This is a genomic window from Enterococcus bulliens (genome assembly GCF_053761865.1).
The window spans coordinates 1-56277 of the sequence record NZ_JBSMXK010000008.1 but is presented as its reverse complement, the minus strand read 5'-3'; the positions used below and the strand labels follow the sequence as shown (position 1 = coordinate 56277).

The following is a 56277-nucleotide window of genomic DNA, read 5'->3' as shown; positions in this document are numbered from 1 at the left end:
TGTTACGTTACGTACCACCTGGATTAAAAATCGGTATCGCAAGCTTTATCCTTTGTCTCATTCTATTTGGAATTTATCAACGTTTCTTCAAAAAAAGGGATAAATAACCAAAAACCTAGCGCTTTTTCAAGCGCTAGGTTTTTTTTCATGACTTTTTTCAAAAAAAGAGTTTACAAGCGTTGAGTACTCATGTTATATTTCTTTACATGAAAGAATGATTAAAATGAACCATTAGAAAATCACGGAAAAAGGATGGGAAGTTATTATGCCAAAAGTAAATACGACAGCAGCAGAGATCAAAGAGATCGTGAAAAAAGAACATGTACGCTTTTTACGTTTAATGTTTACCGACATTATGGGAACAATCAAAAACGTAGAAGTTCCTGTTTCACAATTAGATAAAGTATTAGACAATAAAATGATGTTTGATGGTTCATCAATCGAAGGATTCGTACGTATCGAAGAAAGTGATATGTACTTACGCCCTGACTTAGATACTTGGATGATCTTCCCATGGGAAAATGATCACGGTAAAGTAGCTCGTTTGATCTGTGATATCTACAATCCAGATGGTACACCATTTGCTGGAGATCCTCGTGGAAACTTAAAACGTGCGCTAGCAAAAATGGAAGAACTTGGCTTTACTTCATTCAATTTAGGACCTGAACCTGAATTTTTCCTTTTCCGTTTAGATGAAAATCGCAACATTACAACTGAATTAAATGACCAAGGTGGTTATTTTGACTTTGCACCAACTGACTTAGGTGAAAACTGCCGCCGTGATATCGTATTAGAGTTAGAAAACTTAGGCTTTGAAGTAGAAGCTTCTCACCATGAAGTAGCTCCTGGACAACACGAGATCGACTTCAAGTACGCAAATGCAATCGAAGCTTGTGACAACATCCAAACCTTCAAGTTAGTTGTCAAAACGATCGCTCGTAAACATGGATTGCATGCGACGTTCATGCCTAAACCATTATATGGAATCAACGGCTCAGGGATGCACTGTAATATGTCATTATTTAAAGGTGACGAGAATGCGTTCTTTGATCCAAAAAGCGAGATGCAACTGAGCGAAACAGCTTACCAATTCTTAGCTGGTTTGATGAAACATGCCAAAGCGTATACTGCAGTATGTAACCCAACAGTGAACTCTTACAAACGTTTAGTTCCTGGCTTTGAAGCTCCTGTTTACATTGCTTGGTCTGGTCGTAATCGTTCACCACTAATCCGCGTTCCTGAATCTCGTGGATTATCTACTCGTTTAGAATTACGTTCAGTTGATCCAAGTGCAAATCCATATTTAGCTCTAGCTGCACTATTAACTGCTGGTTTAGATGGAATCGAAAATAAATTAGAAGCTCCAGCACCAGTCGATCGCAACATCTATGTTATGACTGAAGAAGAACGTGAAGCAGTAAACATCTTTGATTTACCAGGTACATTGCGTTCTGCCTTAAAAGCTTTACGTAAAGATGATGTTATGGTCGATGCATTAGGAAGTCATATCTTCAACAACTTCTATGAAGCAAAAACGATCGAATGGCAATCATTTAGACAAGCCGTTACCGAATGGGAACGCGAACAATATTTAGAATTATACTAAAAAGAGGCTGCTTTAAAAGTAGGCAGCTCCAATAAATAAGCCGACCCATTCCGATAATAGGTTCTCCTATTTCGGTAATGAGTCGGCTTATTTTTGACAGAGCTACTTTTGGAACACCGTTTATTCATTTTTTGGAGACTGTGACAGATTTCTGTCACAGTCCTTTTTAATAGCGTACTTCTTTTAAGTAAAGCCCTTCTGGATGAGCAGTCGGTCCTGCAAGATCACGATTTTTCGCCGCAATGATTTGCGGAATACTTGTTTCATCCATACGATGATTCCCGATTTTCAACAGCGTTCCTACCATGATGCGAATCATCTTATACAAAAATCCATCGCCTCTAAATGTAAAAACCAACTCCTGAGTTGAATCGCTATAAACTACACTTGCTTCTTTTATCGTGCGTGTCTTATCTTCAATCGAACTACCTGAAGCACAAAATGAGGTAAAATCATGCGTGCCTAAAAAATCTTGTAGTGCACGTTCAATTTTTGGTAGCTCGATCTCGTAAGGAAAATAGCTCGCATAAAAACGAGTAAAAGGACTTCTTGGTTTTCCTAACTGAACTCTAAATTCATAGGTTTTTTCTTTTACTAAGTAGCGCGCATGAAAATCTTCTGCTACTTCTTCTACCTGGATCACTGCGATATCTTCCGGTGTTTGAGTATCTAACCCAAAACGCATTTTTTCTAATGGTCGTGGATAAGGAAAGTCAAAATGGATGACTTGACCTAAAGCATGAACACCGGCATCAGTGCGGCCAGAACCATGGATCTCGATTTTTTGACTTGCCATTTTTGTCAAAGTTTTTTCTATTTCCTCTTGAACTGTACGGGTATTTTGTTGACGTTGGAACCCATGAAAATTTGTCCCATCATATGCGATGATTGCTTTATATCGTACCATGTTTTCTACTCCTAAAAAAAGCAAAGCGACCGGAAAGTTCACAGTGGCTTTGCTCGAATTTTTTTTATGAACTCTTTAACCAAACTAAAATAATCGTGACGATGACAAACACTAAAATGGTGAGAGTGTCTCTTAGTTGCCAGTGTAAAATCCGGTATTTTGTCCGACCCTCGCCGCCTTGATAGCCTCTAGCTTCCATCGCTGTTGCTAAATCTTCAGCACGATTAAAACTACTGACAAATAACGGGATCAATAACGGGACGATTGCCTTCATTTTTTGGACGATACTTCCTTCACCAAAATCGACACCACGTGCACGTTGCGCGTTCATGATTTTCTCCGTTTCATCCATCAATGTCGGTACAAATCGTAGCGCAATGGACAGCATCAATGAGATCTCGTGTACTGGAAATTTAATGACTTTCAATGGTCTTAAAATGGCTTCAATAGCGTCTGATAATGCAAGTGGTGGTGTACTCAATGTTAGTAGAGTAGAAATAAAGATAATCAGCACAAAACGGCAAAAAATAAAAATCCCATTTAACACTCCAAATTCTGTTAAGCGAAAGATCCCCCACTGCCAATAGACTTGACCACCAGATGTGAAAAACATCTGCAATGCCACTGTAAAAATAATCAACCATAATAACGGACGAACGCCACGTAAGAAGAAGCCTAAATTGATTTTAGACAGCAAGATCGCTACAAATGTGAAGGCTGCTAAAAATAGATAGCTTTGCCAATTATTTGCTAAAAAAATGATCCCGATAAAATAAAAACTCGTTAATAGCTTTGTACGCGGATCTAGATGATGAATGATCGAGTCACCAGGAATATATCGTCCAAAAATCAATTTATTCATCATGGGCTACTTCCCCCTTTGATACGATCCATTCAGCCAACTGTGCTGCAGTCAACGGTAACTCATCAAACTGACAGCCTTTTGCTTGTAATTTTTTTGCAAAAGCCGCTGCTGTCGGAACACCCAATTGTTTTTCTTCTAACCAAGCTACTTCTTGAAAAACCTCTTTAGGTGTGCCTTGTTTGACGACGCGTCCTTTTTCCATGACCGTCACATAATCAGCAAAATCTGCTACGTCATCCATCAAATGGGTAACCAAAACGATCGTGAGTTGTTTTTGTTTTTGTAGCGCTGAAAACATCGCCATCATTTCACGTCGCCCTTGTGGGTCTAGTCCTGCTGTTGGCTCATCCAAAACCAATACCTCTGGTTCCATCGCCAAAACACCAGCAATCGCTACCCGACGCATCTGTCCTCCTGAAAGATCAAAAGGCGATTTAGTTAACGTTTCGGCAGGTAAGCCCACAAGTTCAATATACTCTTCAGCTAATCGTTGGGCTGCTTCTTCTGACACACCAAAATTTTTAGGTCCAAACATAATATCTTTGGCTACTGTTTCTTCAAACAATTGTGACTCTGGAAATTGAAAAACGATCCCAACTTTTTTACGTAACGGTTTTAAATTTTTATTATTCGTATCTGGTTTGATGGCACGATCACCAATCATTACTGTTCCACTCGTTGGTTTTAACAATGCATTCAGATGCTGTAAAATCGTGGATTTCCCGGAACCGGTATGGCCAACGATCGCATGATAACTTCCATCTTTGATTTCAAAATCTAAATCAAATAAGACTCGTTGTTCAAATGGACTATTCGGCTGATATGTGAAATTTACTTGTTCAAAACGGATGTCCATAACCATTTCACCATCCCTTCTTCGGTTAAATAATGATTCGGTACAGTAATCCCTTGTGCTTTTAATGCCAATTTCAATTTTTCTGGAAATGGCAGATCTAATCCAAGTTCGATCAGTTCAGGTCCAGCCGAAAAAATCTCTTCTGGTGTGCCTTCTTTGATCAAACGACCTTGCTTCATCACTAAGACACGATTCGCATTTGCCGCTTCATCGATATCATGGGTGATTGAGATTACTGTTAATTGATTTTTCTCTTTGATTTTTTTTACTGCTTCAATGACTTCATAGCGCCCTTCAGGATCTAACATACTTGTCGCTTCATCCAATATGATCACATCTGGTCTTAGCGCTACGACTCCGGCAATCGCTACCCGTTGTTTTTGACCACCAGATAGTCTTGCTGGCTCTTTGGTCGCAAAAGGCGTCATCCGCACTTGTTCTAGTGCTTCTTGTACACGTAAGACCATATCTTCACGCGGAACGCCTTGGTTTTCCATTCCAAACGCAATATCATCTTCGACAGTTGCGCCAACGAATTGATTATCAGGATTTTGAAACACCATGCCGACTGCACGACGAATATTCCAAATCGTTTCTTCAGCTAATGCTTGCCCTTTAACAAGCACTTCTCCATGTTCAGGTAATAATAAGCCATTGATCGTTTTGGCCAAAGTGGATTTTCCGGAACCATTATGCCCGATAATCGCCACCCATTCTCCTTCATTGATCGTCAGTGACACTTGATCTAAAGCTGGTTTTTCATCATCTGGTTGATATCGAAATGTTAAGTCTTGTAATTGAACAATCGGTTCCATGTTATTCCCCTCACTCTTTGGTCTACTTTCAAACACTACCAAAAAAAGCGCTCAAACGCAATGATTCGTTGACGTTTTGCGCTTTTTCATTCTTTTTCACTTTCCAAAAGCTGTCTTGACAGCTACTCGAGAGTAAAAAAAAACACTTACACTTTATGATGAGTGCATACCCCCTAGTCAAACTAGGGGGTAGCGCTGAGCTAGACTCGGAAAGTCTGAACTTTCCAACATCATAACACTCTTGTATGCATCTCTAAAGTGATGATAAGTGTGATTTTAAACAAGTTCTAGGATAACCATTTTAGCAGCATCTCCGCGTCTTGGTTCTGTCTTCAAGATACGAGTATAGCCACCTTGGCGATCTGTGTAACGAGGTGCGATATCATTGAATAGCTTTTGTAAAGCTGATTCAACTACGATCCCTTCGTTTTCTTCACGAACACTTGCTACTTCATTACGAACGAATGCCGCAGCTTGGCGACGTGCGTGTAAATCACCACGTTTACCTAAAGTGATCATTTTTTCTGCAGTTGAGCGAACTTCTTTCGCACGAGCTTCAGTCGTCACGATACGTTCGTTAATGAATAAATCAGTTGTTAAATCACGCAACATCGCTTTACGTTGACTAGACGTGCGTCCTAATTTACGATAACTCACTTGGTTTCCCCTCCTTCAAAAAGGTTTAATCGTCTTTGCGTAACCCAAGACCAAGATCATGTAATTTCGCTTTCACTTCTTCAAGTGATTTACGACCTAAATTACGAACTTTGATCATTTCAGGTTCAGACTTATTAGTTAATTCTTGTACAGTATTAATTCCTGCACGTTTTAAACAGTTATAAGAACGTACAGATAAATCTAGTTCTTCAATCGTCATTTCCAACATTTTTTCTTTTTGCGTTTCTTCTTTTTCTACCATGATTTCAGCATGTTTAGCTTCATCAGTAAGATTCACGAAAATGTCTAAATGTTCAGTCATGATTTTTGCAGCTAGACTCATTGCATCTAATGGTTCGATTGAGCCATCTGTCCAAATTTCCATTGTTAGTTTGTCAAAATCATCTCTATGACCGACACGAGTGTTTTCTACTTGGTAGTTTACACGACGTACTGGTGTATAGATAGAATCAACAGGTAACACACCGATTGGCATGTCTTCTTTTTTATTTTCGTCTGCTTGAACATATCCACGTCCAGGTCTCACGGTTAAGCGAGCATTGAAAGTAGCACCTTCAGAAACAGTACAAATATACATATCTTTATTTAAGATCTCTACATCACTGTCAACAAGGATGTCACCAGCTGTAACTGTAGCAGGACCTGCAATATCGATTTCAAGGGTTTTTTCATCTTCGCCATACATTTTTAATGCTAGGCCTTTGATATTCAAGATGATTTGCGCCACGTCTTCTCGAACACCTTTTACTGTGGAGAATTCGTGCAATACGCCATCAATTTGAATATTCGTGATTGCTGCCCCTGGCAAAGAAGACAATAAAATACGACGTAAAGAGTTACCTAATGTCGTACCGTATCCACGTTCTAACGGTTCAACGATAAACTTGCCATAATCTTTTTCTTCATCAATCTTTGCGATTCTTGGTTTTTCGAATTCGATCATTCTTATCTCTTACCCCTTTCAAAACGAAAAGTGTCTTGTTCAATGACGTAATACTTAAAACTCAAATGAGAAGCACTCATTAAACACGACGGCGTTTTGGAGGGCGGCACCCATTATGAGGAACTGGAGTCACGTCACGGATTGCAGTCACTTCTAAGCCTGCTGCTTGTAATGAACGGATTGCTGCTTCACGTCCTGAACCAGGACCTTTTACAGTTACCTCTAATGTTCTTAATCCATGTTCCATTGCTACTTTAGCTGCAGTTTCTGCTGCCATTTGAGCGGCAAAAGGAGTTGATTTTCTGCTTCCTCTAAATCCTAATGCACCAGCTGATGACCATGCTAACGCGTTACCATGAGTATCAGTAATCATTACGATTGTATTATTGAATGTTGAGTGGATATGTGCAATCCCAGCTTCAATATTCTTTTTGACACGGCGTTTACGATTTACTTTTTTTGCTACCATGAAGATTTAACCTCCTTCACTTAAAAATTATTTTTTCTTGCCTGCAACTGTTTTAGAAGGGCCTTTACGAGTACGTGCATTATTTTTCGTGTTTTGTCCACGAACTGGTAATCCACGACGGTGACGGATTCCACGGTAAGAACCGATTTCCATCAAACGTTTGATGTTTAAGTTAACTTCACGACGTAAGTCACCTTCAACTTTTAGTTTATCGATTTCAGCACGGATAGCGTCAGTTTGTTCGTTTGTTAAATCACGTACACGAATTTCTTCTGAAACACCAACGTTAGCTAAAACTTTTTTCGCAGTCGTGTTCCCAATACCATAAATATAAGTAAGAGAAACGACTACACGTTTATCACGAGGAATATCTACTCCTGCAATACGAGCCATAGTTTGTTACACCTCCGGTTATCCTTGACGTTGTTTATGTTTTGGATTTGCTGGGCAAATCACCATAACGCGTCCTTTACGACGAATTACTTTACAATGTTCACACATTGGTTTTACTGATGGTCTTACTTTCATGATAATACCTCCTGTGTTTTTACGGAGTACAATTATTTAAAGCGATAAGTAATACGGCCACGGTTCAAATCATACGGTGATAATTCAACCGTTACTTTGTCTCCAGGTAGAATACGAATGTAGTGCATTCTGATCTTACCAGAAACTGTTGCTAGAACTTGATGTCCATTTTCCAATTCGACTTTAAACATTGCATTCGGCAAAGTTTCGACGACTGTACCTTCGACTTCAATCATATCTTCTTTTGCCACGCACAGTACCTCCTTGTACTTTTTCGCATTTTCACACGATAAAACGGCGGAATGCAATGCTTCCACCTAATATTCTCAAAAACTTCTCGTTAAAGAAGTCGGACTGACATATTATAACATGCCAGGTTAATTATATCAAGAGAAAGTCACTCAGCCTTCAAGTCGGTTACGGGCAATCGATCGCTATTCGATGATCTTTTGTACATCTGCAAACACAGCATCGATTTCACGATTCCCATCAATAGACTGTAATAAACCTTCTTCTTTATAATAATTTAAAATTGGTTCACTACTTTTGATATTGACAGCTAGACGATTTTTGACCGTCTCAGGCTTATCATCTTCTCGTTGATAAAACTCGTGCTCACCGCATTTATCACAAGTACCTTCCACTTTTGGAGGATTGAACTCACGATGATACGTTGCACCGCAATTGCGGCACATAAAGCGACCAGTTAAGCGATCAACTAAAATTTCTTCAGGGACATGAATATCAATTACAGCATCTAATTTCTTTCCAAGCTCGTTTAGCATCTCATCCAACGCTTTTGCTTGATCCAATGTACGAGGAAAGCCATCCAATAAGAAGCCATTCTCTGTATCTGGTTGAGCTAAACGTTCTTTGACGATTCCATTCGTCACTTCGTCAGGAACTAGATTTCCTTGATCCATGTATGATTTGGCTTTTAAGCCTAGCGCTGTTTCATTGGCCATAGCCGCACGAAACATATCGCCGGTTGAAATGTGCGGTAAGTTGTAAGAAGCGACGATACGCTCTGCTTGTGTTCCCTTACCAGCACCGGGAAGTCCCATTAAAACGAGGTTCATTCTGTTTCCTCCTAAGTCATTGAATAGTGTTGAGGAAATCCTCAACACCTCAAGAACCTTAATTCAAAAAACCAGTATATTGGCGTTTTAGCATTAACCCTTCAAGCTGTTTCGCAGCTTCAAGTGCAACCCCAACAACGATCAACAAACTTGTTCCGCCTAAACCAATTGATTGTGGTAAGTTCCAGATCATTTGCGCTAAAATCGGTAGCAAGGCTACTAATCCTAGGAAAATGGCTCCGACAGTACTTAAGCGCATCAATAATGAAGAGACGTATTCTTCTGTTCCTTTACCAGGACGAACACTTGGGATATAACTTCCTTGTTTTTGCAAGTTTTCGGATAACTTTTCAGGATTGACCTGAACAAAAGCATAGAAGAATGTAAAGGCCACGATCAACACGGTATAAATCGCTGCCCCAGGGACAGTGTTATAACTGAAGATCGTTTGGACGATAACAAACCAAGATTCATTTTGGTAAGAACTACCTAGAGCTTGAATGATTGCACTAGGCGTAGTAATAAATGAACTAGCAAAAATTACAGGGATAACTCCGGCAGCATTTACTTTCAATGGAAGGTAACTACTTGTAGGAGCACCAGTAATTCGTTTGGTATACTGAATTGGAATTTTTCGTTCTGCTTGTTGGAAAAATGTAACTAGTGTGACGATTACTAATACAGCAATGATTAGCAACACCATAAAAATAGTTGATTTCCATAAATCAGATGAAGGTACGTTAATGAAGTAATCTTCATAAAGACCCTTCACACTTACAGGTAAGCGTGAGATGATCCCAGCGAAGATGATCATTGACACTCCATTTCCGATTCCTTTTTCAGTGATTTGCTCTCCTAACCAAGTCACAAACATTGTGCCTGCAGTTAAGATGATCCCGATGGTAACGAATGTTTGCCAACTAGGATTTGAGACAAAACCAAATTGAGTGTAGAAGTTAAATCCAGCAGTTAATGTCATTGATTGTAGGAAACCTAAAACCAATGTCAAATAACGTGTTGCTTGATTTAATTTTTTACGACCAACTTCACCCTGTTTCGACCATTCCACAAAACGTGGAACGATATCCATTTGCAACAATTGAACAATAATTGATGCAGTGATGTAAGGAGAGACTCCCATCGAAAAGATCGAGAAGTTTTGGAGCGCACTACCACTCACCAAATTTAGCATGTTCAAAAATGGTAGATCGGCGATATCTTTTAACTTATTTGCATCGACACCGGGCACAACGACATGTGCACCGAGACGAAATACAAACAGGATAAATACTGTAAACAAAATTCTTGAGCGAATATCTTTTACTTTAAAAGCATTCTTCAAAAGTTTCAGCATTAGATCACCTCAATTGATCCACCAGCAGCTACGATAGCTTCTTCTGCTGTTTTAGAGAATTTTGCTGCTTTGACAGTTAATTTTTTCGTTAACTCGCCATTACCCAATACTTTAATTCCAGCTTTTGCGTTTTTCACGATTCCAGCTTCAACTAAAGCAACTGGTGTAACTTCAGCTCCATCTTCAAAACGATTTAAAAGATCTAAGTTCACAACTGCGTATTCTTTACGGTTCACGTTTGTGAATCCACGTTTTGGTAAACGACGGAATAAAGGAGTTTGTCCCCCTTCAAATCCTAAACGTACACCGCCACCTGAACGAGCTTTTTGACCTTTTTGTCCGCGTCCTGCTGTTTTACCGTTACCAGATGAAGTACCACGTCCTACGCGATTGCGTACTTGGCGAGATCCTTCTGCAGGTTTTAATTCATGAAGTTTCATGGTTTGGCACCTCCTTAATCAAACTACTAACTCTAAATCTATTTCTAATTAAACTTCTTCAACGTCCACTAAGTGAGAGATTGTGTTAACCATGCCTTTGATTGCATCATTAGCTGGTTTAACAACAGTGCTGTTCACTTTACCAAGACCTAACGCTTTAACAGTTGCGCGTTGGTTTTGAGGACGTCCGATAACACTGCGTCTTAAAGTAATTTTTAATTCAGCCATTATACTTGTCCTCCTTAACCGATAATTTCGTCAACTGATTTGCCGCGAAGTGCTGCCACTTCTTCGACACGTTTTAATTGTTTTAATCCATCAATTGTTGCGCGAACAACGTTGATAGGTGTGTTTGAACCTAATGATTTAGATGTGATATCAGCTACCCCAGCTAATTCTAATACGGCACGAACTGGTCCACCAGCAGCAACTCCAGAACCTTCTACTGCAGGTTTCATTAAGATGCGGCCACCACCAAATACGCCGATAGCTTCATGAGGGATAGTAGAACCAACCATTGGTACTTCAACTAAGTTTTTCTTAGCATCTTCAACAGCTTTACGGATCGCTTCTGGTACTTCTTGAGCTTTACCAGTACCGAAACCAACGTGGCCATTTTTATCACCGACAACAACTAAAGCTGCGAAACGTAAACGACGTCCACCTTTTACAACTTTTGTTACGCGGTTGATACCGACAACGCGGTCTTCTAATTCCAAGTGTTTTGGATCAATATAAACCATGAATGGTGTTCCTCCTTCTCCTAAAATTCTAGTCCATTTTCGCGAGCTGCTGTTGCTAATGCTGCTACGCGGCCATGGTAAAGGTATCCACCACGGTCAAAGACTACTACTTTGATACCTTTTGCTGCTGCACGTTCAGCGATTAATTTACCGACAGCTTGCGCTTGTTCAGTTTTTGTTCCACCTGAAATTTCTTTATCCAAGGCAGAGGCACTTGCTAGCGTTACACCCGCTACGTCATCAATTACTTGCGCGTAGATGTTCTTGTTAGAACGGAAAATGTTCAAGCGTGGGCACTCAGCAGTACCAGAGATTTTGTTACGTACACGACGATGTCTCTTTTGACGTGTTTTGTTTTTATCTGGTTTTGTAATCACAATTGTCACCTCTTAATTTTTATCGGCCTAAGCCGTGAATCGTAAACGCAGTGGTTTACGATTATTTACCAGTTTTACCTTCTTTACGGCGAACAAATTCACCAACATAGCGAATCCCTTTACCTTTGTAAGGTTCTGGAGGACGAACGCCACGGATGTTAGCTGCTAATTCACCAACAACTTCTTTGTTCGTACCTTTAACGATTACTGAAGTATTTGATGGTACTTCAATCGTGATGCCTTCTGGGGCAACGATTTCAACCGGATGAGAGTAACCAACGTTCAATACAAGTTTGCTTCCTTGTAATTGAGCACGGTATCCAACCCCGATTAATTCTAAAGCTTTTTGGAAACCTTCGCTTACACCAACAACCATGTTATTGAAGTTTGCACGAGTAGTTCCATGAATAGTTTTCATTTCTTTACTATCATTTGGACGAGTAAAAGTAACTTCGTTTCCTTCGATGTTCATTTGAATATCAGAAGAGAAAGTACGAGTTAATTCACCTTTAGGTCCTTTAACTGTAATGTCATTGCCTTCTTGCTTGATTTCAACACCAGCAGGAAGAACGACAATTTTATTACCGATACGACTCACTTAGAGACACCTCCTTGTGTATTATTTAAATTACCATACGTAAGCGACAACTTCGCCGCCGATGTTTTTAGCTCTTGCTTCTTTATCAGTGATTACACCTTCAGAAGTCGAGATAATTGCGATACCTAAACCGTTTAATACTTTAGGTACTTCGTCAGATTTAACGTAAGCACGTAGACCTGGTTTAGAGATACGTTTCAAGTTAGTGATAACACGTTCACCGTTTTTACCGTATTTCAAGAATACGCGGATCACGCCTTGTTTGTCATCTTCGATATATTCAACATCGCGGATGAAACCTTCTTTTTTCAAGATTTCAGCGATATCACGTTTGATTTTTGAAGCAGGTACTTCTAATACTTCGTGTTTTACCATGTTGGCATTACGAATGCGTGTTAGAAAATCTGCAATTGGATCTGTCATGACCATTAGATGATTTACCTCCTTTATGCGAGTTTACTTGTTTACCAGCTAGCTTTCTTCACGCCGGGAATTTGACCTTTGTAGGCAAGTTCGCGGAAGCAAATACGGCAAAGTTTAAATTTACGATAAACTGAATGTGGACGTCCACAACGTTCACAACGTGTGTACTCTTGTACAGCGTGTTTAGCCGGACGTTTGTTTTTAGCAATCATTGATTTTTTAGCCACGTAGTTCGCCTCCTTTTTTTATTTTTGGAATGGCATGCCTAATTGTGCTAACAACTCACGAGATTCTTCATCTGTGTTTGCTGTTGTTACAATAACGATATCCATCCCACGTACTTTATCTACCAAATCGTAGTCTACTTCTGGGAAGATTAATTGTTCTTTAACACCCAAAGTATAGTTTCCGCGTCCATCGAATGCTTTTTTGCTTACACCGTGGAAATCACGTACACGTGGTAAAGAAACAGATACTAATTTATCTAAAAATTCGTACATTCTTTCGCCGCGTAGCGTTACTTTCGCACCGATTGGCATTCCTTCACGTAGACGGAATCCAGCGATAGATTTTTTAGCTTTTGTAATTAAAGGTTTTTGACCTGAAATTAATTGTAATTCTTCTACAGCTTTATCTAAGCTTTTAGTGTTAGATACAGCATCACCCACACCCATGTTGATAACGATTTTATCAACTTTTGGTGTTTGCATGATTGAACTATAGTTAAATTTTTCCATCAATGATGGTACAACTTCTTTTGAATATTTTTCTTTAAGGCGGTTCATTTAGCAAGCTCCTCCTTCCTTGATTTGATTATTTATCTAAAACTTCACCGGTTTTTTTAGAAACACGGACTTTTTTACCGTCTACTTCTTTATAGCCGACACGTGTAGCTTCACCGTTAGAAGGATCAATGACCATCACGTTTGACACATGAATTGGTGCTTCCATTTCAACGATTCCGCCCTGAGGAGCAGCTTGAGAAGGTTTTTGGTGTTTTTTCACGATGTTAACACCTTCGACAATAACTTTATCTTTCTTAGGCATTGCAGCTAGTACTACGCCTTCTTTGTTTTTGTCTTTACCAGTGATAACTTTAACTTTATCGCCTTTTTTCACGAACATGAGTGTTTCGCACCTCCTTTGGGTATAAGTGACAATTATAATACTTCTGGTGCTAGTGAAACGATCTTCATGAAGTTGTTTTCGCGTAATTCACGAGCAACTGGGCCAAAGATACGTGTTCCACGTGGGCTCTTATCGTCACGGATAATAACCGCAGCATTTTCATCAAATTTAATATAAGAACCGTCTGTACGACGAGCGCCTGATTTGGTACGAACGATAACGGCTTTAACGACGTCACCTTTTTTGACAACACCACCTGGCGTTGCTTGTTTAACCGTAGCAACGATGATATCGCCGATGTTCGCTGTTTTGCGACCTGAACCACCAAGGACCTTGATTGTCAAGATTTCGCGAGCACCAGAGTTATCAGCAACTTTTAAACGACTTTCTTGTTGGATCACGATGTGTATCCTCCTTTCAGATTTTGCAATTCAATCTATATAGGAAAACTTCGTGTGATTAGATAATCACTGCCTTTTCGACAACTTCTACTAGACGGAAACGTTTCGTAGCTGATAATGGACGAGTTTCCATAATTTTCACGATATCGCCAACTTTTGCTTCGTTGTTTTCATCGTGTGCTTTGTATTTCTTAGAATAGTTCATACGTTTACCGTAGATAGGGTGGTTTTTTTTCGTTTCAACTACTACTGTAATTGTTTTGTCCATTTTATCAGACACCACGCGACCTTGGTAAACTTTACGTTGATTTCTTTCTTCAGTCATACCTAGATGGCCTCCTTCCACAATTAATTAGCTTGTTGACGCACTACAGTTTTAATGCGTGCAATCGACTTACGAACTTCTTTAATACGTGCAGTGTTTTCTAGTTGGCCAGTAGCTAATTGGAATCTTAGATTAAACAATTCTTCTTTTAATTGTTTTTCTTGATCTAGCATTTCGGCAGTGGTTAATTCTCTGATTTCTTTAACCTTCATTCGATTCACCACCCATTTCTTCACGTTTTACGATTTTCGTTTTCATTGGTAATTTGTGAGAAGCAAGGCGTAACGCTTCACGTGCTACTTCTTCAGGTACACCAGCGATTTCAAACATGATTTTCCCACGTTTTACTGGAGATACCCAACCTTCAGGTGCCCCTTTACCAGAACCCATACGTACCCCAATCGCTTTGGCAGTATAAGATTTATGAGGGAAAATTTTGATCCATACTTTCCCACCACGTTTCATGTAACGAGTCATTGCAATACGAGCCGCTTCGATTTGGCGGTTAGTAATCCAATGAGAATCAACAGCTTGTAAGCCATATTCACCAAATGCAACTTCTTTGCCGCCTTTAGCTTCTCCGCGCATTTTTCCACGGAATTCACGACGGTGTTTTACACGTTTAGGTACTAACATGCTTATTTCCCTCCTTTCTCAGTGTTTTTTTTAGTTGGAAGAATTTCTCCACGATAGATCCACACTTTAACTCCTAGTTTTCCGTATGTTGTATCTGCTTCTTCCCATGCGTAATCAATATCCGCACGTAATGTGTGCAATGGAACTGTTCCTTCAGAGTAACCTTCGCTACGAGCGATATCCGCACCGTTTAAACGACCTGATACTTGAGTTTTGATTCCTTGCGCGCCAGCACGCATAGAGCGTTGGATGGCTTGTTTTTGAGCACGACGGAAAGCAACACGGCCTTCTAATTGACGTGCAATTCCTTCAGCTACTAATTTAGCATCTAGATCTGGTTTTTTGATTTCCACGATGTTGATGTGTACTTTTTTACCAGTTAATTTGTTTAATTCTTTTCTTAGGCTTTCAACTTCAGATCCGCCTTTACCAATAACCATACCTGGTCTAGCTGTGTGGATTGAAACGTTCACGCGGTTTGCAGCGCGTTCGATTTCAACCGTTGACACGGCAGCATCAGCAAGTTTAGACGCGATGAATTTACGAATTCTTAAATCTTCGTGTAGAAAATCAGCATACTCTTTTTCAGCATACCATTTTGCATCCCAGTCGCGGATGACGCCTACACGCATTCCAATTGGATGTACTTTTTGACCCACTGAATGTCCCTCCTCTTATTTTTCTGATACGACTACCGTAATATGACTAGTACGTTTGTTGATTGGTGAAGCTGAACCTTTTGCACGTGGACGGAAACGTTTCATTGTCGGTCCTTCGTTAACAAATCCTTCAGATACTACCAAGTTTTCAACATCTAAGTCGAAGTTGTTTTCTGCATTAGCAATAGCTGACATTAGAACTTTTTCAATAATTCCTGCAGCTTTGTTCGGTGTGAACTTTAAGATTGCGATGGCTTCAGCAACGTTTTTTCCTCGGATTAAATCCATCACTAAACGTGATTTGCGAGGAGAAACGCGAACTGTTTTCGCAACAGCTTTAGCTGATGTAATTTGTTCTGCCATTCTGATATCCTCCTCTCAAATTAGCGTTTAGTTTTCTTATCGTCACTTCCGTGTCCACGATAAGTTCTTGTCGGTGCAAATTCACCTAATTTATGTCCTACCATATCTTCTTGAATGTAAACTGGTACATGTTTACGTCCATCATAAACAGCAATCGTAAATCCGATAAAGCTTGGGAAGATTGTTGAACGACGAGACCAAGTTTTGATAACTTTTTTCTTTTCGGCACCTTGTTGTGCGTCGACTTTTTTCATCAAATGATCATCGACAAAAGGTCCTTTTTTTAAACTACGACCCATGGTGTACCTCCTCTCAAAATATGCGACACATGGTCAATAAAATTATTTAGCGTTACGACGACGAACGATAAGTTTGTCTGATTTCGCTTTTTTGTTACGAGTTTTGTATCCAAGAGCTGGTTGACCCCATGGAGATACTGGCGCTTTACGTCCGATTGGAGCTTTACCTTCACCACCACCGTGTGGGTGATCGTTAGGGTTCATTACGCTACCACGTACAGTTGGACGTTTACGCATCCAACGAGAGCGACCCGCTTTACCAATGTTGATTAATTCATGTTGTTCGTTACCTACAGCACCGATAGTTGCACGACATGTTGCTAAGATCATGCGCACTTCGCCTGAGTTCAAACGAATCAATACGTATTTACCTTCTTTACCAAGTACTTGAGCACTTGTACCAGCAGAACGGATTAATTGTCCGCCTTTTCCTGGTTTCATTTCGATGTTGTGGATAACAGTACCCACTGGAATGTTTGCTAATGGTAACGCGTTACCAACTTTGATATCTGCTTCTGGTCCAGAAACGACAGTCATGCCAACTTCTAGTCCTTTAGGTGCTAAGATATAAGCTTTCACTCCATCTTCGTAATGAACTAACGCAATGTTAGCAGAACGGTTTGGATCATATTCGATTGTTTTAACTGTAGCAACAACGTTATCTTTGTTACGTTTGAAATCGATCAAACGGTATTGACGTTTGTGACCGCCACCTTGATGGCGAACAGTGATACGTCCGTTGTTGTTACGACCGGCATTATTTTTCAACGGCGCCAATAATGTTTTTTCTGGTTTTGAAGTTGTAATCTCAGCAAAATCAGAACTTGTCATATTACGACGACCATTTGAGGTAGGTTTGTACTTTTTAATAGCCACGTCTGTTTTCCCTCCTATTAAAGTTTAGTTAGTTTCTTTGCTTATTCAGCAGAGAATAATTCGATGTCTTTAGAAGCTTCTGTTAAAGTAACAACAGCTTTACGACGTTTTTTTGTGTATCCTGCATATTTACCCATACGTTTAAATTTAGGACGCACGTTGATGATGTTTACGTTTTTCACGTCAACACCAAATGCTGCTTCAACAGCTTGTTTTACTAAAGTCTTGTTTGCGCGTACGTCTACTTCGAAAGTGTATTTCTTTTCGTCCATAGCTAACATAGATTTTTCAGTAATAACTGGTTTTTTAATAATGTCTAGTAAGTTCATTATGCAAGCACCTCCTCAATTTGAGTAAGAGCAGTTTGAGTTGCTAACACTTTAGTGCTTGACACAACGTCTAATACACTTACGTTATCAGCAGATACTACAGAAACGTTTGGTAAGTTACGTGCAGCTAAAGCAGCGAAGTCATTACCGTTTTCTAAAACTACTAATACTTTAGTGTCAATAGACAAGTTAGCAAGAACTTGTTTGAATTCTTTAGTTTTTGGTGCGTCAAAGCTTAAAGCTTCGATTGCTACCAAGTTATTTGATGCAACTTTCTCTGATAATACAGATTTGATTGCTAAGCGACGAACTTTTTTAGGAAGTTTGTAGCTGTATGAACGTGGTGTTGGTCCAAAGACAACTCCACCTCCACGCCATTGTGGTGAACGGATTGAACCTTGACGGGCACGACCTGTTCCTTTTTGGCGCCATGGTTTACGGCCACCACCACGAACAGCGCTACGGTTTTTCACAGCGTGTGTTCCTTGTCTTAATGAAGCGCGTTGCATGATGATTGCATCAAAGACAACTGTTTCATTAGGTTCGATTCCGAAGATTTCTTCGTTTAAAGTAATTTCGCCATTTTGGCTTCCATCTTGTTTAAATAATGCTACATTCGGCATTCCTTAGTTCCTCCTTTCTTCCTATCTAATTATTTAGCTTTCACAGCTGATTTAATTGTAATCAATGATTTTTTCGCTCCAGGAATGTTACCTTTGATTAAGATAACGTTACGTTCAGCATCAACACGTACAACTTCCAAGTTTTGGATAGTTACGCGATTTCCGCCCATACGTCCTGCAAGACGTTTGTTTTTGAACACACGGTTAGGTGCTACAGGACCCATTGATCCAGGACGACGATGGTAACGAGAACCGTGAGACATAGGTCCGCGGCTTTGTCCGTGACGTTTGATAACGCCTTGGAATCCTTTACCTTTAGTTGTTCCTGTCACGTCAACGATGTCTCCAGCTTGGAATACGTCAACTTTAACTTCTGATCCTACTTCTAAGCCCTCTAGCTCAACATCCTTGAATTCGCGAATGAAGCGCTTAGGAGCCGTGTTTGCTTTTGCAACATGACCTTTCGCAGGTTTGTTACTTAAAACTTCACGTAAATCTTGGTATCCTACTTGAACAGCTTCGTAGCCGTCATTTTCCATTGTTTTCAGTTGTAATACTACGTTAGGAGTAGCTTCTACAACAGTTACTGGAATAAGTTCACCAGATTCAGTAAAGATTTGAGTCATCCCCACTTTTTTCCCTAAGATTCCTTTGGTCATGATTACACCTCCATCTTATTTTTAATTATAGTTTAATTTCAATGTTTACGCCTGATGGTAAATCAAGTTTCATCAATGCATCAACAGTTTTTGGTGTTGGATTCACGATATCGATTAAACGTTTATGTGTACGCATTTCGAATTGTTCACGAGAATCTTTGTATTTATGAGTCGCACGGATTACAGTGTAAAGACTGCGTTCAGTTGGTAATGGAATTGGACCAGAAACGTCAGCTCCAGTTCTTTTTGCAGTTTCTACGATCTTTTCCGCAGATTGATCTAAAATACGATGTTCATACGCTTTTAAGCGGATACGAATTTTTTGTTTTGCCATTGTTTTCCCTCCTTCGCCTATTTTGAAAAGTAGACATAGCTCCACGAAAATTTTCCGTCACGCTCGTCCATGGCAAAGCGTCCGGGCGTGTCGCAACCTCTCGTTTCTTAGCCGGCAGAACAAACTGTTCTACCAATATTACTAGCTCTACAGCTAAGCAACACCTCTACGATTATAGTATGGATGAACTTAAATAGCAAGTATTTTTTCATAAAAAACGGAACTTTTTCAAAAAAGTTCCGTTTTCTCTTTTATTTAGCTATTCGCAAGCGATTAAAGGCTTTAACTAATGGAAAATAAAGCAATGCGATGGCAAAAATCGTTAAAACCACATTAGTCAGCGTCGCAGGTAATTTCACCGTCGCCGCAAAAAAAGCCGTGGTGAGATTTGGTGAACTTAACCATAATTGCATAACCGTATTTTTTAGTTGTGTCATACCTATTTTCGCAACACCAGCTGCACTTGCAATCACCAGTAATTGCCATAAAGCATTCGGCTGTTTTTTAAATAGTAAAAAGGCGCCATACGTCACACCGCCGACAATAAAGGCCTCTAGTAAGAAATACGGTGCTTCAGTCAAATAACCGTTGACGAGATCAAATAAAAAGAAGCCGATCCCACCTGCAAGCGATCCTCTAACGAAACCTAACAGCAAAACGGAAAGCACCAGTACAGCATTTCCCAAATGAACAAATGCACCCGTCGGTAACGGAATTTTAATCGTAGTAGCAATAAATGTCAGCGCAGAAAACAAGGCGATAAATACGACGGTATGAATCGATGATTTAGCCATGATTTTCTCCTTTTCTAAAATAAGCTGAGTGATTCAAGTGTCCCACGTAAGCATTAAACGATGCACCATGTAAGATCCCTTGATAAACGACTTCTTTCGCCTTGATCACAGCATCCAAATAGTTCATCCCCGTTGCAACACCTGCAGTAATCGCTGCAGCAAACGTACATCCTGCACCGTGATTATTTTGCGAATCGATTTTAGCAGACTCTAGCATTTCAAAACTTGTCCCATCATAAAAAACATCCAGTGCACGATGTCCGGCAAAACGTTTCCCACCTTTGATCACCACATGCTTCGCTCCTTGATAATGGATTTTTTTTGCAGCTTCTTTGATCAATTCCACACTCGTCAACTCTCCTAAATCAGATAAAATGCCTGCTTCAACTAAATTGGGCGTTACGATTTGCGCTTTGGGCAATAAAAACCGTTTAATCCCGACAACACTTTTTGGCTGCAAGATTTGGGCAGTCCCCTTACACGCAATCACTGGATCGATGATAATATGCTCGGTAAACTCTGGAGACAAATAATGGCTGATGTTCTCAATAATCGTTTCATTGCCTAACATCCCAGTTTTAATTGCAGCTACTTTACCGCCATCTAACGCAGACTGTACTTGCTTTTCAACCAGTGTAACCGGCATTTCAGTAACCTCGTGATACCAATCTTTAGGATCCATTGTAACGATCGTTGTAATCGCCGCTTGTCCAAATAATCCATATTCTTCAAAAATCTTCAAATCAGCTTCTAAACCCGCTCCACCAGTTGCATCAGAACCAGCAATCGTTAATACCCGTTTCATTAAATCCCTCCTTGTCGTAAATTTAGCATAAAGAAAAAGTCAGTTGACGAAAAGAGCCAATTGGATTATTTTTAAACCAACCATTTATCTAGGAGGAACGTCATGCCCAAAAAAACGTTATATCGAAATATCATGGACCATTACATCACTCAAATCGAAAGTGGACAGTTACTCCCTGGCGAACGTTTAGCCCCTGAACGTGAGATCGCTAAAAATTTTTCTGTTAATCGTTCGACAGTCGTACGTGCCCTAGAAGAATTGCAAAGCTTAGGTTGGATCACTCGAAAACAAGGAAGCGGTACACGAGTCAATGACGGTCAATTAGCCAATCGTCGTTCCCCACTTTCTTGGCTGCAACACACCCACTATGCTAGAAAAAAACCAGAGGACCCTTATTTGACCAAAGTACACGAACAAAAAACAACACCCGATGTACTTGATTTATTTAGCGGTGATCTACCTGAACAACTCATACCAGATTTTTCTTTCCCAGAAATGTCATGGGAAACAATTTTAAAGCAAGCACAACAAACAACTACTGCCGGTTATACACCTTTACTAAACGCATTAGTGCAGCATTTACAAAAGCGCATGACGATACCGATCACACCCAGCGAGTTACTGATCACATCTGGTGCGACTCAAGGACTTTCTGTAATCCTTCAAACCCTTTTGGCACCTGGTGCTTGCGTGGCAACAGAAGATCCATCTTTTTTATTCGCTTTACCTTTTTTTGCTACACTAGACCTCCAACTAAAAGGCTTGCCACAAGACCAATATGGGATTTTGCCAGATGCCTTAGAAACGTTATGTCAGCAACAAAAAATCGATTTACTGTATGTGAACCCTACCCATCAAAATCCAACCGGGCGCACATTGTCTTTAAATAGAAGAAAAAAAATCGTGGATATCTGTAAAACCTATGATATCCCGATCGTAGAAGACGATGTTTTTAACGAATTAAGCTTTACCGCACCGCCAAAACGCTTGATCGAGCTTGCTCCAGAACAAGTGATCTATCTTGGCTCATTATCCAAATTATTTTCACCCTTGATTCACATCGGCTGGATCATTGCACCAAAACGTTTGATCACTTCATTTTTAAAAACCAAAGAAACAACCGAATTAACGACTGATATCTTTCCACAATTATTTGCCACAGTTGCCTTAAAAGATCCATCCTATACCGAAAAACAACATTACTTGATCCAACAGTTACATATACGTAGCAAACGTTTTGAAACCTTTTTAGATACTTTAAAAGATTGGCACTATCAACCGATCAATGGCGGGATCTATTACTGGCTGACCTATACAAAACGTCGTCTCACGCGTAAAGATTGGCAACTTTTTTTAGATCAAAATATTCTACTTGCTCCCGCTTTTTTGTTTAGTCGTGATACAATAGCCTGTAGAATCAACTATACTCGGTTAGACGAGCATGATTTTTTAGTGTTTCAGGAACGTTTTTTGTTCATCGATGCCCAATTAAGAAAGGATGATTGCAATGAATGACACGATTAAATTACTAACCTCACATCGAAGTTACCGTCATTTTGACGAAACGTACAAGCTACCTACTGAGGATCTAGAGCAGATTTTAGCAGCCGCTAGACAAGCACCGAGTTGGATGAATGGTCAATTTTATTCGATTATCGTACTAGACGATCCAACGATTCGCAAAGAGTTCGTACGACTAAATCCTGGTAATCCACATATCGAAAAAAGTTCCATTTTTCTACTATTCGTTGCCGATCTTTACCGTACAGCAACAGTCGCGCAACAAAAAGATACCGACTATCAAATCGACGGACTCGATCCATTGATTACTGCTACAACAGATGCCGCACTTGCATTGGAAAATGCGTTAGTGGCCACTGAATCACTTGGTCTTGGTGCAGTACCAGTTGGTAGCGTGCGAAACTATTTACCTGAAATCAAAACACTACTTAATCTACCAGAATACGTCTTACCGATCGCTGGCTTAAGTATCGGTAAACCGATCGTTGAAATGAAAGTTAAACCACGTTTACCAAAAGAAACGATCGTCCATTATAACGGGTATACTCCGCTAGATTGCAAACAGATTGAAGACTATGATGACACGATGCGTAAATTTGGTGAAGCACGTGAAACTAAAGATTGGACACAAAAATTTGCGGACTATTTCGCGAAAGAACCAAATCGTGGTGTAGATGATTTCATTAATACTCAAAAAATTGCACAAAAAAAGACTGATGAATAAATTCATCAGTCTTTTTGATTGTAAAGTTAGAATTAAGCGTGGATTGTAGAAACAACGCCTGAACCAACAGTACGTCCGCCTTCACGAATAGAGAAACGAGTTCCTTCTTCGATCGCGATTGGGTGGATTAATTCAACTTCGATAGTTACGTTATCACCAGGCATTACCATTTCAGTACCTTCTGGTAATTCGATAACACCAGTCACGTCAGTTGTACGGAAGTAGAACTGTGGACGGTAGTTAGTGAAGAATGGAGTATGACGTCCACCTTCTTCTTTGCTTAATACGTATACTTCAGCAGAGAATTTTGTATGTGGAGTGATTGAAGCTGGTTTAGCTAAAACTTGTCCACGTTGGATGTCTTCACGAGCAACACCACGTAATAAAGCACCGATGTTATCGCCTGCTTCAGCGTAGTCTAATAATTTACGGAACATTTCAACACCTGTTACAGTTGTTTGAGCAGTTTCGTCAGCGATACCAACGATATCTACAACGTCACCAACGCGAACTTGTCCACGTTCAACACGACCTGTAGCAACAGTACCACGTCCAGTGATTGAGAATACATCCTCAACTGGCATCATGAATGGTTTGTCAGTGTCACGAGTTGGAGTTGGGATGTACTCGTCAACTGCAGCCATTAATTCCATGATTTTTTCTTCGTAAGAAGCGTCGCCTTCTAAAGCTTTCAAAGCAGAACCTGCAACAACTGGAGTGTCATCGCCTGGGAAATCGTATTCTGATAATAAGTCACGAACTTCCATTTCTACTAATTCTAATAATTCTTCGTCATCAACCATATCCATTTTGTTTAAGAATACAACGATGTAAGGAACACCTACGTTACGAGATAATAAGATGTGTTCGCGTGTTTGAGGCATAGGACCATCAGCAGCAGATACTACTAAGATCGCGCCGTCCATTTGAGCAGCACCAGTGATCATGTTTTTAACGTAGTCCGCGTGACCTGGGCAGTCAACGTGAGCGTAGTGACGTGCATCAGTTTCGTACTCAACGTGAGCTGTTGAGATAGTGATTCCGCGTTCGCGCTCTTCAGGAGCACCATCGATTTGGTCGTAAGCAGAAGCTTGTGCCAAACCTTTTTTAGATAAAACAGTTGTGATTGCAGCTGTTAAAGTAGTTTTACCATGGTCAACGTGTCCGATAGTACCAATGTTTACATGGGGTTTAGAACGGTCAAATTTTTCTTTTGCCATTTTATATGTTCCTCCTAAGTGTTTTAAAGTATTTTATCTGATAGGTAAGGAATCAACGAGTGATTCCTTTCCCATATCATCGTTCATTATTGTACACGAAACTGTCAAAAAAATATAGTTTTTTGAAGCATTTCAAGAATGATTAAAAATTATTCAGCTTTTCCGCCGTTTTTCTTAATGATTTCTTCTTGAATCGATTTCGGTACGTCTTCATAGTGGTCAAATACCATCATGAATGTTCCACGTCCTTGAGTTGAAGAACGTAGAGTTGTTGCGTATCCAAACATTTCAGATAAAGGCACGATAGCATTTACGATTTGCGCATTACCATGTGCTTCCATACCTTCAACGCGTCCACGACGAGCAGTTACGTGTCCCATTACATCACCTAAGTAATCTTCTGGTACAGTTACAGTAACTTTCATCATTGGTTCAAGGATAACTGGTTGTGCTTTCTTCGCAGCCGCACGTAGCGCCATAGAAGCAGCAACACGGAAGGCTGTTTCATTCGAATCGACATCATGGTAAGAACCATCATAAAGTTTCGCTTTGATATCTACTAATGGATATCCAGCCAACACACCATTTGCCATTGAGTCTTCAAGACCTTTTTCAACAGCTGGAATGTATTCACGTGGAACAACCCCACCGACGATTGCGTTTTCGAATTCGAAACCGCCACCTTCTTCGTTAGGTGTAAATTCGATCCATACGTGACCGTATTGACCTTTACCACCTGATTGACGTACAAATTTACCCTCTGCATTTGTCGCAGCACGGAAAGTTTCACGGTAAGATACTTGAGGAGCACCTACGTTTGCTTCCACTTTGAACTCACGACGCATACGGTCAACTAATACATCTAAATGCAACTCACCCATACCAGCGATTACAGTTTCACCAGTTTCAACGTTTGTTTCAACGCGGAATGATGGATCTTCTTCAGCTAGTTTTTGTAGAGCAAGACCCATTTTATCTTGGTCAGCTTTTGATTTAGGTTCAACAGCTACTTCGATAACTGGATCAGGGAATTCAATCGATTCAAGGATAACTGGTGAATTTTCAGCACACAATGTATCCCCAGTTGTTGTATCTTTCAATCCAACAGCTGCAGCGATATCTCCTGAGTATACTTTTTGGATTTCTTGACGTGTATTCGCGTGCATTTGTAGAATACGTCCAATACGTTCACGTTTGCCTTTAGAAGCATTCAATACGTAAGAACCAGATTCTAATACACCTGAATAAACACGGAAGAATGTTAGACGACCTACGAATGGGTCAGTCATAACTTTAAATGCTAATGATGCAAATGGAGCTTCATCGTCAGCTGGACGAGTAGTTTCTTCGTCCGTTTTAGGGTCAATCCCATTGATTGCAGGGATATCTAGAGGTGATGGTAAGTAATCGATTACCGCATCTAGTAATAATTGAACCCCTTTATTTTTGAAGGCCGTACCACACATTACAGGGTAGAATTCTACCGCTACAGTTGCTTTACGGATTCCTTCTTTTAATTCTTCGACAGTGATTTCTTCACCTTCTAAGAATTTCATTGTTAAGTCTTCATCAGTTTCAGCAACTGCTTCAACTAATTTTTCATGCCATTCTTCAGCTAACTCACGGTATTCTTCTGGGATTTCAGTTTCTTGAATCTCAGTACCTAAGTCATTTGTGTAGATTTCAGCTTTCATTGTCACAAGGTCAATGATTCCTGTGAAATCATCTTCCGCACCAATTGGTAATTGGATTGGATGAGCGTTTGCTTGTAAACGGTCATGTAAAGTTGATACAGAATATAAGAAGTCTGCACCAATTTTGTCCATTTTGTTACAGAATACGATACGTGGAACGCCATATTCTGTTGCTTGACGCCAAACAGTTTCTGTTTGAGGTTCTACACCTGATTGTGAGTCTAAAACAGTTACTGCGCCATCAAGTACGCGTAATGAACGTTGTACTTCGATCGTGAAATCCACGTGTCCAGGAGTGTCAATGATGTTGACACGGTTCCCTTTCCATTGAGCAGTAGTTGCCGCAGATGTAATCGTGATCCCGCGTTCTTGTTCTTGTTCCATCCAGTCCATTTGTGAAGCTCCTTCATGAGTTTCACCAATTTTGTGGATACGACCAGTGTAGTACAAGATACGTTCAGTTGTTGTTGTTTTACCAGCATCAACGTGGGCCATGATTCCGATATTACGAGTGTTTTTTAAAGAAAATTCTCTTGCCATATTCGTTGTGTTCTCCTCTCGTTACGAGTACATGGTTGTCAAATTTCTTGCAAAAAATTGCAAGTAAATCTTACCAACGATAGTGTGCAAACGCACGGTTAGCATCAGCCATTTTGTGAGTGTCTTCGCGTTTTTTAACAGAAGCACCAGTGTTATTGGCAGCATCCATGATTTCTTTTGCTAGACGCTCTTCCATTGTGTGTTCTCCACGCAAACGAGCGTAGTTAACTACCCAACGAAGACCTAAAGTCGTACGACGTTCAGGGCGAACTTCAACTGGTACTTGATAGTTAGAACCCCCAACACGACGAGCTTTTACTTCTAATACAGGCATAATGTTTTTCATTGCTTGTTCGAAAACTTCCAATGGATCATTACCTGTAGATTCTTTGATAATATCAAATGAATTGTAGATAATATTTGCAGCAACTCCGCGTTTTCCGTCGATCATTACACGGTTGATTAAGCGAGTTACTAATTTTGAGTTATAAATAGGATCTGGTAAGACATCACGTTTTGCAACAGGACCTTTACGAGGCATCCGTAACTCCTCCTTCCGAAAAGTGGTTTTTTTATAGTATGTTTTGTTCTGTTTATCGTCTTAAAAGACTTAAGCTTTAGGACGTTTTGTTCCGTATTTAGAACGAGATTGTTTACGGTCAGTAACTCCCGCAGTATCTAACGCTCCACGAACGATATGGTAACGTACTCCAGGTAAATCTTTTACACGTCCACCACGTAGTAAAACCACGCTATGTTCTTGTAAGTTATGTCCGATACCTGGGATATAAGCAGTAACTTCGATTAAGTTAGATAAACGAACACGTGCATATTTACGTAAAGCCGAGTTCGGTTTCTTAGGAGTCATAGTTCCCACACGTGTAGCTACCCCACGTTTTTGAGGTGAACTCACATTTGTTTGAGTTTTTTTGAAGCTGTTGTATCCTTTATTAAGTGCAGGTGAATTTGATTTTTCAACCTTAGATTTACGAGGTTTACGTACTAATTGATTAATTGTAGGCATCCCTTGTCATCCTCCTTCCTGATTCTCTGATATAGACCCACACATCCAGGTGGTTCTTTTTTTTCAATAAAAAATAATGCAGACGACAGTTGCCTTGCATGAAAGTGTACTTTCACAGTCAGCACGTCTCGAAATGAGACCTGTATATAAAGCACCTTAAACATAGTATCATGCATTTTTAAACGTGTCAATTATTCTTGAACTATTTTTTTATTTTTTTTCGGATAAATTTTTTTCTCATCTTTTCGGTCTAGACTGTCTATTTTGAACGTTTCTTACTATAATAGAGGTAACAAATCTAAACATAAAGGTGATGGACATGAATTTAAAACAGCTCGTAGGAATTGAAGCAGCCTCTTACATTACAGATGGCATGATCGTAGGATTAGGAACCGGTTCAACTGCGTACTATTTTATTGAAGAGCTGGGCCGACGTGTACAAGAAGAACACTTACAGATTACCGGTGTCCCCACTTCATTTGCTTCCAAAAAACAAGCAAGTGACTGTCAAATTCCAATTGCAACAATCGATGAAGTCCCATATGTCGATGTCGTCGTTGACGGTGCAGATGAAGTTTCTGCTGAATTTCACGGGATCAAAGGTGGCGGTGCTGCTCTACTATTTGAAAAAATCGTCGCCTCAAATTCTAAACAAGTCATTTGGATCGTTGATGAATCAAAATTAGTTGAACATTTAGGAAACTTCCCGCTACCAGTCGAAGTGATCCCATACGGCGAAGAGCAGCTATTTAGTTATTTCAACAGCCAAGAGTATCATCCGACATTTCGTTTGGATGCAGACGGTGAAAAGCTACTTACGGACTGTAAACATCACATCATCGATCTTCACTTAGATGAAATCCGTGCTCCTCATGCACTTGCCGATGAATTAGATCATCTAGTTGGTGTAGTGGAACATGGTTTATTCCTAGATATGGCCCATACGATCATCGTCGGTACTGCCGATGGTGTAAAAACGATCCACGTGCCAAGTAAAACAGATACCTTATAGATTTTCGTGGAAAAACAATGTAAAAAAGTGTACAATAAACACGGAATGAAAAATTTCGGAAAACAACACAAAAGGAGAGTTTTTTTATGCCAAAATTAGTTTTTTCTCGTCACGGATTAAGCGAATGGAACAAATTAAACCAATTCACTGGTTGGGCGGATGTTGATTTAGCCCCTGAAGGTGTTGAAGAAGCAAAAGAAGGCGGACGTAAAATCAAAGAAGCAGGAATCGAATTCGATGTTGCTTACACTTCTGTTTTAACTCGTGCCATCAAAACTTGTAACTACATTTTAGAATACTCTGATCAATTATGGGTACCTCAAACAAAATCTTGGCGCTTAAACGAACGCCACTATGGTAAATTACAAGGATTAAACAAACAAGAAACTGCTGAAAAATACGGAGATGACCAAGTACACATCTGGCGTCGTTCATACGATGTATTGCCTCCATTAATGGAAGCAACTGATGAAGGTTCTGCAGCAAACGACCGTCGTTATGCTGATTTAGACCCTCGCGACGTACCTGGTGGAGAAAACTTAAAAGTTACTCTAGAACGTGCTTTACCTTTCTGGCAAGATGAAATCGCACCTGCTTTATTAGACGGTAAAACTGTTTTAGTAGCAGCTCACGGTAACTCTTTACGTGCTTTAGCAAAACACATCGAACAAATCTCTGATGAAGACATCATGGATCTAGAAATCCCTACTGGTCAACCTTTAGTTTACGAATTAAACGATGACTTATCAGTAGCGAAAAAATACTACTTATAATAAAAAAACCTTCCTGAAATCAGGAAGGTTTTCTTTTTTTAATTTAGATGAAGCTTGAAGGTGTCATACATGCTTCATAGATTGCAACAACATCTTCTTTTTGCAATGGTTGGAAACCAATCGTATCGATTTTGCTGTGTGCAACAGCTTGAGCAGCCATTTCTTCAAAAGCAGAATCATCTTCGATTCCGACTTCTGGTAATGTCATTGGGATACCACATGCTACAAAGTAATCGTATAATTTTTGGATTCCCATACGTGCTGCCATTTCTGGAACACTTTCTTGAACGTGGAAAACTTCACGCGCAAAACGAGCTAATTTATCCACTGTTTCATCATTTAACACATGTTCCATCCAACGTGGAGTTAAGATCGCAAGTCCAATACCATGTGTGATATCGTAAAAAGCACTTAATTCATGTTCCATTGGGTGAGTTGACCAAGTACCGGCTTTACCGCTACCTGTCAGGCCGTTTAATGCTAAACTACTTGCCCACATCAAGTTCGCACGTGCATCGTAGTTTTCTGGATCTTTTAACGCGATCGGTGCATTTTGGATCACTGTACGCATCAAGCCTTCAGCTACGCCGTCTTGTACATCCGTACCTGGTGTTAAGTCAAAATAGTTTTCCATCAAATGACTAAAGATATCTGCAGAACCCGCTGCTGTTTGGTATTCACTTACGGTAAATGTCAATGTAGGATCTAAGAATGAAGCTTTTGGTAGGAAGCTTGGTCCACCAAAACCTAATTTTTGTTTTGTTTTTAAGTTTGTGATTACAGAACCACGGTTCATTTCACTACCTGTAGCTGCTAATGTTAAAATCGTTACTAATGGTACTGCATCGCCCATATAGCCACGTTTTTCAACCATTTCCCAAAGGTCACCTTCATAAAATGCGCCCCCAGCAATTGCTTTACTACAGTCGATAACCGAACCACCACCGACAGCTAAGATCACATCGATTGCTTCGGCTTTACAGATTTCTGCCCCTTGTTCTACTGTTTCAATACGTGGATTTGGATCAACACCAGAAACTTCAAAGACTTCGTTGCCGTTTTCTTTCATTAGGTCCATGATTTTACCATATAGGCCACTACGCTTGATGCTACCTCCGCCATATACTAATAAAACGCGTTTTCCAAATTGATTTAAAACTTCTGGTAGTTCGCCTAGACGATCTTTCCCAAAACGAATATCTGTGTTTACATTAAATGTAAAATTTTCCATCTATGTTCATCCTCTCTATCTAATACATGGTATACAATACTAAAAAATAAGCAGGTATACCACTAATTTAGCTTGTATACCTGCTTTTTTCTTATATGATTCTTATGCGATTGCAGTTTCTAAACCAATTTTGATCATATCATTAAATGTTGTTTGGCGTTCTGCAGCACTTGTTTCTTCACCTGTCACAATATGATCACTCACAGTACAGATCGCTAATGTCTGCACACCAAATTTAGCTCCTAGATAGTAAAGGATTGCCGCTTCCATCTCAACACCCATCACGTTGTAATCGGCTAGACGCAAAGTAGACGTCATATCATCTTTATAAAACGTATCTTCGGATAGGATATTTCCTACGTGTGTCGTTACACCGTGTTCTGTTGCTAATTCATATGCTGTTTTCAACAATTGAAAATCCGCGATCGGTGCAAAATGAAATTCACCAAAATGTTTTTGGACCATCGATGAACTTGTCACAGCACCTTGAGCGATGATCAAATCACGCACATGAACATCTTCTGAGATCGCACCACATGTTCCGACACGGATCAGTTTTTTCACGCCGTAAGATTGGATCAATTCTTGCATGTAAATACCCGCTGAAGGCATCCCCATTCCTGTTCCTTGAACAGAAATCCGTTCTCCTTTATACGTTCCAGTAAAACCTAGCATTCCACGAACATTATTGTAGCAAACTATGTCTTCTAAAAACGTTTCTGCAATATATTTCGCGCGCAAAGGATCTCCTGGTAGTAAAATTTTGTCTGCGATTTCGCCTTCTTTAGCTTCAATGTGTACACTCATGTTTTTGTCCCTTTCTATAACGCAGCTAGCGTATCTTTGATCAATGATTTGAATTCTTGTTTGACACGTTCTGTGGTCTCCACAACTTCTTCGTGATTTAATTCTTTTTGCATACCAGCAGCTAAGTTTGTGATACAAGATACACCCAAGACACGTAAACCACTGTGTACGGCTACGATCACTTCAGGAACCGTTGACATCCCGACAGCATCGGCACCGATCGTACGGGCAAAACGAATTTCAGCTGGCGTTTCATAAGTTGGGCCAGTGAATCCCATGTAGACTCCTTCTTTTAGATGTAAGCCACTTTTCTCACCGATTTCTTTAGCTACTTTACGGTATTCATGATCAAAAGCTTGACTCATATCTGGGAAACGAGGGCCCATTTCATCGATATTTTTCCCGATTAATGGATTGGTTCCCATGAAATTGATTTGATCTGTGATCAACATCAAATCTCCTGGAGTAAAACTTTCATTTACTCCACCACAAGCGTTTGTTACGATCAATGAATGTGCGTGTAATGCAGCCATCACACGTACGGGATACGTCACAACATCCATTGAATGGCCTTCGTAAAAATGGAAACGTCCTTGCATCGCCAAGACTTTTTTACCAGCTAATTCACCGTAGACTAATTGCCCAGCGTGTCCCACAACTGTTGAAACTGGAAAATGTGGAATATCACCATAAGGAATCACGATCGCATCGGTAATCTCATCAGCCAACTCACCTAGTCCTGAACCTAAAATCAAACCAAAATCGATTTCTTTGACCCCTGCTTCTTTGATAAAAGTCGTGGTTTCTGTTAAACGTTCGTTAAATGTTGTCATCTCTACACTCCTATTTTAAATGATTTAAGAAACTTTCACCGTTTTCTGTTGCCGGAACATCAAAGTTTTCGGCAATCGTTGCAGAAATATCGGCATAATGGCCTTGAGGTAATTTACCTTGACCTTCCATTTTTTTGCTAAATACAAGTAGTGGCACATATTCTCTTGTATGATCCGTTCCAGGGAATGTTGGATCATTTCCGTGATCGGCGGTGATCATCAATAGATCGTCCTCTTCCATCGCATCTATGATCTCTGGGATTCTAGCATCAAAATCTTCGATAGCTTTGGCATATCCAACTACATCACGGCGATGACCAAACAAGGCATCAAAGTCGACTAAATTTGTAAAACTCAACCCTTCAAAGTCTTTATCCATCACTTTAAGCAATTGATCGACACCGTCCATATTGCTCTTTGTACGAACATATTCCGTAATTCCTTGTCCGTTAAAGATATCGTTGATTTTTCCAACTGCGATTACATCTTTACCATTGTCTTTTAATGAATCCAAGACTGTATGACCAAATGGATCGAGTGCATAATCATGACGATTAGCCGTACGCGTAAAGTTACCTGGTTCTCCCACATAAGGACGTGCAATGATGCGTCCGATCATATAGGGATCATCTTTTGTGATCTCGCGGACATACTCACAGATACGATACAACTCTTCTAACGGAATAATGTCTTCATGTGCTGCAATTTGCAATACTGGATCGGCTGAGGTATAGACGATCAGATCGCCAGTTTCCATTTGTCCTGGACCATAATCATCAATGACTTTCGTTCCAGAGTAAGGCAAGTTACAGACGACTTTACGACCTGAGAATTCTTCAATTTTTTGTAATAACTCTTCTGGGAATCCATCTGGAAAAACGCGGAAAGGCGTTTTAATATTTAATCCCATAATTTCCCAGTGGCCGGTCATTGTATCTTTTCCGACTGAGATCTCTTCTAGTTTCGTTGCATACCCTTTATGCTCTTTAACGTCTGTTACACCTGTCAATGGTTTGATCGTCCCTAAACCTAATTGTTCAAGATGAGGAATGGTTAAACCCGCTTCTTTAGCGATATGACCCAACGTATCTGAACCGACATCGTTGAATTTATCTGCATCCGGCGCTTCACCAATACCTACTGAATCCATGACGATCAAATGTACACGTTTAAACATATTATCCCTACTTTCTTTTAATGGTGATGCTTTATAATATAAAAAGGGTAAGACAAAGTTGACTGCGCTCCTTCCTCTCACCCCTTTTAGATACCTTATTTAGATTTAATATAGTTGCGACCATTTGCTTTTGGTCCTGAAGCTTTTCCTAAGAAAATAACTAGAACGATAATCGTTAAAACATATGGCGTGATTTGTAAATACACATCTGGAATCGAATTGATGACTGGAATGTTGCGTCCAGCGATACTCAAGTTTTGTGCGAAACCAAAGAAGATCGCGGCTCCCATTGCACCAAGTGGATTCCATTTACCAAAGATCAAGGCAGCTAATGAAATGAAACCTTGTCCTGAGATCGTCGTTACCGCAAAACGTCCTGAGATCGATTGAGCGAACAATGCTCCACCCATACCACCTAAAAATCCTGATAACAATACACCTGAGTAGCGCATCGCATATACGTTAATCCCTAAAGTGTCTGCCGCTTGTGGATGTTCACCCACAGAACGCAAGCGTAATCCAAATTTTGTTTTAAAGATGATAAACCAACCCAATACTGCTACTAAAATTGCAAAGTATGCAGGTAACGTCGTATTGGTGAAAAAGATTTTTCCGATTACTGGAATGTCACTTAACACTGGGAACGTATAATATCCAAAGATTTGTGTAATATTATCCGTTTGCCCCTTACTATAGATTACTTTAACTAAAAAGACTGCTAAAGCTGGAGCCATCAAGTTCAATACAGTACCACTAATGATATGATCAGCACGGAAATTGATGGTCGCTACCGCATGTAACACTGAGAAAATCATTCCGACAAGTCCACCGCATAACATGGCTAACCACGGTGTCCAACTACCAAATTGATCCGCAAACGTTAAATTAAAGATAATTGAGCTAAACGCACCCATTACCATAATTCCTTCAAGACCTACGTTTACGATCCCGCTACGCTCTGAAAAGATTCCGCCCAATGCTGTTAAGATCAGCGGTGCGGCATAAATCAATGTCTGGGTTACAATTGATGCAATCTCATTGATACTCATCAGATCGTACCCCCTTCCTGTGATTCATCGTCTGGTTTGGTTTCAATTTCATTTACAACAACCACTTCTTTTTTACCTTGGAAGAATTTTGCTAAAACAAAACGGATGACATAGCTAATTCCGATAAAGAAGATAATGATCGCAATATCTACATCGACTAATTCAGATGGAATACCTGCAAACTGCATTCCTTGTCCACCAAGTTTTAAGATACTAAATAAAATAGCAGCTAAGAAAATCCCGATCGAACTACCGCCACCTAATAACGATACGGCCATTCCATCAAATCCGATACTTAATGATGATCCTTGAACAAAGAAGTTGTTGAATGTTCCAAGACCTTGAACCACTCCACCAAATCCTGCAAGTGCTCCTGAAATCACCATCGAAATAATGATTGTACGTTTACTGCTCATTCCTGCATATTCTGAAGCAAATGGATTCAATCCTACTGAACGGATTTCAAATCCTAATGTCGTTTTCTTCATTAAGAACCAAATCAATACTAAAAATAGGATAGCAAAGAAGATTCCTAAGTTTAGACGTGAACCATTGGTTAAATTAGATAAAAAACTTGTTTGCAAAGAGGCACTACTTGAAATCGTCTTTGTTACCCCTTTAGTTGAAATAATATCTGGACTCATCACGTTGTTTACGATATGTGTACTAACGTATAATAAAATATAGTTCATCATAATGGTTACGATTACTTCACTCGTGCCAAAGAATGCACGTAAAATCCCTGGAATCGCTGCAGCAATTGCTCCTGCTACCACCCCTGCGATTACCGCTGCTGGTAATACGACGATTGCTGGTGCTTCTGGCATCGATAACGCTACCCAAATACTAGCAACCCATCCACAAAGCGCTTGGCCTGAAAGCCCGATATTGAAAAATCCAGCCGAATTGGCGACTGCAAACCCAAGACCTGTAAAAATCAACGGCGCTGCGGTTACAAATACTTCTCCGATATTTCTGGCATTGATCCCACCAGACTGCATATCTACAAATACAGTTCGAAACATTGTCTGGTATCCAGTCACTGGATTATACCCAAAGATCAACATGATCAAGCCACCTAGAAGGAATCCCAAGATAACCGCAATGATCGGAACCGACAGATTTCTAATTTTTTCCGCTCGATTATTCAACAGTCTCACCTACCTCAGCTAGCTCTTTTCTGGCTTCTTCTAATGAATATCCTGCCATCAACAACCCTAATTCTTTTTCTGATGTTTCTTTTGGATCAACGATACCTACGATTTTACCAGCGTGGATCACGGCGATTCGATCAGAAACATTTAAAATCTCTTCTAGTTCAAAACTAACAAGTAAAACAGCTTTCATCTTATCGCGTTGCTCGATCAAACGTTTGTGGATAAACTCGATTGCCCCTACGTCTAACCCACGTGTCGGATTGGCTACGATTAATAGATCAGGATTACGATCTACCTCACGTGCGATAATGGCTTTTTGTTGGTTCCCACCAGATAATGCACTTGCTGGGACAAGTTCACTTACTGTTCGCACGTCGAATTCTTGGATCAAATCACGCGCGTGTTCGTTGATCTCACCATAATTTAGCACGCCCATTTTACTATAAGGTTCTTGATAGTAAGTTTGGATCCCGATATTTTCGGCTAAAGACATCTCTAAAACCAAGCCATATTTGTGGCGGTCTTCAGGGACGTTACCGACACCAGCTTCTGTAATTTTACGCGGAGACAAATTAGTAAGCGATTCTCCATTTAATTTGATCTCGCCACTTTCGACTTTCCGTAATCCAGTCAAGGCTTGAAGTAATTCAGATTGACCGTTACCATCGATCCCGGCGATCCCTAATACTTCTCCTGCACGAACTTCTAAACTTAAGTCTTTGACTGCTTCTAGTCCACGATTTTCTTTAACGACAAGATTTTCGACACTCAAAACAACTTCTTGTGGTCTTGCTTCTTTTTTCGCTGTTTTAAACGATACCGCACGTCCAACCATCATATCTGCTAGTTGTTGTGAGGTTACGTCTTTTACATCAACAGTTCCGATACTCTTACCACGACGGATAACTGAACAACGATCAGCTACTGCTTTGATCTCGTCTAATTTATGCGTAATGATAATAATCGATTTGCCTTCTTTAACTAATTCTTTCATGATCACAATCAATTCTTCGATTTCTTGTGGTGTTAATACAGCAGTAGGTTCATCAAAGATCAACACATCGGCACCACGATACAATGTTTTTAAAATCTCAACCCGTTGTTGCATTCCGACTGAAATATCGCGAACTAAAGCATCAGGATCAACAGAAAGACCATATTGTTTTGAAACTTGTTCGATTTCAGCACGTGCATCTTTTTTGTTTAACATACCAAAATGCGTTTTTTCACTACCTAAAATAATGTTTTCTGTTACTGTAAAAGCATCCACTAACATAAAATGCTGATACACCATCCCAATACCCAAGCGATTGGCTACTGTCGGACTTGAAATGTTAACTTCTTTTCCATTCAATAAAATTTCGCCTGAGGTTGGTTCCAAAATACCAGACAACATGTTCATCAGCGTCGATTTACCCGCACCATTTTCACCTAATAATGCGTGGATCTCTCCTTTTCGTAGCTGCAGATTAATGTCATCATTGGCTTTAAAGGTACCAAATTGCTTCGTAATGTGACGCATCTCAATGACATAATTTTGCTCTTGGGCCACTTTATTCACATCCTTACTTATTTTCTGCGGTTATTTGTGTCAACTAAAGGAAGGATTTCCTTACCAAAAGAGAAGACATGCTTCTCCTTTCGTAAAAAAACCAAGAACAGAGGCGATCTGATTCGCCTGACCACCTCTGAATGTTGAATTATTTTTCTGGAGCTTCTGGGATAGTGATTTTGCCATCGATGATTTCTTGTTTCGCTTCATCGATTGCTTTTTTCGCTGCATCTGATAAGTAACCGTCAGTGATGCTTACACCACCATCTTTTAGGCCATATTCTAAGTGTTGTCCACCAGGGAATTTGTCATCTAAAGCACGAGTTGAAATATCTTCTACCGCAGCACCTACACCTTTAAGTGTTGATGTCAAAGTAAAGTTTGCTTCTTTACCATCTTTTGTTTTGAATTTACCTTCGTCTTGTTGATCGCTATCCACACCGATAACCCAAACTTGTTTTGTTGCAAGTTCTGATTCAGTTAATTGCTCATCGATTGCCTTCGCTTCTTGGAACACACCAGCACCAGTACCACCTGAAGCATGGTAAATGATGTCTGCGTTATTTTGGTACATTGAAGCTGCTAATGCTTTTCCTTTAGCAGGGTCACCAAATGATCCAGCATATTGTACGTCGACTGTTACTTCTTTACCTAATTTTTTCGCAGTATCTTCAACACCTTTTTCAAAACCAGCTTGGAAACGGTCGATTACGGCACCTTCTTCACCACCGATAAACCCAACTTTATTTGTTGTTGTTGTTTCAGCTGCTGCAACACCTGCTAAGTAAGCTGCTTCGTTATCTTTAAATGTTGCTGAAACTACGTTATCTGCTTCTACAACGTCATCGATGATCGCAAAGTTAACATTTGCATTTTGTGCTGCTGCTTCTTTAATAGAAGGAGCTAATAAGTAACCAATACCAAAGATTGTTTTAAAGCCATTTTGTACAGCACTATTTACGTTTGTTGTATACTGAGAAGCGTCGTTTGATTGGATATAATCATAGCCTCCAGTACCTTTTTTCATATCATGTTTTTTACCCCATTCTTGCAAACCTTCCCATGCAGACTGGTTAAATGAACGGTCATCTACTCCACCGATATCTGTTACTAACGCTACGCTGTGGTTATCTGTCTTGCTACTGTCTTTTGATGAATCATCGCTTTTACTTCCACATGCTGCTAATAGTAGAGTACTTGAAAGTGCGACTACGCCTAAACCAAATAATTTTGCTTTTTTCATTGCTGTAAAGCCCCCTATAAATAGTTTTTTTATTTTCAAAAGTCGTAAACGACCGAATGAACATGAGTTACACGTTTAAATCTTTATCGGTAAAAAAGTATGGTAATAATTCTTCGACAGTCATCTCTTTTTGAACACCATCATCACCGATCAACGTAACCGGCATATCTGGTGCACAAAATTCAGAAATCACTTGACGACAAGCACCACATGGTGAGATCGGATCTGGTGTATGACCAGCTACAACTAAATGTTGAAATTCGCGCTCACCTTCAGATACTGCTTTAAAAATCGCAGTGCGTTCTGCGCAATTGGTCAATCCAAAAGATGCATTTTCGATGTTTAATCCTTGATACGTCGTACCCTCTTTTGTAACTAGACAAGCACCGACTGGAAAATGTGAATATGGAACATAGGCTTTATCTAACGCTTTTGTGGCGATATCGATCCATTCTTGTTTTGCTGTTGCCATATTGTTCACTCCTTTAGTAGCCGACTCCAGTTTGACCAGAGATAATGGCAATACTTGCGCTTGTTCCTAGACGAGTTGCTCCTGCTTCGACTAACGCTAGCGCATCTGCTTCACTGTGGATTCCACCAGAAGCTTTGACACCCATTTCAGGACCAACTGTCGTACGCATCAAGCGAACATGATCCACTTTTGCACCACCAGTTGAAAAACCAGTAGATGTTTTAACAAAATCTGCTCCTGCTTTTTTCGCTAGTTCACAAGCTTTCACGATTTCTTCATCCGTTAATAGTGCTGTTTCGATGATTACTTTCACTAAAGCTCGATCTTTAGCTGCTTTAACAACTGCTTTGATATCTTCTTCCACAAGGTTTAACATGCCGCTTTTTAAAGCGCCGATATTGATCACCATATCGACTTCATCAGCACCATTTTTGATGGCATCCGTTGTTTCAAATGCTTTTGTTGCTGGAGTATTTGCTCCTAAAGGAAAACCAATCACCGTACAAACCGCAACCGGTTCGTTCTTTAATTGCTCAGCTGCAAAGGCTACCCAAGTTGGATTCACACAAACTGAGTAAAAGCGATGTTTTTTCGCTTCGTCAATAATTCGTTGTACCACTTCTTTAGTGGCATCTGCTTTTAAAATAGTATGGTCGATCATTCGATTTAATTCCATGGTTACTTGCTCCTCATTTCTGTTCATTATTCAGTGATCACTTCATGGATCAATGGAGGTTCTTCTCCATTTTCTCCGATCGTGATGTTTTCTTGAATCAATGCGATGACTTCTTCAACGTCTTCAGTGTTGCTAAAGATCGTCAGTAAGATGTCGCCTTCTGAAACGGCTTCGCCAACTTTTTTGTGAAGCTTCAATCCTACTGCATGGTCGATTTCATCTTCTTTTGTTTGACGTCCTGCACCTAACATCATGGCTGCGATCCCCAATTCATTGGCTGTCATTTTTTGAATGACTCCTGTGCGTTTAGCAGGGAGTGCGATTTCATAGCGTGCAGTCAATAATTTTTCAGGTTCATCTACGATACTTGGATCGCCGCCTTGATTTTTGATCATCTCTTTGAATTTTTCTAAGGCTCGACCACTTTCAAGCGCTTCTTTCAATAACTCACGCGCTTCTTCGAGTGTATCGGCTTTTTTCGCTAATACGACCATTTGGCTACCAAGTACGTAACACATTTCCTCTAAATCTTCTGGTCCTTTTCCTTGCAAGGTTTCAATCGCTTCTACAACTTCTAGACTGTTTCCGATCGCTTCACCTAAAGGTTGAGACATATCTGAGATGACTGCCATCGTTTGACGATTGGCCAATGCTCCGATGCGTACCATCGTATGGGCTAAGCGTCTAGCATCCTCTAAGTTTTTCATAAAGGCACCGTCACCTGTCGTTACATCTAACACGATTGCATCCGCACCAGCTGCGATTTTTTTACTCATAATTGAACTTGCGATCAACGGAATCGAATCTACTGTAGCTGTCACATCACGCAAAGCATAGAGTTTTTTGTCTGCAGGGGCTAAATCACCAGATTGGCCAATAACGGCTACTTTACTTTCATTTACTAGATCTACAAATTGTGCTTCGGATACTTCGATTTTAAATCCAGGGATCGCTTCTAATTTATCAAGCGTACCTCCCGTGTAACCTAGACCACGACCAGACATTTTTGCTACTGGAACATCGACGCTTGCGACAAGTGGAGCTAAAATCAATGTCGTTGTATCCCCAACACCACCAGTCGAATGCTTGTCGACTTTAATGCCTTCAATCGATGAAAGATCCATGACTTCTCCTGAATTTGCCATCGCTAGCGTTAAATGTGTGATTTCTTCGTCCGTCATATCTTTGAAAAAGATCGCCATCAAGAGTGCACTCATTTGATAGTCAGGAATGTGATTGTTCGTGTATTCCGAAATAATAAATTCAATCTCTTGTTTCGATAAACTTTGTCCTTCACGTTTCTTTTCGATTAAATCGACCATGCGCATAGATAAGAACCTCGCTTCCTTAACTTAGCTTTATTATACATTAAAATCATCACTAGTAAACCACTTTAGTAAAACAGTTTACTAAAAATAACAAATATATTGAAAGCCTTTACATTGTTGATTATACAAGGCGATCAACCAGTTGTCAATGGTTTCACGCTCTCACGAATAATTAATTTTGTATCAAAAATTTTATTTGGCACTCGATGTTTAGGAAACTCGATTGCATCAACTAAAAACTTAGCTGCTGTAAAGCCAATATCAAAAGTTGGTTGCGCTACCGTAGTTAGTGGTGGACTCATATACTCTGTAAACTGGATTCCGTCAAAACCTATCACTGAGATGTCATCTGGTACTTTTCGTCCGGATTCGTGGATCGCCTTATAGCACCCCATCGCCATTAGATCATTACCACAGAAAATAGCGGTGATTTCTTTTCGGTACAATAGTTCTTTAGCTGCTAAATACCCACCTAAGATCGTAAGTTCGTTGCTTACGACATATTGTTTACGAAATGGGATATCTGCATCTTTTAATGCTAAACGATAGCCATTGAAGCGTTCTTCTAATTGGTAATACCCAGTATTTTCTTTTAAGATTCCGATATGTCGGTGTCCTTGTTGGATCAAATATTTGACCGCCAAATAAGATCCTTCATATTCTTTGATGATCAAACGGCCTGAATCCCGTTGATTGATTCCTCGATCAATCAAAATCATCGGTGTGCGTTTGGCAAATGCACTGTTTAAATTGTATTCTTCTGGTAACATGTGTGGAGTCGCTAGTAAGATTCCATCGACAGCTCGATGCGCTAGATCATCTAAACACTTCAGTTCTTTTTGTAAACTTTGCCTTGAATTACACAAAATCAACATATAGCCTAATGGATTGATATATTGCTCGACACCTTCAACGATTTTTGAGAAAAAAGAATCTGTCACATCTGGTACGATCATCCCAATCGTTTTCGAGTGACGCTTAATCAAATTGGAAGCAAAAAAATCTGGTCGGTAATGATATTCATCCACGATTGTTAAAACTTTACGTCTCGTCTCTTCACTAAAGCGACTTCCTTTGTTGTTTAAAATTTGCGATACAGTCGTGACCGAAACACCTGCAAGTTCCGCAATTTGTCGAATCGTTAACTTCACAATGAGCCCCCCTCAGCTTTTTCTTTAGTTTACCAAATTTAGTAAACGCTTTCTAGTGGTAAACCAAAAACAGGATCGCTAAATCGCGGTCCTGAATACTTTATATTTTTGTACTTTGGATAATAAAATATCCTTTGTCTTTGGCGATAACTTCAGCATTACCAAAGACTTCTTCCATGCGTTTTTTCGCACTTGGCGCACCTTGTTTCTTTTGGATCACGGCCGTCAAAGTACCCTTTGATTTTAGTAACGCATGCGCGTCAGTTAAAATCTGGTGTACAACTTGTTTACCTGCACGAATCGGCGGATTACTCACAATTGCTGCATATTGGGTATCATTTAGCTTCTCATATAAATAAGAGGGATGAATATCCACGTTTGCAATGTGATTGTTCTGTGCATTTTTTTGTGCAAGCTCGACTGCGCGCTCATTGATATCGATCATTTCAACCGTTCGATCAGTCGTTTTAGCTAATGTTAATCCGATTGGACCATAACCACAACCGACGTCTAAGATCTTGCCCTCTGGTAAGTCTTGATCAGAAAAGGCATCGATCAATACGCGCGAACCATAATCGATCGTTGATTTTGAAAAGACACCACTATCGGTTAAAAAACGAAACGTGTGCCCTTTTAGTTCAAATGTAAATTCCGAAAACTGATGGTCAAGATCGGGATTCTTTGTGTAATAGTGATTACTCATCTTCGTACTCCTTTAAGTCTTTGTTCCTATCATACTAAATTTTACGCACTTGTAAACTCTCTAGCCAAAAATAACTCGACTTCTGCGCTTTCTAGTGATTTTATGGTACACTACTTGAGACTAAACAAAGGAGCTTTCTTATGAAGGAAATGACCAATTATTATCAAATCCCTCGCTCAGAATGGCAAGGATTTTACCGCAAAGGACACACCCCTTTGACCCAAGAAGAATTAGATAGCATCAAAAGTTTGAATGACCGCATCTCGATGCAAGATGTAGAAGATATCTACATCCCACTTTGTCATTTAATCCATTTATATATGAAGGAATTTGAATCGCTTACTTTGAGTAAAGGACTATTTTTACACCGCTATGAAAAAATGCCTCCGTTTATTATCGGAATCGCCGGTAGTGTAGCTGTTGGAAAAAGCACGACAGCGCGTGTCTTACAAACCTTACTCGATCGCTTGTTTTCAAGACGCAAAGTCCAATTGATCACAACAGATGGCTTTTTGCATCCAAATAAAGTATTAGAAGAACGTGGCATTATGAATCGTAAAGGATTTCCAGAAAGTTATGACATGCAAAAGTTGATCCACTTTTTAGATGAAGTCAAATCTGGTAAACCAAATATCGAGATTCCGATGTATTCGCACAGCGTCTACGATATTATCGACGATGAAGTCGAGATCATTGATCGCCCAGATATTTTGATCGTTGAAGGGATCAATACCTTACAACTTCCAGCAAATGAACAAATCTATGTCAGTGATTTTTTTGATTTTTCGATTTTTGTCGACGCAAATCCCGAATTGATTGAAAAATGGTATTTGGAACGTTTTGAATCGTTACTCGATACCGCATTTCAAGATCCATCGAACTATTATTACAATCTAGCCACTGGTAATCGTAAAGATGCGCTCAAAGTAGCAAAAAATGTTTGGAAAACCATCAACTTGGTCAACTTGACTGAATATATTTTACCAACAAGAAGCCGCGCGGATATTATCTTGCATAAAACCTTGAAGCATACAATAGATGAAGTTCATCTAAGAAAATATTAATAAATCGTAAATAGCTTTTGCAAAATCGAGCTTCCTCCTTTATGATAGAGGATAAAATATTGTACTACAAAATTTGTTAAAGAATAGGGGTAATAATCGTGACGAACGTTGACAACATGCCAAACGTTGAAAAAATCATCGTATTGGACTACGGTAGCCAATACAATCAATTGATCACTCGCCGTATCCGTGAATTTGGAGTTTTCTCTGAATTACTAAGCCACCGCATCACCGCTGAAGAAGTGAAAGCGATGAATCCAAAAGGAATCATTCTTTCTGGTGGACCAAATTCAGTTTATGACGAAGGTTCTTTTGGAATCGATGAAAAAATCTTTGATCTAGGCATCCCAGTATTAGGTATTTGTTATGGAATGCAGCTGATGACTCACCGTTTAGGCGGAAAAGTAGAACCTGCAAAAAACAAAGAATACGGAAAAGCCCAACTTGAGATCACTGATGCTAAAGCAGCACTTTTTGCAAGCACACCACAAACGCAAACCGTTTGGATGAGTCACGGCGATTTAGTTACCCAAGCACCGACAGACTTTGAAGTCGTTGCTACAAGTAATGATTGCCCAATCGCGTCGATCGAAAATGCAGCCCGCAAAATGTACGGCGTTCAATTCCATCCGGAAGTTCGTCACTCAGAATATGGAAATGATTTACTTCGTCACTTTGCCTTAGACGTATGTCAATGTAGCGCAGACTGGAGCATGGAAAACTTTATCGAGATGCAAGTTAAAGCAATCCGTGAAAAAGTTGGCGACAAAAAAGTTTTACTTGGCCTATCTGGTGGAGTGGATTCAAGTGTTGTCGGCGTCTTATTACAAAAAGCGATCGGTGATCAATTAACGTCGATCTTTGTAGACCATGGTCTATTACGTAAAGGAGAAGCAGAACAAGTAATGGAAAGTCTAGGCGGAAAATTCGGCTTAAACATTATTAAAGTTGATGCTAAAAAACGTTTTATGGATAAACTAGCTGGTGTTTCGGATCCAGAACAAAAACGTAAAATCATCGGAAACGAGTTTGTTTACTTATTTGATGATGAAGCAACAAAACTTGCTGGTGAAGAAGGCGTTTCTTTCTTAGCACAAGGAACACTTTACACCGACGTGATCGAATCCGGTACGGAAACAGCACAAACAATCAAATCACACCATAACGTAGGTGGTCTTCCTGAAGACATGCAATTTGAATTGATCGAACCATTAAATACCCTATTCAAAGACGAAGTTCGCGCATTAGGAACGGAACTTGGCATGCCAGACAGCATCGTATGGCGCCAACCATTCCCTGGACCAGGTCTAGGTATTCGTGTTTTAGGTGAATTAACCGAAGAAAAATTAGAGATCGTGCGCGAATCAGATGCGATCTTACGCGAAGAAATCGTCAATGCTGGTTTAGACCGTGACATCTGGCAATACTTCACTGTTTTACCAGGCATTCGCAGTGTCGGCGTAATGGGCGATGGCCGTACGTATGATTATACTGTCGGTATCCGTGCTGTAACATCGATCGATGGGATGACAGCAGACTTTGCACGTATCCCTTGGGATGTGTTACAAAAAATCTCAGTACGTATTGTAAACGAAGTCGCACACGTCAACCGCATCGTGTACGATATTACAAGTAAACCACCAGCAACTGTTGAGTGGGAATAAAAATATCTAAACTATGTTTTATGACTTGTCAGATTTAAAACAAATAATAGCCTCTATCGAATTTTTGATAGAGGTTATTTTTTTATTGCTTAAACATACACTGTTATAGCAGATTTAACTCACTACAAGGAATATCTTAAACATAGAGTGTATCAACTACAGATTTTCGTTCTTTGATTAAAGGCAATAAATGTTGTGGATCGTGAATGGGAATTTGTTTACGCTTTAAAAATAGCAGAATCGAATACAGTAGTTGACGCTCTTTGCCATCTGTAAAATAGTATCCTGTTAAATCTAATTTATATTTTTCTCCTTGCTTAGTAGTGATTACTAACTCAAAAGCTTCATTCATTATCGAAATATTGCGAACAAAATACCCGTTAAAACCAACACCTACGTTAGGATCTATACGAAAAGCATCAATTTCTAAACTCAAATACTCAATTTCATTAAAAGGAATAAATTTCGTTTGTCGATTTATTAATTCTTTGATAGGCAACCATAACTCAGTCCAAAAATTCACCTTGTAAATAGGCACGTCAATGCCTTTTTTTGTCAGTGTCCAATGAGTATAAAGTCGGCTTTTTTTCAATGGGAATAGGTACACAAACGCAGAATATAAGATGGGTTGCATAAAAAAAGCGATAACTAAATAAAAATAGTTTTCACTAAAATTTGTAAACGCATTTAAAACAATCAAAATCGCAATAAATGTAGGAGAAAGTAAAAACAGATATAAGAGTTTCCGATGTTGGATCACTCCGTACTTCAATGGAAAATGAAGGTAAGCTTCACCTGTAATGAGTTCATCTAAAGAAATATCCAAAAGACCACTCAATGTCACCAAGTTGTCAATACTAGGTAAGGTTTCTTCATTTTCCCATTTCGAAACAGATTGTCGAGTAATCGATAATTTTTTAGCTAATTCTTCTTGAGTTAAATGGTTCTTTTTTCGATAGATTGCAATATTTTTACCTATATGCATCCTAATCACCTCGTTTTTTATTTGCATTTATTTTCTCATAGCATGCTCAAAAAGTACCGCACTTATTACGTGCACATTGATGTATAAGTCTTTTTTGATGATTTACAGTAGAAAAATTTTAAAGTTTATGGTTTAACCACGTCAAAGCTACTTCTTTACTTTCAGTAGTATGAACATCTGGACGAATTGGATCATTTTGGTAAACGTTACCATTTCGATCTCTGATAAACGCGGTCGTCAATTGCATCCTCGCGCCGTCATATAAATAAACTTCTTGATTAGCAGAGGTATAGCCTGCAGAATTTGACCCAAAAAATTTCACATTCGGTAAGCCCTTAAAACAAATTGCCGTTAGTTCACCCGAACTTCCGGTATTTTCATCGATCAATACGGCAATCGACTTATTGTTTATTTTTTCTATATTCTTTAACTCAATTGTTGTGCCACCACTGTTTAACTTTCCATTAGATAAGTCCACAGACTTTGTGTTTTGCTCTTTATCGATATAATCAAACAACTTTCCGTCTGGTAAGAGTGATGATAAGCCAAGGATCATCGGTGTCATATTGCCCCCTCGATTTCCACGTAAGTCAATCATGACATTTGTATAAGTATCTTGCTGTAAAGCAGATGCTAATGTAGTGGCATATTCATTCGCTTCAGCTGGTGTACCTGTAAATTCTGGAACAGTTAGATATAGCGTTTCTTGTTCGACTTCTGCTTTAGATTCAAATTTTTCAGAATGATCAAGTTGAGTTTGTGCTGCCTCAATAAACGAATGCTTGCCACCTGCTACTTTGATTGCTTCTTCAAGACTAGGCATCGCTTCAGAATAGCTCGATATCCCCTTTGTATTTGCCAGCGTTTTGGTTTTGATATTCTTCCAAGTATTGGAATTACTATAAATGCCCGATTCTTCCATTTTTTCTAAAGCAACGGCTACATACTTTTGAGGGGACGGTGGCATAAGATAGATGTTTAATTTGTAACCATACATATAAATAAGCGCTAGTAACAAAACAATTCCGATACTGATACTTATTAACAAACGTTTCAACCATTTCATTTCAGTCAGCTCCCTTTTTATACCCTAACTGCATTAAAACATACCCTTTGATAAAAATAATCAGACTAATGGCTTAAGTTGAAACTGATGGATACTTTTTTAAGAACAAAAAACGAGAGACGAATCATTATCGATTCAGCTCTCGTTTAGCCACTCTTATTAAAACTCTTTGATCACATCTTCCATGCCTAAACCTTGAGCAACTTTGGTCCCATACTCTTTATCGGCTTGGTAGAAATGATAGATTTGACGTTTTTTGATGTCGTCTTTTGAAACGGGTGTCATCGCATCGACGACGTTTTGCACCAAGCGTTCTTTAGCCTCATCTGATTGCAAACGATACAAATCACCTGCTTGACTATAGAAGTTTTGGTCATAGCTATAATGCCCGATTTCACCGTGGACTTCATAGCCCGCTGGTTTGACGGCTGGATTTTCTTTGACTTCATTGAAGCTATTTGGTTCATAATTGATTGAAGTCGAACCATTGTCCATCCGCATAAATCCGTCTTTTTGATTGTTGTTGACTGGACTGACTGGTTTATTGATCGGAACTTGAGAGTAGTTCGCCCCAACACGGTAGCGATGTGCATCACCATACGCAAATAGGCGTCCTTGTAGTAATTTATCTGGCGAGGTTTCGATTCCTGGTACTAAATGCCCCGGTGACATCGCGACTTGTTCCACTTCAGTAAAGTAGTTTTCAGGATTGCGATTTAAGGTCATCGTGCCGACTTCAACTAATGGAAATTCTTTTTGTGAAACGGTTTTGGTCACATCAAACAATAATTCTGGTCGTTTTTGCGCTTCTTCAAAAGGAATCAATTGTACACATAAGGTCCAAGATGGATAATCTTCAGCTTCAATCGCATTGTGTAAGTCTTCGATATGATAATCTGGATTGGTCCCAGCAAGCTCTGCCGCTACTTTGACGTCGAGATTTTTCACACCTTGATTGGTTCTAAAATGATATTTGACCCAGGTTTTTTCACCAGCTTCATTGACCCATAAGAACGTATGGCTACCATAACCATGCATATGACGCATCGTAGCCGGGATTCCACGATCACTCATCAAAATCGTCACTTGGTGTAAAGATTCTGGGGATAATGACCAAAAATCCCATACTGCATCTGGGCTTTTTAGATGTGTTCGTGGATCACGTTTTTGTGTGTGGATGAAATCTGGGAATTTTAGAGGGTCTCTTACAAAAAAGACTGGCGTGTTATTTCCTACGATATCGTAGTTACCATCTTCCGTGTAAAACTTCACCGCAAACCCACGTGGATCACGAACTGTATCGGCAGAACCGAGTTCACCTGCTACAGTTGAAAAACGTGCAAATAAAGGTGTTTCTTTTCCGACTTCAGATAAAAAACTTGCCTTCGTATACTTTGAGACATCATTCGTCACTTTAAATACACCATGTGCTCCGGCACCTTTTGCATGAACGACACGTTCAGGTACCCGTTCACGATTGAAATGAGCCAGTTTTTCTAACAAGTGGACATCTTGGATCAGTACTGGACCAAATTCCCCTGCTGTTGCTGAATTTTGATTGTCGTAGACTGGAGCACCATCTGCTGTTGTTAACCATTCTTTTACCATGTACATTCCTCCTTTTCGCTATAATTTAACTGTACCTGAAATCGGATATTTCATCAAAGATAATCCTTTTAAAATCGAATAATATTTTTAAAATGTTATTTTATACAAAAAACAAGCTAAGAGTTTAGCTTGTTTTTCAACTATTTAGAGATGTGCAAGACCTCATATATATTATATCCTAATGCTTCTAGTTGTTCGTTTACAAAATAAAATTCGACATATTTCCATTTATCTGGATTATACACTATTGCTTTACCCAAGCATTCCAAATGAGGTAATGAATAATGAGGTTTTTGCATATTATTTGTATGTTTGATATCCTGTTCGATCTCGATCACATAACGGGCTTCTTTGATTTTATTAGAAATCTCCGTCCATAATGGGATCGTGATGTTGATATGTTGCCAGCCAAATGAGGTCAAAATATTGTCGTAGAATCCTTCAAAAATAAATCGATTCATGCCCTCTGTATGTTCCCATAAATAAAATGGCGCGTACTCTTTACGCTCTTTTTGATCTATAATCAAATAGGCTTTTAGTGCTAACCCTTCAAAGCCATCTGTTTTCATCCCATTCTCTGCTACTCTATTTCTGATGATCTGCATATCGTAATCGTTTGGTAAGGTAATCTTATATTGCATCGCATTCATAGTATCTCTCCTCTCTTATCGAATTATACAGCGTCTTTTTTTTATGTGTATAATGGTTGTAAATCATGTGTTTATTCCAAATTGGAATAATTAGAGAGCAGGAACTATTTTGGAACTAAACGACATTAAAATGTTTTACGAAGTAGCACAAACGAATTCTGTCAGTCAAGCTGCTCAAAATTTGGGCTACACACAATCAAATATCAGTAAACGTATCAAATGTCTAGAAGAAGAGATAGATCAGCGATTATTTGAACGAAACAATAAAGGCATGCATCTTACAAGTGCCGGACAAGAATTTATTCCCTATGCGCAAAAGTTGATTACAGCGTACCTAGAAATCGAAGAACATTTCCTAAAGCTACCACTAAAAACCTTACTTGGCGCTACCCAAACGATCGCTCATAGTTACTTGGAAAAGTTATTTGTTGATCCAACCTATACAATTTTTACAGCGCCGATTTCGACACTGACTACGCGATTACTTGCAGGTACGTTAGACTTTATTCTCATCAATCAGCCATTGACTGATCCAGCTGTGAAACTTATTCAAACATGGGAAGAAGCTCTATGTTTTACGCAATCACAAACGGCTGATGGTCTTTTTCATGAACGGACGTTTATCGTAAATCGCGAACCAACCTGTCCTTATCGTAAAGCGATACTTGAGTACATCACGCAATATCCTAATGCTCAGATTCTTGAAGTGGATACTTTAGATATGATCTTGCGTATGATAAAACATGAAAACATGAACGCTTTATTACCTACTTCATTGATAGAAGAAATCCCCGATATTAAACCTATCACGTCACGAACTTGCACGTTTACAGCGACGATTTATGTCTACGCTTTACAGCAGACAAGAAAGCAATTTAAACTTCCTTGACCAACATAAAAAAGAGAGGTGACAAACGTCTATCACCTCTCCTAACAACTGCAGAAATAGTGTTTCAAAAGCAATAACTCTTTGTCTAAATCAATCGTGCATGTTCTTCTTTAATCGCATCCAATAATGCAGGATCTTCAATTAAATCGAGTGCAGTTAGGGCCAATAATGTTGCTCCAATACCAATTGACGCCAAACCTTTTTCACTACGGGCAGCAGCCTTAAACTCGATACTGTGCCCTGCGATGTATTCTTCAGAAATCGAGACTACTGGTTGGATCGTCGGAATCACTTGACTCACATTACCCACGTCCGAAGAACCAAAAGAAGTCGGCTTTTTGGTATGTATCTCTGAAGTATCCGATACTTCATTTTGTAAATGCTTAAAGAATACCTGATCAAAACTCGGTGTGATGATCACATCATCAACTGCATTTTGAAATAATCCAAATTCGTAAGTGGTTCCTGTTGCCAGTGCGGCTCCCTTTACGATATTTTCGACTTTTTGGTAGACTTCGTTTAATGTCGTACGACTCAACGCGCGTAAATAAAATCGTGCTGAAGCAAACTCTGGTACCACATTAGCTGCGACACCACCATCTGTAATAATCCCATGAATTTTCACATCACTTGGTAAATGTTCACGTAATGCATTGATACTATTAAACACTTGCAACACGGCATCTAAAGCGTTGATCCCTTTTTCAGGTGCAGCTGCGGCATGCGAGGCACGACCATAAAATTTTATATCGACAGGATCGTTAGCCAATCCTGGTCCTGTTGTATGATAACCGTATCCTGGATGACAACAAAGTGCTGCATCAACATCTTTAAAAAAGCCTTCCCGTACAAAACTGCCTTTTGCTGAGCCATTTTCGCCACCTTCTTCCCCGGGTGTTCCATAGACCCGAATTTCACCACCGACTTCATCAATCACCTGTTTTAGCGAACTTGCTGCTAAAATCGATGTGATGCCAAAGAGATTATGCCCACATGCATGACCGATTCCCGGTAAAGCATCATATTCTGCTAAGAACACTAACGTTGGACCCGCCTTTTTCCCTTGATAGCGGGCATCAAATCCTGTACGATGTCCAGCAACATCAGACTCGACCGTAAATCCTTCTTCTTCCAATAACTTGACCAATATTTTTTGTGCAAAAAACTCATAATTACTGACTTCTGGTGTGTCGTGAATCGCCAGTGCCAATTCTTGATAGTGTGCTAAACGTGTATGAATATAGTCCTTGATTACTTGTGTTTCCGCTACTTTTACTGTCATGTTATGTGCTCCTTTTTTATAAAGTAAAATCATCCCAAGCTGCTTTAGATGAACCTTTTGATGTCTCATCGATGACTTTTTTCGTTTGTTCCGTTTGGTAAACTTCAACGATTTTTTTATATGTTGCATTGTCCTTATCCTCTGCACGTGCTGCGATCACATTGACATAAGGTCTTGAACCTTCACTTACTGGTTCTAAATAGATAGCATCTTTACTTGGTGTCAATCCTGCATCGACAGCCATGCCACTATTGATGATCGCAATATCCACATCTGGTAATGAACGTGCAGTTTGTGCCGCATCAACTTCTTTGATATCAAGCGCTAAAGGATTACTCGTCACATCGGCTAAAGTAGGGGTTTGACCAGCTTTTTTATCTACGGCCAATACACCAGCTGACTGTAAGAGCAATAGGGCCCGACCATTGTTTGTTGCATCGTTTGGAATCGTCACAGTATCACCTTTTTTCAATTCCGATACATCTTTGATTTTATTTGAATAGATCCCTAATGGTGCAATAACTGTCAAACCAATGGGAACAAGATCCGTTTTGGCTTCTTCATTGTAGGCATCTAGAAAAATTTCAGTTTGGAAGGCATTGAGATCAACGGATTTATCCGCTAAAGCCGTATTTGGTGTAGTATAATCGGTAAATTTTACATATTCGATGGTAATCCGGTCCTCTTCTTTGAGACGTTTACTCACATCATCCCAAACATCCGTATTGTCTCCAACGACTCCTAATTTCACGACTTTATTTTCATCCGCTTTGGCTGCTTTGGATTCGCTCTGTTTGCCACAACCCACTAATAATACTCCTGCAACTAAAAGTGATACACCTAATGCTAATTTTTTCATACGAACTCCCCCTAATTATGAATGACTAATTTTTTTGATCACAACATTGCTAATAAACTGACTAATAAATACTAAAATCAAAATCAATAACGTGGCCACGATCGTTACATCGGTTTGGAAACGATTGTACCCTCTCGTAATAGCTAGATTTCCTAGACCACCTGCTCCGACTGCTCCAGCCATAGCCGTTAACCCAATCACATTAATCATGGTAAGGGCTGAAACACGGATAATACTTGGCAATCCTTCCACTAAATAGACACGAAACACAATCCCAATCTTGCTTGTTCCCATAGCTTGAGCTGCTTCGACAACACCTGAATCCACTTCAAGTAAGGCATTTTCGATTTGACGTGCATAAAAAGGAATAATCCCGATGATCAAAGGGACTAAAGCCGCTTGTTCACCGATCGTTGTGCCGACAATAAAACGGGTCACTACAGCAAGTAAGGCTAATAAAATAATAAAGGGGATCGATCGTACGATATTGATCGCCTTGTCTAAGATCTGGTAAAGATAGACATTCGCCAAGATCCCTTTTGGTCGAATCACAACCAAAACAACACCCAGTAAAATCCCTAAAATCCCAGCCACCAAAGCAGTCCAAAAAACCATATAAAGAGTTTGAATGGTTGCTGTAACAAAATCATCGGAGCTAGCTAAAACATTTGGTATCCATCGTTGTGCTAAATCTGACATATTATGCGCCTCCTACAAGAGTAAGTTTATGTTCAGTCGCTGATGTTTCTTTTAGTAATGTGGCCTGTACGCGATGTTTTTTCAAATACTCAAATACTTTATGTTTTTGATTGAGGTTTCCTGTTAGAATCACGATCATCGTACCCAGTGCAACATTTTGAATCATTTCGACATTGCCATATAAGATATTGGTGGTGACTTGAAAACGGCTAAAGAGTTGTGCGATCAACGGCTGTTCTGTTTGATCACCAACATAAGATAATTCAACCAACCATTCATTCGCAGAGAGACTTGAAAATTCTGGATGATCTAAAATCGTTCCTAGCGCTTGATCGATATGAGTTGCGGTACGAATAAAGTCTTTAGTCAAAGCAGTCTTAGGACGGCTAAAGATCTCAAGTGCGCTTCCTTGTTCAATTACTTTTCCATCTTCCATTACCGCCACTTTATTGCAAATTTCTTTGACCACTTGCATTTCATGGGTGATCAATACAATCGTTAAATCCAGTTCTTGATTTAGCTTTTTAAGTAATGCTAAAATCTGCAATGTCGTTTTTGGATCTAGAGCACTAGTGGCTTCATCACATAATAAGATTTTAGGATCACTTGCCAACGCTCGAGCAATCGCAACCCGTTGTTTTTGTCCACCAGATAATTGACTCGGGTAAGCTTTGGCTTTATCTTCTAAACCCACAAGTGTAAGCAACCGTTCCACTTTGACTTTACGTGCACTTGCATTTAATCCACTGTAGCGTAGCGCAAACGCCACATTGTCAAAAACCGTACGCGCTTCAAATAAGTTAAAATGTTGAAAGATCATCCCAATTTGTTTACGCTCTTGACGTAAGCGACGTTCTGAGATTGCCGTCAGCTCGACTCCATCGACAATTACTTGACCTGCTGTTGGACGTTGCAATAGATTGATCAAGCGAACCAAGGTGCTTTTACCTGCACCAGAGTAGCCCACGATTCCGAAAATATCCTTTTTTTCTATTTTGAGATCAACACCTGTTACCGCAGTTGTTTGTTTCTTCTTTTGGGTAAATACTACTTCTACTTGCTTTAACTCAATCATACTTGCTCCCCCTTTTTGGCATAAAAAAAAGCCCTCAAACATTAATCCTAATGTTTGAGGGCGAAAATTCGCGTTACCACCTCTAATTTGGAATACACTCACGCCTATTCCCTCTTCAAGTACTATCATACTCTAGTGATCTATCGGTCACACCCGTCGTTTACCCGCATTTGCTTCAACGAATTGCTCCATGACCATTTTCCAAAGCTTCCTCTTTATCTGTTTTCAGCTACCCAGACTCTCTAAAAAAAGATTTCCTTTTGTACTTATCATTTCTTTGCAATCTATTTATTTAATTTGTGTGTCATTTGTTGTGGCTAACATTACAGGATTTGAATACACTCGTCAATCGCCTTTTTTATTTAATAACAAAAATTACAGATAAAAGATATCGTTTAAAAGCGAAAAAAACGGATAATCTACTTGATTCCTAACGATTTTAATTCTAATGTGCTCATTCATTAAAATAATTTATTTTTTTATTTATGCACTCAAAGCCGTATAAAACATCGCAATTGTTCATTAAAACTTGAATCTAGCTTGAACTTTCTACGATTCTTTCACAAATTTCAAAAAAAGTATCAAACGGGGTTGACGTTTTTTTATTGTTATTGTATTATGAATAAGTCCTGTTATTCAGGTACTGTTTTGGAGGAGTAGCGAAGTGGCTAAACGCGGCGGACTGTAAATCCGTTCCTTTTGGTTCAGTGGTTCGAATCCACTCTCCTCCATTTTAATTGGGGTATAGCCAAGCGGTAAGGCAAGGGACTTTGACTCCCTCATGCGTTGGTTCGAATCCAGCTACCCCAGTACGTCAAAGCATCGTAGAAATCTACGATGCTTTTTTTGTTATTTCAATTTTAATTTATTTGTTATTATGAGCCGAAAATTCGAGTAGTGAACTCATAAATCGTTCGACAAATTTGTCTGCTTGGATCCCCAAACATACCGTAGTTCTCTTGTGAGTACTTCTTAGTTCTGCTAGATTTCCAGTCATACGTCCAATTTCGATTCCACTGGTATCGACTGTAAGATTCATCGCAAAAGTCTCTGTGACTAGACTTTCATCTAGAGCAATCGCGACCGCTAGTGGATCATGTAAAGCTCCCCCGTACTCTTGACTTTCGTATTCATTTTGATAATAATACGCTGCGATATGCGCTAGGAATGCTCCGGTTTTTTCATTGATATTAAAGCGTTGAAGTTCGGTTTGGGTGATCATCGTCTGCAACGTGACGTCAAGACCAACAAGCGTCGTATCGATCTGTTCGAAAACAAGCTTTGCAGCCATTGGATCGTTGTAGACGTTCACTTCAGCAAATGGAGTAATATTTCCAAGTAGCGTGATCGCGCCTGCCATACAGACCACTTTCCCAACATTTTGCATTACTTCAGGCGCGTTTTTGATTGCGGTCGCTAAATTTGTCAGTGGCCCTAAAGTGACGATAATCAATTCTTCTTGATAAGTTCTTGCTGCGTGAATCAAAAATTCAGAAGCATTCAGAGTTTGCAGGTTTGTTTTAGGTGTATCTAACCTATACTCACCAATTCCATTTTTCCCATGAACACGCTCAAAAGAAGACGGCACACAGATCGGAAGAGCGTCGTGTAGGGAAAGAGTGTCCGCGGTTGTGTAG

Annotated in this window: 70 protein-coding genes, 2 tRNA genes and 1 other annotated feature (1 of these 73 only partly in view); of the genes, 11 read left to right on the top strand and 61 right to left on the bottom strand. The window is 39.6% G+C overall.

Annotated features, from left to right (window positions below; all coding sequences use genetic code 11):
- Together ACWOEC_RS05785 and glnA are read left to right on the top strand one after the other, a co-directional pair.
- A protein-coding gene (locus ACWOEC_RS05785) for a YfhO family protein (protein ID WP_455306630.1) crosses the window boundary here: on the top strand, positions 1-107 show its 3' portion. 2485 nt of this gene lie to the left of the window's left edge; 107 of the gene's 2592 nt are visible here — the last part of the coding sequence; its start codon lies beyond the left edge, outside the window; its stop codon occupies positions 105-107.
- Positions 108-265: 158 nt separating this feature from the next.
- Positions 266-1606: a type I glutamate--ammonia ligase gene (gene glnA, locus ACWOEC_RS05780; RefSeq protein WP_455306629.1), complete on the top strand. Its 1341-nt coding sequence runs from the start codon at positions 266-268 to the stop codon at positions 1604-1606.
- A 166-nt stretch (positions 1607-1772) separates the two neighbouring features.
- On the opposite strand, the gene truA is transcribed toward glnA, so the two are convergent.
- The 35 genes from truA to thiD form a co-directional block, all read right to left on the bottom strand.
- A complete protein-coding gene (truA, locus tag ACWOEC_RS05775) occupies positions 1773-2513 on the bottom strand; it encodes a tRNA pseudouridine(38-40) synthase TruA (protein ID WP_455306628.1) in 741 nt (246 codons plus the stop codon).
- A 64-nt stretch (positions 2514-2577) separates the two neighbouring features.
- Entirely contained in the window at positions 2578-3378 is an 801-nt protein-coding gene (locus ACWOEC_RS05770; RefSeq protein WP_455306627.1) for an energy-coupling factor transporter transmembrane component T family protein, read from the bottom strand.
- Positions 3368-4234 carry an energy-coupling factor ABC transporter ATP-binding protein gene (locus ACWOEC_RS05765; protein WP_455306657.1) on the bottom strand — a complete coding sequence of 289 codons (867 nt, stop codon included), beginning with the start codon at positions 4232-4234 and terminating at the stop codon, positions 3368-3370. Before ACWOEC_RS05765 ends, ACWOEC_RS05770 begins: the two co-directional genes overlap by 11 nt.
- Positions 4210-5049, bottom strand: coding sequence for an energy-coupling factor ABC transporter ATP-binding protein (locus ACWOEC_RS05760; RefSeq protein WP_455306626.1), 840 nt, complete (start codon positions 5047-5049; stop codon positions 4210-4212). Before ACWOEC_RS05760 ends, ACWOEC_RS05765 begins: the two co-directional genes overlap by 25 nt.
- Before the next feature lie 276 nt (positions 5050-5325).
- Positions 5326-5706 carry a 50S ribosomal protein L17 gene (gene rplQ, locus ACWOEC_RS05755; RefSeq protein ID WP_016185976.1) on the bottom strand — a complete coding sequence of 127 codons (381 nt, stop codon included), beginning with the start codon at positions 5704-5706 and terminating at the stop codon, positions 5326-5328.
- A gap of 25 nt (positions 5707-5731) precedes the next feature.
- Complete coding sequence (locus tag ACWOEC_RS05750; protein ID WP_016185977.1) at positions 5732-6670, bottom strand: DNA-directed RNA polymerase subunit alpha; 939 nt, start codon at positions 6668-6670, stop codon at positions 5732-5734.
- Between the two features lie 79 nt (positions 6671-6749).
- A complete protein-coding gene (rpsK, locus tag ACWOEC_RS05745; protein ID WP_016185978.1) occupies positions 6750-7139 on the bottom strand; it encodes a 30S ribosomal protein S11 in 390 nt (129 codons plus the stop codon).
- Positions 7140-7166: 27 nt separating this feature from the next.
- Positions 7167-7532 (bottom strand): 30S ribosomal protein S13, encoded by a 366-nt coding sequence (gene rpsM, locus ACWOEC_RS05740; protein ID WP_016185979.1) that lies wholly within the window; start codon positions 7530-7532, stop codon positions 7167-7169.
- An 18-nt stretch (positions 7533-7550) separates the two neighbouring features.
- On the bottom strand, positions 7551-7667 hold the full coding sequence (gene rpmJ, locus ACWOEC_RS05735; protein WP_002288710.1) for a 50S ribosomal protein L36: 117 nt from the start codon (positions 7665-7667) through the stop codon (positions 7551-7553).
- Between the two features lie 32 nt (positions 7668-7699).
- On the bottom strand, positions 7700-7918 hold the full coding sequence (gene infA, locus ACWOEC_RS05730; protein ID WP_002288695.1) for a translation initiation factor IF-1: 219 nt from the start codon (positions 7916-7918) through the stop codon (positions 7700-7702).
- 183 nt (positions 7919-8101) lie between these two features.
- Entirely contained in the window at positions 8102-8746 is a 645-nt protein-coding gene (locus ACWOEC_RS05725; RefSeq protein WP_297078823.1) for an adenylate kinase, read from the bottom strand.
- A gap of 58 nt (positions 8747-8804) precedes the next feature.
- Positions 8805-10100: a preprotein translocase subunit SecY gene (gene secY / locus ACWOEC_RS05720; RefSeq protein ID WP_455306625.1), complete on the bottom strand. Its 1296-nt coding sequence runs from the start codon at positions 10098-10100 to the stop codon at positions 8805-8807.
- Positions 10100-10540: a 50S ribosomal protein L15 gene (gene rplO / locus ACWOEC_RS05715; protein WP_016185982.1), complete on the bottom strand. Its 441-nt coding sequence runs from the start codon at positions 10538-10540 to the stop codon at positions 10100-10102. Before rplO ends, secY begins: the two co-directional genes overlap by 1 nt.
- 48 nt (positions 10541-10588) lie before the next feature.
- Positions 10589-10768 (bottom strand): 50S ribosomal protein L30, encoded by a 180-nt coding sequence (rpmD, locus tag ACWOEC_RS05710; protein ID WP_016185983.1) that lies wholly within the window; start codon positions 10766-10768, stop codon positions 10589-10591.
- A 14-nt stretch (positions 10769-10782) separates the two neighbouring features.
- Entirely contained in the window at positions 10783-11283 is a 501-nt protein-coding gene (rpsE, locus tag ACWOEC_RS05705) for a 30S ribosomal protein S5 (protein WP_016185984.1), read from the bottom strand.
- 20 nt (positions 11284-11303) lie between these two features.
- Positions 11304-11660, bottom strand: a complete 357-nt coding sequence (gene rplR / locus ACWOEC_RS05700) for a 50S ribosomal protein L18 (protein ID WP_016185985.1) — start codon at positions 11658-11660, stop codon at positions 11304-11306.
- A gap of 61 nt (positions 11661-11721) precedes the next feature.
- On the bottom strand, positions 11722-12258 hold the full coding sequence (rplF, locus tag ACWOEC_RS05695; RefSeq protein ID WP_016185986.1) for a 50S ribosomal protein L6: 537 nt from the start codon (positions 12256-12258) through the stop codon (positions 11722-11724).
- Between the two features lie 30 nt (positions 12259-12288).
- Complete coding sequence (gene rpsH / locus ACWOEC_RS05690) at positions 12289-12687, bottom strand: 30S ribosomal protein S8 (RefSeq protein WP_297078828.1); 399 nt, start codon at positions 12685-12687, stop codon at positions 12289-12291.
- A 35-nt stretch (positions 12688-12722) separates the two neighbouring features.
- Positions 12723-12908, bottom strand: coding sequence for a type Z 30S ribosomal protein S14 (locus ACWOEC_RS05685; protein WP_016185988.1), 186 nt, complete (start codon positions 12906-12908; stop codon positions 12723-12725).
- An 18-nt stretch (positions 12909-12926) separates the two neighbouring features.
- Entirely contained in the window at positions 12927-13466 is a 540-nt protein-coding gene (gene rplE, locus ACWOEC_RS05680; RefSeq protein WP_016185989.1) for a 50S ribosomal protein L5, read from the bottom strand.
- Between the two features lie 28 nt (positions 13467-13494).
- On the bottom strand, positions 13495-13806 hold the full coding sequence (gene rplX / locus ACWOEC_RS05675; protein ID WP_297078830.1) for a 50S ribosomal protein L24: 312 nt from the start codon (positions 13804-13806) through the stop codon (positions 13495-13497).
- A gap of 35 nt (positions 13807-13841) precedes the next feature.
- Positions 13842-14210, bottom strand: a complete 369-nt coding sequence (gene rplN, locus ACWOEC_RS05670; protein ID WP_016185991.1) for a 50S ribosomal protein L14 — start codon at positions 14208-14210, stop codon at positions 13842-13844.
- A 58-nt stretch (positions 14211-14268) separates the two neighbouring features.
- The gene (gene rpsQ, locus ACWOEC_RS05665; RefSeq protein WP_016185992.1) at positions 14269-14535 is read right to left on the bottom strand and encodes a 30S ribosomal protein S17; all 267 of its coding nucleotides are present in this window, start codon (positions 14533-14535) and stop codon (positions 14269-14271) included.
- A gap of 23 nt (positions 14536-14558) precedes the next feature.
- On the bottom strand, positions 14559-14747 hold the full coding sequence (gene rpmC, locus ACWOEC_RS05660; RefSeq protein WP_016185993.1) for a 50S ribosomal protein L29: 189 nt from the start codon (positions 14745-14747) through the stop codon (positions 14559-14561).
- Positions 14737-15171, bottom strand: coding sequence for a 50S ribosomal protein L16 (rplP, locus tag ACWOEC_RS05655; protein WP_016185994.1), 435 nt, complete (start codon positions 15169-15171; stop codon positions 14737-14739). The genes rpmC and rplP overlap by 11 nt, the downstream gene beginning before the upstream one ends.
- 2 nt (positions 15172-15173) lie before the next feature.
- Positions 15174-15830: a 30S ribosomal protein S3 gene (gene rpsC / locus ACWOEC_RS05650; protein WP_016185995.1), complete on the bottom strand. Its 657-nt coding sequence runs from the start codon at positions 15828-15830 to the stop codon at positions 15174-15176.
- A 15-nt stretch (positions 15831-15845) separates the two neighbouring features.
- Positions 15846-16193: a 50S ribosomal protein L22 gene (rplV, locus tag ACWOEC_RS05645; RefSeq protein ID WP_016185996.1), complete on the bottom strand. Its 348-nt coding sequence runs from the start codon at positions 16191-16193 to the stop codon at positions 15846-15848.
- A 20-nt stretch (positions 16194-16213) separates the two neighbouring features.
- Complete coding sequence (gene rpsS, locus ACWOEC_RS05640; RefSeq protein WP_016185997.1) at positions 16214-16492, bottom strand: 30S ribosomal protein S19; 279 nt, start codon at positions 16490-16492, stop codon at positions 16214-16216.
- Positions 16493-16534: 42 nt separating this feature from the next.
- Positions 16535-17368 (bottom strand): 50S ribosomal protein L2, encoded by an 834-nt coding sequence (rplB, locus tag ACWOEC_RS05635; RefSeq protein ID WP_016185998.1) that lies wholly within the window; start codon positions 17366-17368, stop codon positions 16535-16537.
- 41 nt (positions 17369-17409) lie between these two features.
- On the bottom strand, positions 17410-17697 hold the full coding sequence (gene rplW / locus ACWOEC_RS05630; protein WP_016185999.1) for a 50S ribosomal protein L23: 288 nt from the start codon (positions 17695-17697) through the stop codon (positions 17410-17412).
- A complete protein-coding gene (gene rplD / locus ACWOEC_RS05625; protein ID WP_016186000.1) occupies positions 17697-18320 on the bottom strand; it encodes a 50S ribosomal protein L4 in 624 nt (207 codons plus the stop codon). The genes rplW and rplD overlap by 1 nt, the downstream gene beginning before the upstream one ends.
- A gap of 29 nt (positions 18321-18349) precedes the next feature.
- Positions 18350-18979 (bottom strand): 50S ribosomal protein L3, encoded by a 630-nt coding sequence (gene rplC / locus ACWOEC_RS05620; RefSeq protein ID WP_016186001.1) that lies wholly within the window; start codon positions 18977-18979, stop codon positions 18350-18352.
- 25 nt (positions 18980-19004) lie between these two features.
- Positions 19005-19313, bottom strand: coding sequence for a 30S ribosomal protein S10 (gene rpsJ, locus ACWOEC_RS05615; protein ID WP_016186002.1), 309 nt, complete (start codon positions 19311-19313; stop codon positions 19005-19007).
- A gap of 251 nt (positions 19314-19564) precedes the next feature.
- Positions 19565-20107 carry an ECF transporter S component gene (locus ACWOEC_RS05610; protein ID WP_455306624.1) on the bottom strand — a complete coding sequence of 181 codons (543 nt, stop codon included), beginning with the start codon at positions 20105-20107 and terminating at the stop codon, positions 19565-19567.
- The gene (gene thiD / locus ACWOEC_RS05605) at positions 20100-20912 is read right to left on the bottom strand and encodes a bifunctional hydroxymethylpyrimidine kinase/phosphomethylpyrimidine kinase (protein WP_455306623.1); all 813 of its coding nucleotides are present in this window, start codon (positions 20910-20912) and stop codon (positions 20100-20102) included. Before thiD ends, ACWOEC_RS05610 begins: the two co-directional genes overlap by 8 nt.
- A 102-nt stretch (positions 20913-21014) precedes the next feature.
- On the opposite strand from thiD, the gene ACWOEC_RS05600 reads away from it, so the two are divergent.
- Positions 21015-22427, top strand: a complete 1413-nt coding sequence (locus ACWOEC_RS05600; RefSeq protein ID WP_455306622.1) for an aminotransferase-like domain-containing protein — start codon at positions 21015-21017, stop codon at positions 22425-22427.
- Positions 22420-23157: a nitroreductase family protein gene (locus ACWOEC_RS05595; RefSeq protein ID WP_455306621.1), complete on the top strand. Its 738-nt coding sequence runs from the start codon at positions 22420-22422 to the stop codon at positions 23155-23157. Before ACWOEC_RS05600 ends, ACWOEC_RS05595 begins: the two co-directional genes overlap by 8 nt.
- A 32-nt stretch (positions 23158-23189) precedes the next feature.
- Here the strand turns inward: ACWOEC_RS05595 and tuf are convergent, their stop codons facing one another.
- The 4 genes from tuf to rpsL form a co-directional block, all read right to left on the bottom strand.
- Positions 23190-24377, bottom strand: coding sequence for an elongation factor Tu (gene tuf / locus ACWOEC_RS05590; protein ID WP_455306620.1), 1188 nt, complete (start codon positions 24375-24377; stop codon positions 23190-23192).
- 149 nt (positions 24378-24526) lie between these two features.
- Positions 24527-26611 carry an elongation factor G gene (gene fusA / locus ACWOEC_RS05585; RefSeq protein ID WP_455306619.1) on the bottom strand — a complete coding sequence of 695 codons (2085 nt, stop codon included), beginning with the start codon at positions 26609-26611 and terminating at the stop codon, positions 24527-24529.
- A 70-nt stretch (positions 26612-26681) separates the two neighbouring features.
- Positions 26682-27152: a 30S ribosomal protein S7 gene (rpsG, locus tag ACWOEC_RS05580; protein WP_016186009.1), complete on the bottom strand. Its 471-nt coding sequence runs from the start codon at positions 27150-27152 to the stop codon at positions 26682-26684.
- A 69-nt stretch (positions 27153-27221) separates the two neighbouring features.
- Positions 27222-27635 carry a 30S ribosomal protein S12 gene (gene rpsL / locus ACWOEC_RS05575; protein WP_016186010.1) on the bottom strand — a complete coding sequence of 138 codons (414 nt, stop codon included), beginning with the start codon at positions 27633-27635 and terminating at the stop codon, positions 27222-27224.
- 319 nt (positions 27636-27954) lie between these two features.
- Here rpsL and rpiA point away from each other — a divergent pair, with 319 nt between their 5' ends.
- Both rpiA and ACWOEC_RS05565 read left to right on the top strand, forming a co-directional pair.
- The gene (gene rpiA, locus ACWOEC_RS05570; protein WP_455306618.1) at positions 27955-28647 is read left to right on the top strand and encodes a ribose-5-phosphate isomerase RpiA; all 693 of its coding nucleotides are present in this window, start codon (positions 27955-27957) and stop codon (positions 28645-28647) included.
- Between the two features lie 86 nt (positions 28648-28733).
- Positions 28734-29420: a 2,3-diphosphoglycerate-dependent phosphoglycerate mutase gene (locus ACWOEC_RS05565; protein WP_016186012.1), complete on the top strand. Its 687-nt coding sequence runs from the start codon at positions 28734-28736 to the stop codon at positions 29418-29420.
- A gap of 43 nt (positions 29421-29463) precedes the next feature.
- Here ACWOEC_RS05565 and ACWOEC_RS05560 read toward each other — a convergent pair whose 3' ends face one another.
- The 13 genes from ACWOEC_RS05560 to ACWOEC_RS05500 all read right to left on the bottom strand — a co-directional run bounded on the left by ACWOEC_RS05560 (position 29464) and on the right by ACWOEC_RS05500 (position 42799).
- Positions 29464-30651 carry an iron-containing alcohol dehydrogenase gene (locus ACWOEC_RS05560; protein ID WP_455306617.1) on the bottom strand — a complete coding sequence of 396 codons (1188 nt, stop codon included), beginning with the start codon at positions 30649-30651 and terminating at the stop codon, positions 29464-29466.
- Positions 30652-30753: 102 nt separating this feature from the next.
- Positions 30754-31458 (bottom strand): purine-nucleoside phosphorylase, encoded by a 705-nt coding sequence (deoD, locus tag ACWOEC_RS05555; RefSeq protein ID WP_455306616.1) that lies wholly within the window; start codon positions 31456-31458, stop codon positions 30754-30756.
- Positions 31459-31472: 14 nt separating this feature from the next.
- Positions 31473-32291 carry a purine-nucleoside phosphorylase gene (locus ACWOEC_RS05550; protein WP_297079413.1) on the bottom strand — a complete coding sequence of 273 codons (819 nt, stop codon included), beginning with the start codon at positions 32289-32291 and terminating at the stop codon, positions 31473-31475.
- A gap of 10 nt (positions 32292-32301) precedes the next feature.
- Positions 32302-33468 carry a phosphopentomutase gene (deoB, locus tag ACWOEC_RS05545; protein ID WP_297079412.1) on the bottom strand — a complete coding sequence of 389 codons (1167 nt, stop codon included), beginning with the start codon at positions 33466-33468 and terminating at the stop codon, positions 32302-32304.
- A 95-nt stretch (positions 33469-33563) separates the two neighbouring features.
- Positions 33564-34517 (bottom strand): ABC transporter permease, encoded by a 954-nt coding sequence (locus ACWOEC_RS05540; protein WP_455306615.1) that lies wholly within the window; start codon positions 34515-34517, stop codon positions 33564-33566.
- Complete coding sequence (locus ACWOEC_RS05535) at positions 34517-35668, bottom strand: ABC transporter permease (protein WP_455306614.1); 1152 nt, start codon at positions 35666-35668, stop codon at positions 34517-34519. Before ACWOEC_RS05535 ends, ACWOEC_RS05540 begins: the two co-directional genes overlap by 1 nt.
- Entirely contained in the window at positions 35661-37196 is a 1536-nt protein-coding gene (locus ACWOEC_RS05530; RefSeq protein WP_455306656.1) for an ABC transporter ATP-binding protein, read from the bottom strand. The genes ACWOEC_RS05535 and ACWOEC_RS05530 overlap by 8 nt, the downstream gene beginning before the upstream one ends.
- A 178-nt stretch (positions 37197-37374) precedes the next feature.
- Positions 37375-38469, bottom strand: a complete 1095-nt coding sequence (locus ACWOEC_RS05525) for a BMP family lipoprotein (protein WP_016186020.1) — start codon at positions 38467-38469, stop codon at positions 37375-37377.
- 67 nt (positions 38470-38536) lie between these two features.
- Complete coding sequence (locus tag ACWOEC_RS05520; protein ID WP_297079406.1) at positions 38537-38941, bottom strand: cytidine deaminase; 405 nt, start codon at positions 38939-38941, stop codon at positions 38537-38539.
- A gap of 13 nt (positions 38942-38954) precedes the next feature.
- Positions 38955-39617 (bottom strand): deoxyribose-phosphate aldolase, encoded by a 663-nt coding sequence (deoC, locus tag ACWOEC_RS05515; RefSeq protein WP_455306613.1) that lies wholly within the window; start codon positions 39615-39617, stop codon positions 38955-38957.
- Positions 39618-39643: 26 nt separating this feature from the next.
- On the bottom strand, positions 39644-40945 hold the full coding sequence (locus tag ACWOEC_RS05510; protein WP_455306612.1) for a pyrimidine-nucleoside phosphorylase: 1302 nt from the start codon (positions 40943-40945) through the stop codon (positions 39644-39646).
- Between the two features lie 134 nt (positions 40946-41079).
- Entirely contained in the window at positions 41080-42096 is a 1017-nt protein-coding gene (locus ACWOEC_RS05505; protein ID WP_455306611.1) for a LacI family DNA-binding transcriptional regulator, read from the bottom strand.
- A 100-nt stretch (positions 42097-42196) separates the two neighbouring features.
- Positions 42197-42799: a class I SAM-dependent methyltransferase gene (locus tag ACWOEC_RS05500; protein WP_455306610.1), complete on the bottom strand. Its 603-nt coding sequence runs from the start codon at positions 42797-42799 to the stop codon at positions 42197-42199.
- Positions 42800-42939: 140 nt separating this feature from the next.
- Between ACWOEC_RS05500 and coaA the strand changes: the two genes are divergently transcribed.
- Positions 42940-43863 carry a type I pantothenate kinase gene (gene coaA / locus ACWOEC_RS05495; RefSeq protein ID WP_297079395.1) on the top strand — a complete coding sequence of 308 codons (924 nt, stop codon included), beginning with the start codon at positions 42940-42942 and terminating at the stop codon, positions 43861-43863.
- 98 nt (positions 43864-43961) lie between these two features.
- Positions 43962-45527 (top strand): glutamine-hydrolyzing GMP synthase, encoded by a 1566-nt coding sequence (gene guaA / locus ACWOEC_RS05490; protein WP_297079392.1) that lies wholly within the window; start codon positions 43962-43964, stop codon positions 45525-45527.
- Positions 45528-45663: 136 nt separating this feature from the next.
- Here the strand turns inward: guaA and ACWOEC_RS05485 are convergent, their stop codons facing one another.
- From ACWOEC_RS05485 to ACWOEC_RS05470, 4 genes are all read right to left on the bottom strand, one after another.
- On the bottom strand, positions 45664-46539 hold the full coding sequence (locus ACWOEC_RS05485; protein ID WP_455306609.1) for a helix-turn-helix domain-containing protein: 876 nt from the start codon (positions 46537-46539) through the stop codon (positions 45664-45666).
- A 91-nt stretch (positions 46540-46630) separates the two neighbouring features.
- The gene (locus ACWOEC_RS05480) at positions 46631-47578 is read right to left on the bottom strand and encodes a S41 family peptidase (protein WP_455306608.1); all 948 of its coding nucleotides are present in this window, start codon (positions 47576-47578) and stop codon (positions 46631-46633) included.
- A 159-nt stretch (positions 47579-47737) separates the two neighbouring features.
- Positions 47738-49186, bottom strand: a complete 1449-nt coding sequence (locus ACWOEC_RS05475; protein ID WP_455306607.1) for a catalase — start codon at positions 49184-49186, stop codon at positions 47738-47740.
- A gap of 140 nt (positions 49187-49326) precedes the next feature.
- Positions 49327-49836: a DUF4865 family protein gene (locus ACWOEC_RS05470; protein ID WP_455306606.1), complete on the bottom strand. Its 510-nt coding sequence runs from the start codon at positions 49834-49836 to the stop codon at positions 49327-49329.
- 109 nt (positions 49837-49945) lie between these two features.
- Between ACWOEC_RS05470 and ACWOEC_RS05465 the strand changes: the two genes are divergently transcribed.
- Positions 49946-50725: a LysR family transcriptional regulator gene (locus tag ACWOEC_RS05465; protein WP_455306605.1), complete on the top strand. Its 780-nt coding sequence runs from the start codon at positions 49946-49948 to the stop codon at positions 50723-50725.
- Between the two features lie 85 nt (positions 50726-50810).
- On the opposite strand, the gene ACWOEC_RS05460 is transcribed toward ACWOEC_RS05465, so the two are convergent.
- From ACWOEC_RS05460 to ACWOEC_RS05445, 4 genes are read right to left on the bottom strand one after another with little or no spacing between them, the layout of a single operon-like run.
- Positions 50811-52007 (bottom strand): M20 family metallopeptidase, encoded by a 1197-nt coding sequence (locus ACWOEC_RS05460; protein ID WP_455306604.1) that lies wholly within the window; start codon positions 52005-52007, stop codon positions 50811-50813.
- Between the two features lie 16 nt (positions 52008-52023).
- On the bottom strand, positions 52024-52866 hold the full coding sequence (locus tag ACWOEC_RS05455; RefSeq protein WP_455306603.1) for a MetQ/NlpA family ABC transporter substrate-binding protein: 843 nt from the start codon (positions 52864-52866) through the stop codon (positions 52024-52026).
- 15 nt (positions 52867-52881) lie between these two features.
- On the bottom strand, positions 52882-53565 hold the full coding sequence (locus tag ACWOEC_RS05450) for a methionine ABC transporter permease (RefSeq protein ID WP_455306602.1): 684 nt from the start codon (positions 53563-53565) through the stop codon (positions 52882-52884).
- Between the two features lies 1 nt (position 53566).
- The gene (locus tag ACWOEC_RS05445; RefSeq protein WP_455306601.1) at positions 53567-54640 is read right to left on the bottom strand and encodes a methionine ABC transporter ATP-binding protein; all 1074 of its coding nucleotides are present in this window, start codon (positions 54638-54640) and stop codon (positions 53567-53569) included.
- Positions 54641-54693: 53 nt separating this feature from the next.
- Positions 54694-54927 (bottom strand) — a binding site (T-box leader).
- A 363-nt stretch (positions 54928-55290) separates the two neighbouring features.
- Between ACWOEC_RS05445 and ACWOEC_RS05440 the strand changes: the two genes are divergently transcribed.
- Together ACWOEC_RS05440 and ACWOEC_RS05435 are read left to right on the top strand one after the other, a co-directional pair.
- Positions 55291-55371: transfer RNA gene (locus tag ACWOEC_RS05440), tRNA-Tyr, on the top strand.
- 7 nt (positions 55372-55378) lie between these two features.
- A tRNA-Gln gene (locus tag ACWOEC_RS05435) sits at positions 55379-55450 on the top strand.
- A gap of 55 nt (positions 55451-55505) precedes the next feature.
- On the opposite strand, the gene ACWOEC_RS05430 is transcribed toward ACWOEC_RS05435, so the two are convergent.
- On the bottom strand, positions 55506-56277 hold a 772-nt coding region (locus ACWOEC_RS05430; protein WP_455306600.1), incomplete at its 5' end, for a nucleoside hydrolase.

Excerpts from the sequence above, each read along its gene's own strand:
- glnA (WP_455306629.1), top strand. The coding sequence starts at position 266 with ATGCCAAAAGTAAATACGACAGCAGCAGAGATCAAAGAGATCGTGAAA.
- truA (WP_455306628.1), bottom strand. The coding sequence starts at position 2,513 with ATGGTACGATATAAAGCAATCATCGCATATGATGGGACAAATTTTCAT.
- ACWOEC_RS05770 (WP_455306627.1), bottom strand. The coding sequence starts at position 3,378 with ATGATGAATAAATTGATTTTTGGACGATATATTCCTGGTGACTCGATC.
- ACWOEC_RS05765 (WP_455306657.1), bottom strand. The coding sequence starts at position 4,234 with ATGGACATCCGTTTTGAACAAGTAAATTTCACATATCAGCCGAATAGT.
- ACWOEC_RS05760 (WP_455306626.1), bottom strand. The coding sequence starts at position 5,049 with ATGGAACCGATTGTTCAATTACAAGACTTAACATTTCGATATCAACCA.
- ACWOEC_RS05750 (WP_016185977.1), bottom strand. The coding sequence starts at position 6,670 with ATGATCGAATTCGAAAAACCAAGAATCGCAAAGATTGATGAAGAAAAA.
- rpsK (WP_016185978.1), bottom strand. The coding sequence starts at position 7,139 with ATGGTAGCAAAAAAAGTAAATCGTAAACGCCGTGTCAAAAAGAATATT.
- rpsM (WP_016185979.1), bottom strand. The coding sequence starts at position 7,532 with ATGGCTCGTATTGCAGGAGTAGATATTCCTCGTGATAAACGTGTAGTC.
- rpmJ (WP_002288710.1), bottom strand. The coding sequence starts at position 7,667 with ATGAAAGTAAGACCATCAGTAAAACCAATGTGTGAACATTGTAAAGTA.
- ACWOEC_RS05725 (WP_297078823.1), bottom strand. The coding sequence starts at position 8,746 with ATGAACCTCGTTTTAATGGGACTTCCCGGTGCTGGTAAGGGAACACAA.
- secY (WP_455306625.1), bottom strand. The coding sequence starts at position 10,100 with ATGCTGAAACTTTTGAAGAATGCTTTTAAAGTAAAAGATATTCGCTCA.
- rplO (WP_016185982.1), bottom strand. The coding sequence starts at position 10,540 with ATGAAACTTCATGAATTAAAACCTGCAGAAGGATCTCGCCAAGTACGC.
- rpmD (WP_016185983.1), bottom strand. The coding sequence starts at position 10,768 with ATGGCTGAATTAAAAATTACTTTAAGACGCAGTGTTATCGGACGTCCT.
- rpsE (WP_016185984.1), bottom strand. The coding sequence starts at position 11,283 with ATGGTTTATATTGATCCAAAACACTTGGAATTAGAAGACCGCGTTGTC.
- rpsH (WP_297078828.1), bottom strand. The coding sequence starts at position 12,687 with ATGGTCATGACAGATCCAATTGCAGATTTTCTAACACGCATTCGTAAT.
- rplE (WP_016185989.1), bottom strand. The coding sequence starts at position 13,466 with ATGAACCGCCTTAAAGAAAAATATTCAAAAGAAGTTGTACCATCATTG.
- rplX (WP_297078830.1), bottom strand. The coding sequence starts at position 13,806 with ATGTTCGTGAAAAAAGGCGATAAAGTTAAAGTTATCACTGGTAAAGAC.
- rpsQ (WP_016185992.1), bottom strand. The coding sequence starts at position 14,535 with ATGACTGAAGAAAGAAATCAACGTAAAGTTTACCAAGGTCGCGTGGTG.
- rpmC (WP_016185993.1), bottom strand. The coding sequence starts at position 14,747 with ATGAAGGTTAAAGAAATCAGAGAATTAACCACTGCCGAAATGCTAGAT.
- rplP (WP_016185994.1), bottom strand. The coding sequence starts at position 15,171 with ATGTTAGTACCTAAACGTGTAAAACACCGTCGTGAATTCCGTGGAAAA.
- rplV (WP_016185996.1), bottom strand. The coding sequence starts at position 16,193 with ATGGCAGAACAAATTACATCAGCTAAAGCTGTTGCGAAAACAGTTCGC.
- rpsS (WP_016185997.1), bottom strand. The coding sequence starts at position 16,492 with ATGGGTCGTAGTTTAAAAAAAGGACCTTTTGTCGATGATCATTTGATG.
- rplW (WP_016185999.1), bottom strand. The coding sequence starts at position 17,697 with ATGAACTTACTAGACATTATTAAAAAACCAGTTATTACTGAAAAATCT.
- rplD (WP_016186000.1), bottom strand. The coding sequence starts at position 18,320 with ATGCCGAATGTAGCATTATTTAAACAAGATGGAAGCCAAAATGGCGAA.
- rplC (WP_016186001.1), bottom strand. The coding sequence starts at position 18,979 with ATGACCAAAGGAATCTTAGGGAAAAAAGTGGGGATGACTCAAATCTTT.
- rpsJ (WP_016186002.1), bottom strand. The coding sequence starts at position 19,313 with ATGGCAAAACAAAAAATTCGTATCCGCTTAAAAGCGTATGAACATCGT.
- ACWOEC_RS05610 (WP_455306624.1), bottom strand. The coding sequence starts at position 20,107 with ATGGCTAAATCATCGATTCATACCGTCGTATTTATCGCCTTGTTTTCT.
- thiD (WP_455306623.1), bottom strand. The coding sequence starts at position 20,912 with ATGAAACGGGTATTAACGATTGCTGGTTCTGATGCAACTGGTGGAGCG.
- ACWOEC_RS05600 (WP_455306622.1), top strand. The coding sequence starts at position 21,015 with ATGCCCAAAAAAACGTTATATCGAAATATCATGGACCATTACATCACT.
- ACWOEC_RS05595 (WP_455306621.1), top strand. The coding sequence starts at position 22,420 with ATGAATGACACGATTAAATTACTAACCTCACATCGAAGTTACCGTCAT.
- tuf (WP_455306620.1), bottom strand. The coding sequence starts at position 24,377 with ATGGCAAAAGAAAAATTTGACCGTTCTAAACCCCATGTAAACATTGGT.
- fusA (WP_455306619.1), bottom strand. The coding sequence starts at position 26,611 with ATGGCAAGAGAATTTTCTTTAAAAAACACTCGTAATATCGGAATCATG.
- rpsG (WP_016186009.1), bottom strand. The coding sequence starts at position 27,152 with ATGCCTCGTAAAGGTCCTGTTGCAAAACGTGATGTCTTACCAGATCCT.
- rpsL (WP_016186010.1), bottom strand. The coding sequence starts at position 27,635 with ATGCCTACAATTAATCAATTAGTACGTAAACCTCGTAAATCTAAGGTT.
- rpiA (WP_455306618.1), top strand. The coding sequence starts at position 27,955 with ATGAATTTAAAACAGCTCGTAGGAATTGAAGCAGCCTCTTACATTACA.
- ACWOEC_RS05565 (WP_016186012.1), top strand. The coding sequence starts at position 28,734 with ATGCCAAAATTAGTTTTTTCTCGTCACGGATTAAGCGAATGGAACAAA.
- ACWOEC_RS05560 (WP_455306617.1), bottom strand. The coding sequence starts at position 30,651 with ATGGAAAATTTTACATTTAATGTAAACACAGATATTCGTTTTGGGAAA.
- deoD (WP_455306616.1), bottom strand. The coding sequence starts at position 31,458 with ATGAGTGTACACATTGAAGCTAAAGAAGGCGAAATCGCAGACAAAATT.
- ACWOEC_RS05550 (WP_297079413.1), bottom strand. The coding sequence starts at position 32,291 with ATGACAACATTTAACGAACGTTTAACAGAAACCACGACTTTTATCAAA.
- deoB (WP_297079412.1), bottom strand. The coding sequence starts at position 33,468 with ATGTTTAAACGTGTACATTTGATCGTCATGGATTCAGTAGGTATTGGT.
- ACWOEC_RS05540 (WP_455306615.1), bottom strand. The coding sequence starts at position 34,517 with ATGAGTATCAATGAGATTGCATCAATTGTAACCCAGACATTGATTTAT.
- ACWOEC_RS05530 (WP_455306656.1), bottom strand. The coding sequence starts at position 37,196 with ATGCGTCACATTACGAAGCAATTTGGTACCTTTAAAGCCAATGATGAC.
- ACWOEC_RS05525 (WP_016186020.1), bottom strand. The coding sequence starts at position 38,469 with ATGAAAAAAGCAAAATTATTTGGTTTAGGCGTAGTCGCACTTTCAAGT.
- ACWOEC_RS05520 (WP_297079406.1), bottom strand. The coding sequence starts at position 38,941 with ATGGCAACAGCAAAACAAGAATGGATCGATATCGCCACAAAAGCGTTA.
- deoC (WP_455306613.1), bottom strand. The coding sequence starts at position 39,617 with ATGGAATTAAATCGAATGATCGACCATACTATTTTAAAAGCAGATGCC.
- ACWOEC_RS05510 (WP_455306612.1), bottom strand. The coding sequence starts at position 40,945 with ATGCGCATGGTCGATTTAATCGAAAAGAAACGTGAAGGACAAAGTTTA.
- ACWOEC_RS05500 (WP_455306610.1), bottom strand. The coding sequence starts at position 42,799 with ATGAGTAATCACTATTACACAAAGAATCCCGATCTTGACCATCAGTTT.
- coaA (WP_297079395.1), top strand. The coding sequence starts at position 42,940 with ATGAAGGAAATGACCAATTATTATCAAATCCCTCGCTCAGAATGGCAA.
- ACWOEC_RS05485 (WP_455306609.1), bottom strand. The coding sequence starts at position 46,539 with ATGCAAATAAAAAACGAGGTGATTAGGATGCATATAGGTAAAAATATT.
- ACWOEC_RS05480 (WP_455306608.1), bottom strand. The coding sequence starts at position 47,578 with ATGAAATGGTTGAAACGTTTGTTAATAAGTATCAGTATCGGAATTGTT.
- ACWOEC_RS05475 (WP_455306607.1), bottom strand. The coding sequence starts at position 49,186 with ATGGTAAAAGAATGGTTAACAACAGCAGATGGTGCTCCAGTCTACGAC.
- ACWOEC_RS05470 (WP_455306606.1), bottom strand. The coding sequence starts at position 49,836 with ATGAATGCGATGCAATATAAGATTACCTTACCAAACGATTACGATATG.
- ACWOEC_RS05460 (WP_455306604.1), bottom strand. The coding sequence starts at position 52,007 with ATGACAGTAAAAGTAGCGGAAACACAAGTAATCAAGGACTATATTCAT.
- ACWOEC_RS05455 (WP_455306603.1), bottom strand. The coding sequence starts at position 52,866 with ATGAAAAAATTAGCATTAGGTGTATCACTTTTAGTTGCAGGAGTATTA.
- ACWOEC_RS05450 (WP_455306602.1), bottom strand. The coding sequence starts at position 53,565 with ATGTCAGATTTAGCACAACGATGGATACCAAATGTTTTAGCTAGCTCC.
- ACWOEC_RS05445 (WP_455306601.1), bottom strand. The coding sequence starts at position 54,640 with ATGATTGAGTTAAAGCAAGTAGAAGTAGTATTTACCCAAAAGAAGAAA.